Source organism: Dyadobacter jejuensis (assembly GCF_003149085.1).
GTDB lineage: Bacteria > Bacteroidota > Bacteroidia > Cytophagales > Spirosomataceae > Dyadobacter > Dyadobacter jejuensis.
Genome location: NZ_QGDT01000017.1, coordinates 1 through 57671 on the forward strand (window position 1 = coordinate 1; position 57671 = coordinate 57671).

At 45.8% G+C, this 57671-nt stretch carries 49 protein-coding genes and 1 pseudogene (1 of these 50 running past the window's edge); 33 read left to right on the top strand and 17 right to left on the bottom strand.

Translation table 11 applies throughout. From position 1 onward, the window contains the following. Positions 1–165: 165 nt before the first annotated feature. Positions 166–549, top strand: a complete 384-nt coding sequence (locus CLV98_RS20855) for a PDDEXK nuclease domain-containing protein (RefSeq protein WP_229203511.1) — start codon at positions 166–168, stop codon at positions 547–549. A 59-nt stretch (positions 550–608) separates the two neighbouring features. Here the strand turns inward: CLV98_RS20855 and CLV98_RS20860 are convergent, their stop codons facing one another. Further along, positions 609–1334, bottom strand: a complete 726-nt coding sequence (locus CLV98_RS20860; protein ID WP_109677663.1) for a siderophore-interacting protein — start codon at positions 1332–1334, stop codon at positions 609–611. 265 nt (positions 1335–1599) lie between these two features. Between CLV98_RS20860 and CLV98_RS20865 the strand changes: the two genes are divergently transcribed. The 5 genes and pseudogenes from CLV98_RS20865 to CLV98_RS20885 all read left to right on the top strand — a co-directional run bounded on the left by CLV98_RS20865 (position 1600) and on the right by CLV98_RS20885 (position 4491). Next, positions 1600–2139, top strand: a complete 540-nt coding sequence (locus CLV98_RS20865) for a Crp/Fnr family transcriptional regulator (protein ID WP_109677665.1) — start codon at positions 1600–1602, stop codon at positions 2137–2139. A gap of 76 nt (positions 2140–2215) precedes the next feature. Then, positions 2216–2431: a (4Fe-4S)-binding protein gene (locus tag CLV98_RS20870; protein WP_109677667.1), complete on the top strand. Its 216-nt coding sequence runs from the start codon at positions 2216–2218 to the stop codon at positions 2429–2431. Continuing rightward, on the top strand, positions 2418–3431 hold the full coding sequence (locus CLV98_RS20875; RefSeq protein WP_109677669.1) for a pirin family protein: 1014 nt from the start codon (positions 2418–2420) through the stop codon (positions 3429–3431). The genes CLV98_RS20870 and CLV98_RS20875 overlap by 14 nt, the downstream gene beginning before the upstream one ends. Positions 3432–3642: 211 nt before the next feature. Next, a pseudogene (locus CLV98_RS24035) lies at positions 3643–3759 on the top strand (helix-turn-helix domain-containing protein); the annotation flags it as partial. 114 nt (positions 3760–3873) lie between these two features. After that, on the top strand, positions 3874–4491 hold the full coding sequence (locus CLV98_RS20885; protein ID WP_262512161.1) for a LysR substrate-binding domain-containing protein: 618 nt from the start codon (positions 3874–3876) through the stop codon (positions 4489–4491). 59 nt (positions 4492–4550) lie between these two features. Here CLV98_RS20885 and CLV98_RS20890 read toward each other — a convergent pair whose 3' ends face one another. Then, positions 4551–5441 carry an AraC family transcriptional regulator gene (locus CLV98_RS20890; protein WP_229203516.1) on the bottom strand — a complete coding sequence of 297 codons (891 nt, stop codon included), beginning with the start codon at positions 5439–5441 and terminating at the stop codon, positions 4551–4553. 189 nt (positions 5442–5630) lie between these two features. Between CLV98_RS20890 and hxlB the strand changes: the two genes are divergently transcribed. Further along, the gene (gene hxlB, locus CLV98_RS20895; protein ID WP_109677675.1) at positions 5631–6221 is read left to right on the top strand and encodes a 6-phospho-3-hexuloisomerase; all 591 of its coding nucleotides are present in this window, start codon (positions 5631–5633) and stop codon (positions 6219–6221) included. Positions 6222–6259: 38 nt separating this feature from the next. After that, positions 6260–6892, top strand: coding sequence for a 3-hexulose-6-phosphate synthase (gene hxlA, locus CLV98_RS20900; RefSeq protein WP_109677677.1), 633 nt, complete (start codon positions 6260–6262; stop codon positions 6890–6892). 176 nt (positions 6893–7068) lie between these two features. On the opposite strand, the gene CLV98_RS20905 is transcribed toward hxlA, so the two are convergent. Continuing rightward, positions 7069–7800, bottom strand: a complete 732-nt coding sequence (locus CLV98_RS20905; RefSeq protein WP_109677679.1) for a GntR family transcriptional regulator — start codon at positions 7798–7800, stop codon at positions 7069–7071. A gap of 345 nt (positions 7801–8145) precedes the next feature. Here CLV98_RS20905 and CLV98_RS20910 point away from each other — a divergent pair, with 345 nt between their 5' ends. Genes CLV98_RS20910 through CLV98_RS20930 form a run of 5 tightly spaced genes read left to right on the top strand, consistent with a single transcriptional unit; the run spans position 8146 to position 16697 of the window. Further along, positions 8146–11286 carry a glycoside hydrolase family 92 protein gene (locus CLV98_RS20910; RefSeq protein WP_109677682.1) on the top strand — a complete coding sequence of 1047 codons (3141 nt, stop codon included), beginning with the start codon at positions 8146–8148 and terminating at the stop codon, positions 11284–11286. Between the two features lie 21 nt (positions 11287–11307). Then, positions 11308–12603 (top strand): glucosidase family protein, encoded by a 1296-nt coding sequence (locus CLV98_RS20915; RefSeq protein ID WP_211320090.1) that lies wholly within the window; start codon positions 11308–11310, stop codon positions 12601–12603. 3 nt (positions 12604–12606) lie between these two features. After that, complete coding sequence (locus CLV98_RS20920; RefSeq protein WP_109677684.1) at positions 12607–13545, top strand: ROK family protein; 939 nt, start codon at positions 12607–12609, stop codon at positions 13543–13545. 18 nt (positions 13546–13563) lie between these two features. Next, a complete protein-coding gene (locus CLV98_RS20925) occupies positions 13564–15345 on the top strand; it encodes a class I mannose-6-phosphate isomerase (RefSeq protein WP_109677686.1) in 1782 nt (593 codons plus the stop codon). A 2-nt stretch (positions 15346–15347) separates the two neighbouring features. Then, positions 15348–16697 (top strand): sugar porter family MFS transporter, encoded by a 1350-nt coding sequence (locus tag CLV98_RS20930; RefSeq protein WP_109677688.1) that lies wholly within the window; start codon positions 15348–15350, stop codon positions 16695–16697. Between the two features lie 134 nt (positions 16698–16831). Here CLV98_RS20930 and CLV98_RS20935 read toward each other — a convergent pair whose 3' ends face one another. The 5 genes from CLV98_RS20935 to CLV98_RS20955 all read right to left on the bottom strand — a co-directional run bounded on the left by CLV98_RS20935 (position 16832) and on the right by CLV98_RS20955 (position 26268). Further along, entirely contained in the window at positions 16832–18988 is a 2157-nt protein-coding gene (locus CLV98_RS20935; protein WP_109677690.1) for a pyrroloquinoline quinone-dependent dehydrogenase, read from the bottom strand. A gap of 182 nt (positions 18989–19170) precedes the next feature. After that, positions 19171–20949 (bottom strand): RagB/SusD family nutrient uptake outer membrane protein, encoded by a 1779-nt coding sequence (locus CLV98_RS20940; RefSeq protein WP_211320091.1) that lies wholly within the window; start codon positions 20947–20949, stop codon positions 19171–19173. A 33-nt stretch (positions 20950–20982) separates the two neighbouring features. Next, positions 20983–24480: a TonB-dependent receptor gene (locus CLV98_RS20945; protein WP_109677694.1), complete on the bottom strand. Its 3498-nt coding sequence runs from the start codon at positions 24478–24480 to the stop codon at positions 20983–20985. A 134-nt stretch (positions 24481–24614) separates the two neighbouring features. Further along, positions 24615–25619 (bottom strand): FecR family protein, encoded by a 1005-nt coding sequence (locus tag CLV98_RS20950; protein ID WP_109677696.1) that lies wholly within the window; start codon positions 25617–25619, stop codon positions 24615–24617. Between the two features lie 91 nt (positions 25620–25710). Further along, entirely contained in the window at positions 25711–26268 is a 558-nt protein-coding gene (locus tag CLV98_RS20955; protein ID WP_158281304.1) for an RNA polymerase sigma-70 factor, read from the bottom strand. 362 nt (positions 26269–26630) lie between these two features. On the opposite strand from CLV98_RS20955, the gene CLV98_RS20960 reads away from it, so the two are divergent. Next, positions 26631–27338, top strand: a complete 708-nt coding sequence (locus CLV98_RS20960) for a DsbA family oxidoreductase (protein WP_109677833.1) — start codon at positions 26631–26633, stop codon at positions 27336–27338. Between the two features lie 189 nt (positions 27339–27527). After that, the gene (locus CLV98_RS20965; RefSeq protein WP_109677700.1) at positions 27528–30080 is read left to right on the top strand and encodes a DUF5686 and carboxypeptidase regulatory-like domain-containing protein; all 2553 of its coding nucleotides are present in this window, start codon (positions 27528–27530) and stop codon (positions 30078–30080) included. Positions 30081–30294: 214 nt separating this feature from the next. Here the strand turns inward: CLV98_RS20965 and CLV98_RS20970 are convergent, their stop codons facing one another. Together CLV98_RS20970 and fbaA are read right to left on the bottom strand one after the other, a co-directional pair. Beyond that, positions 30295–32151 carry a M1 family metallopeptidase gene (locus CLV98_RS20970; protein ID WP_109677702.1) on the bottom strand — a complete coding sequence of 619 codons (1857 nt, stop codon included), beginning with the start codon at positions 32149–32151 and terminating at the stop codon, positions 30295–30297. A gap of 191 nt (positions 32152–32342) precedes the next feature. After that, positions 32343–33422 (bottom strand): class II fructose-bisphosphate aldolase, encoded by a 1080-nt coding sequence (fbaA, locus tag CLV98_RS20975; protein ID WP_109677704.1) that lies wholly within the window; start codon positions 33420–33422, stop codon positions 32343–32345. 255 nt (positions 33423–33677) lie between these two features. On the opposite strand from fbaA, the gene CLV98_RS20980 reads away from it, so the two are divergent. Genes CLV98_RS20980 through CLV98_RS21000 form a run of 5 tightly spaced genes read left to right on the top strand, consistent with a single transcriptional unit; the run spans position 33678 to position 38459 of the window. Beyond that, the gene (locus tag CLV98_RS20980) at positions 33678–33911 is read left to right on the top strand and encodes a hypothetical protein (RefSeq protein WP_146202320.1); all 234 of its coding nucleotides are present in this window, start codon (positions 33678–33680) and stop codon (positions 33909–33911) included. Further along, entirely contained in the window at positions 33908–35107 is a 1200-nt protein-coding gene (locus tag CLV98_RS20985; protein WP_109677707.1) for a hemolysin family protein, read from the top strand. Before CLV98_RS20980 ends, CLV98_RS20985 begins: the two co-directional genes overlap by 4 nt. 18 nt (positions 35108–35125) lie before the next feature. Beyond that, positions 35126–36007, top strand: a complete 882-nt coding sequence (gene bla, locus CLV98_RS20990; RefSeq protein WP_109677709.1) for a class A beta-lactamase, subclass A2 — start codon at positions 35126–35128, stop codon at positions 36005–36007. Between the two features lie 33 nt (positions 36008–36040). Beyond that, complete coding sequence (locus CLV98_RS20995; protein WP_109677711.1) at positions 36041–36664, top strand: ABC transporter ATP-binding protein; 624 nt, start codon at positions 36041–36043, stop codon at positions 36662–36664. 16 nt (positions 36665–36680) lie between these two features. After that, positions 36681–38459 carry an SGNH/GDSL hydrolase family protein gene (locus CLV98_RS21000; RefSeq protein WP_109677713.1) on the top strand — a complete coding sequence of 593 codons (1779 nt, stop codon included), beginning with the start codon at positions 36681–36683 and terminating at the stop codon, positions 38457–38459. A gap of 71 nt (positions 38460–38530) precedes the next feature. Here CLV98_RS21000 and CLV98_RS21005 read toward each other — a convergent pair whose 3' ends face one another. Both CLV98_RS21005 and ispF read right to left on the bottom strand, forming a co-directional pair. Next, positions 38531–39670, bottom strand: a complete 1140-nt coding sequence (locus CLV98_RS21005; RefSeq protein WP_109677715.1) for an amidohydrolase family protein — start codon at positions 39668–39670, stop codon at positions 38531–38533. A 56-nt stretch (positions 39671–39726) separates the two neighbouring features. After that, positions 39727–40221, bottom strand: a complete 495-nt coding sequence (ispF, locus tag CLV98_RS21010) for a 2-C-methyl-D-erythritol 2,4-cyclodiphosphate synthase (RefSeq protein WP_109677717.1) — start codon at positions 40219–40221, stop codon at positions 39727–39729. 299 nt (positions 40222–40520) lie between these two features. Between ispF and CLV98_RS21015 the strand changes: the two genes are divergently transcribed. Both CLV98_RS21015 and CLV98_RS21020 read left to right on the top strand, forming a co-directional pair. Beyond that, the gene (locus CLV98_RS21015; protein WP_109677719.1) at positions 40521–41615 is read left to right on the top strand and encodes an MBL fold metallo-hydrolase; all 1095 of its coding nucleotides are present in this window, start codon (positions 40521–40523) and stop codon (positions 41613–41615) included. A 15-nt stretch (positions 41616–41630) separates the two neighbouring features. Then, positions 41631–42287 carry an HAD family hydrolase gene (locus tag CLV98_RS21020; RefSeq protein WP_109677722.1) on the top strand — a complete coding sequence of 219 codons (657 nt, stop codon included), beginning with the start codon at positions 41631–41633 and terminating at the stop codon, positions 42285–42287. A 66-nt stretch (positions 42288–42353) separates the two neighbouring features. On the opposite strand, the gene CLV98_RS21025 is transcribed toward CLV98_RS21020, so the two are convergent. Next, positions 42354–42959 carry a C40 family peptidase gene (locus tag CLV98_RS21025; RefSeq protein WP_109677724.1) on the bottom strand — a complete coding sequence of 202 codons (606 nt, stop codon included), beginning with the start codon at positions 42957–42959 and terminating at the stop codon, positions 42354–42356. A 246-nt stretch (positions 42960–43205) separates the two neighbouring features. Between CLV98_RS21025 and CLV98_RS21030 the strand changes: the two genes are divergently transcribed. The 8 genes from CLV98_RS21030 to CLV98_RS21065 all read left to right on the top strand — a co-directional run bounded on the left by CLV98_RS21030 (position 43206) and on the right by CLV98_RS21065 (position 50001). Then, positions 43206–43817, top strand: a complete 612-nt coding sequence (locus tag CLV98_RS21030; RefSeq protein WP_109677835.1) for a fumarylacetoacetate hydrolase family protein — start codon at positions 43206–43208, stop codon at positions 43815–43817. A gap of 44 nt (positions 43818–43861) precedes the next feature. After that, positions 43862–45775 (top strand): M23 family metallopeptidase, encoded by a 1914-nt coding sequence (locus tag CLV98_RS21035; protein WP_109677726.1) that lies wholly within the window; start codon positions 43862–43864, stop codon positions 45773–45775. Between the two features lie 34 nt (positions 45776–45809). Continuing rightward, the gene (bcp, locus tag CLV98_RS21040; protein ID WP_109677728.1) at positions 45810–46259 is read left to right on the top strand and encodes a thioredoxin-dependent thiol peroxidase; all 450 of its coding nucleotides are present in this window, start codon (positions 45810–45812) and stop codon (positions 46257–46259) included. A 109-nt stretch (positions 46260–46368) separates the two neighbouring features. Continuing rightward, positions 46369–47226 (top strand): transketolase, encoded by an 858-nt coding sequence (locus CLV98_RS21045; protein ID WP_109677730.1) that lies wholly within the window; start codon positions 46369–46371, stop codon positions 47224–47226. Between the two features lie 63 nt (positions 47227–47289). Beyond that, positions 47290–48243 carry a transketolase family protein gene (locus CLV98_RS21050; RefSeq protein WP_109677732.1) on the top strand — a complete coding sequence of 318 codons (954 nt, stop codon included), beginning with the start codon at positions 47290–47292 and terminating at the stop codon, positions 48241–48243. Positions 48244–48443: 200 nt separating this feature from the next. Further along, positions 48444–48986: an RNA polymerase sigma factor gene (locus CLV98_RS21055; protein WP_109677734.1), complete on the top strand. Its 543-nt coding sequence runs from the start codon at positions 48444–48446 to the stop codon at positions 48984–48986. 54 nt (positions 48987–49040) lie between these two features. After that, positions 49041–49514 (top strand): hypothetical protein, encoded by a 474-nt coding sequence (locus tag CLV98_RS21060; RefSeq protein WP_109677837.1) that lies wholly within the window; start codon positions 49041–49043, stop codon positions 49512–49514. A gap of 28 nt (positions 49515–49542) precedes the next feature. After that, positions 49543–50001: a hypothetical protein gene (locus CLV98_RS21065; RefSeq protein WP_229203518.1), complete on the top strand. Its 459-nt coding sequence runs from the start codon at positions 49543–49545 to the stop codon at positions 49999–50001. 75 nt (positions 50002–50076) lie between these two features. On the opposite strand, the gene CLV98_RS21070 is transcribed toward CLV98_RS21065, so the two are convergent. The 4 genes from CLV98_RS21070 to hisB form a co-directional block, all read right to left on the bottom strand. Next, positions 50077–51654: a SulP family inorganic anion transporter gene (locus CLV98_RS21070; RefSeq protein ID WP_109677737.1), complete on the bottom strand. Its 1578-nt coding sequence runs from the start codon at positions 51652–51654 to the stop codon at positions 50077–50079. A 39-nt stretch (positions 51655–51693) separates the two neighbouring features. Then, on the bottom strand, positions 51694–52344 hold the full coding sequence (locus CLV98_RS21075) for a carbonic anhydrase (protein WP_109677739.1): 651 nt from the start codon (positions 52342–52344) through the stop codon (positions 51694–51696). A gap of 112 nt (positions 52345–52456) precedes the next feature. Next, positions 52457–52753 carry a hypothetical protein gene (locus CLV98_RS21080; protein WP_109677741.1) on the bottom strand — a complete coding sequence of 99 codons (297 nt, stop codon included), beginning with the start codon at positions 52751–52753 and terminating at the stop codon, positions 52457–52459. 339 nt (positions 52754–53092) lie between these two features. After that, entirely contained in the window at positions 53093–54217 is a 1125-nt protein-coding gene (hisB, locus tag CLV98_RS21085; protein ID WP_109677743.1) for a bifunctional histidinol-phosphatase/imidazoleglycerol-phosphate dehydratase HisB, read from the bottom strand. A gap of 242 nt (positions 54218–54459) precedes the next feature. Here hisB and CLV98_RS21090 point away from each other — a divergent pair, with 242 nt between their 5' ends. The 3 genes from CLV98_RS21090 to CLV98_RS21100 form a co-directional block, all read left to right on the top strand. Further along, positions 54460–55053 (top strand): riboflavin synthase, encoded by a 594-nt coding sequence (locus tag CLV98_RS21090; RefSeq protein WP_109677745.1) that lies wholly within the window; start codon positions 54460–54462, stop codon positions 55051–55053. A 213-nt stretch (positions 55054–55266) separates the two neighbouring features. After that, positions 55267–56070, top strand: coding sequence for a PASTA domain-containing protein (locus CLV98_RS21095; protein ID WP_109677747.1), 804 nt, complete (start codon positions 55267–55269; stop codon positions 56068–56070). Then, on the top strand, positions 56042–57671 hold the 5' portion of the coding sequence (locus CLV98_RS21100; protein ID WP_109677749.1) for a T9SS type A sorting domain-containing protein. 230 nt of this gene lie beyond the right edge of the window; only the first 1630 of its 1860 coding nucleotides appear in the window; its start codon is at positions 56042–56044; its stop codon lies off the right edge, out of view. Before CLV98_RS21095 ends, CLV98_RS21100 begins: the two co-directional genes overlap by 29 nt.

Below are 57671 nucleotides of genomic sequence, written 5' to 3' on the forward strand. Positions count from 1 at the left end.
ACAATTACCCAAAGGGGTCAATATGCTCCAGAATGAATCAAAAATAAATGTCTAGGGGGTCAATATACGCCAGAATGTCACTAGAAAACAAGCCAATAATGTGCTTTTAGCATTCATTATTACCCTGAGTACAAGGGGTCAACATGCTCCAGAATATCCACATACTTGGCTAGACAGAAAAGAATATCTATCGATAGTCTCGATTACTATATTGATCTCTTATTTTATCACCGCAGGTTGAAATGTCTGGTAGCGATAGACCTTAAAATAGGAGAGTTTGAAGCTGGGTTTAAAGGGCAGATGGAGTTATATCTGCGATACCTGGAGAAATATGAAAAAGTGGATGGGGAAAATACCCCTATTGGTCTAATCTTGTGCACCGGTAAAAATGAAGAGCACGTGGAGTTATTGCAGTTAGACAAAAGTAATATTAGGGTGGCGGAATATTTAACGGTGCTACCGTCAGAAAACCTTCTACGAGAAAAGCTGCATAAAGCCGTTGAAATAGCACAGCAAAGATTAAGTCGGAGGCTGGATGGAACAAATTGAAACTTCTGGATGAAGCACCAATGGGGTTGAGGTGCTCCCGTTGGTGCTTCATCCAGACTTTATTCCAGTCCCTTTTTATCGGGGTTCCAAAATGGTTTGTTTTTAATTTGCTTGGAATCCCAGTTTAACTCTTTTTTGAAATATTGGTTTAGGGACACACATAGTCTGCTGTCACCGGCTATATAGACCATTTTCTTTCCTTGCATTTTAGGGATAATTTGCTTTAACCTGTCGATAATCGCTTCTTGAGGGTTTCTTTCCAATACCTGAAAGTTAAAAGGCTTGGTGTCATCCACGTCTGCAAAGAAATCGCTGCTATTTTGACTATAAACGAGCCCCTCCACTTGTTTGTCGGCTGGTAAATGTCGGGCAATGACATAAAGGTGTGATAGGGCCGACAAATCACCGATCATCAGATAGCTATCGGCGTTGGAGTCGAGTAGGAAATTTCCTTTCTTCCATTTAAAATGAACCGGAGTGCCCACTTCGCACGATTCGACCCATTGGGCGCCAATTCCCTTACTATGCGTGGCGATAGCCAAATCGATGGTCCCATTCTGGACATCCATATCCCAGACACTGTAACTTCTGACCTTGTCTTTTAGGGTGATATCCTCCTTGCCAATACCCACACCAAGTCTTATAAAGTATCCTGGAACGAATTCGGCCGTTTTTATCTGCTCGCTTTGGATACGGATTTTGAAAACTGAATCTGATAGTTTTGTGATCTGTTCAACGGTCCCTTTTTCAAGTACTTTTTTTATTAACGCCTCTACTATTCCCATTTATTTTCTCTTTATTAATATCTGGATGCTGTTAATACATCTTATAAACGGTATTTTGATACTTTACCTTTATTAAGAATCATAAAGGATGCTCGAGACCCGCTTTTCTGTTGGGTACTTAAACAGGCTTAGGCGTCGTTCTGTTCCTTACCAGAATACTGGATTTTGGATTGTATGAAATTTTGATCATCTTGTAAAGGATCTTACAGCACAGCTGGCCTTTACTTCTAATCAATAGGTAGGGCTCCTCCCTTAAAAAAACGAAGTGGAAAACCTTGATGACATCTTAAAAATTGACCCTGACGCCAGCGTTCGGTTTTATAAAAAGAAAGAATTCGTTCAACGCAAGGGCGGCGCGAAGGCGTATTCCTTTTATGTTAAAAAAGGACTTTTGAGGAGTTATATTATCGATAGCAAGGGTAAGGAGCATGTCTTTATGTTTGCTTCAGAAGGTTGGATCATCGCAGACTTAGAAGCCATAGAATTCGATGAGCCTACATCGCTTTTTATAGATTGTCTTGAAGACTCTGAAATTCTTATCTTTAATAAAAATTGTTTTTTAAAGGCGGATTTGTCTAAGGAAAAGATTGTGGAGCATCTCCAGCTGCTTTATAGAAGAATGGCTAAGCTCCAGCGTAGGGTGCTGATGCTCATGAGTTCTCCCGCCATAGATCGTTATACCCATTTTGTGAGCGCGTATCCAGAATTGCCCCAACGGATACCCCAACATATGATAGCTAGTTACCTGGGCATTACCCCTCAAGCCCTAAGTACGATAAGAAGGAAAATAGCCGAGTCAAAGTAAATGCCCTCGATTTGTTAATCTAGATGAATGTTCCCTGGTAATTAAGTACTGAAATTTGCCTAAAACAATTTCATTTATGATAAAGGAATATAGCAACGGAGAAATTACCATCAAATGGCAAGCTGATAAATGCCAGCATGCTGGGGTATGCGTTATGACATTGCCTAGGGTTTATAACCCCAAAGCATCGCCATGGATCGATATGGCCCATGCTACTACCGAAGAGTTAAAGGATCAAATTAATAAGTGCCCTTCCGGGGCCTTAAGCTACTATACCAATGAGCAAGATTAAAACGATAAAAACATTGGGGTTCCCATGGGAAACACAGGACCCATTCCTTTTTTGCGCTTATCACAGGGATGAGTATCCTCAAGGGAATTCGAAAATGGGTGTTTCAGTCGATCAATTAGGAGGCCGACCTATAGGTCAGGATTTTGTGGTGAAAGATGGTTGGCGAATGTACCATGGCACCGACATTCCAGGCTTTCCGTATCATCCGCACCGTGGGTTCGAAACCATTACCATCAATAAAGAGGGTGTTGTGGACCATTCCGATTCCCTGGGAGCCGCCGGTAGGTTTATGGAGGGCGATGTACAGTGGATGACCGCCGGAAAGGGAATCCAACATTCTGAAATGTTTCCATTATTAAACGAAGATAAGGGGAATCCCTTAGAGATTTTTCAGATATGGCTCAATCTCCCGAAGGCCTCCAAAATGGTAGAACCGCATTTTAAAATGTTGTGGAGGGAAGCCATCCCCGAGCTGAGCCACCAAGATGCCGCTGGCAAAATGACCACGGTACAGATAATAGCCGGTAGGCTAGGAGAGGTAAGTGCCCCAAGCCCTACACCCGATTCCTGGGCAGCCAATCCAGCACATGCAGTGGGGGTATATACGGTGAAGATGGAAGCAGGGGCCGTTTGGACCCTGCCCAAAACGAATGATGCGGCCAATCGGTCCATGTTTTTTTATAAGGGCGAAAGTATCCAAGTGGAGGGGCAAACGATTCCTTCAGGCCGGCTGATTGAAGCCCGTGCAGGAGAGGATATTTCCATCCAAAATGGAAACAAGGAGGCCTACCTGTTAATTCTTGAAGGTAAGCCTATAGAAGAACCAGTCGTACAGCATGGTCCTTACGTGATGAATACCCAGGAAGAGATTAGAGAGGCGATGCGGGAATATGGAAAAACGCAGTTTGGCGGGTGGCCCTGGAAGGAAAGAGAGGTGGTGCATGCCAAAGACAAAGGACGGTTTGCTTTGCATGCTGATGGAGAATTAGAAACCAAATAAACTATAATCCTATATTTTCCCGCAGATACATCGGTATCTGCGGGAAAATGGCCCTAAATATGCAATTCTCCATGGTATTCTTTCCAGTCTAGGTAGCCTTCCATAGAAAGCCCATAATGCAATTCGCGGCGAGGCGGGGTCAAAGGCCAATTGTTTTGTAGGCGTAGGACCAGGTCTGGGTTGGCTATAAAAGGTCGGCCAAAGCCTATCTGGTGCCGCCCAAGGGCTCAATATTTCCCAACCGGGGGCTAGCTTACATCTCAATGCACTGGAGGCCTACACGGGTTATAAGTTATTCGACCGATCGGCCAGGCGGATGGTGCCCACCGAGAAAGGGAAGATCTTGTATAACTATATTGTGGAGCCTATTCAAAAATTGGAAATGGCCGAACAGCATTTTTTGAAACGCTCCCAGTCCGAACGGCCTACTATCAGTGTGGGGATGTGTTTCGAAACTTTTCAGTATACCCTCGAAGAACATATTCCTAAGTTACCGTTCAACTTGATCATTAAGTTTGGTGAGTATCCTCAAATGCAGCATGATCTGGATAACGGACTGTTGGACCTGATCGTGACTCCTCAAAAGGGAAATCAGAAAAATTTGTTGTATGAACCGTTTTCAACAGAGCGGATCGTCTTGATAGCAGGTGGGAAAACGGATCTACAGCCTATAGAATCACTCTTGAAATCTGCCTCTATTGCGGAGTTGGGGGCTTATCTGAAAGAGCAGCTTTGGTACAGCACTACCGCCGATATGGAGCATATGAAAAATTTTTGGAAGAAGAATTTTAAGGAGCATCCCGACTTCCGACCCAATTATCTGGTGCCCAATATCAGCTCCATTATTCGATGCTTGAGCGATGGGGTGGGCTTTTCCATCGTTCCCGATTTTCTGTGTAGGGAGGCTATAGACCAACAAAAAATAAAGCTGGTATGGGAAGGAACCGAACCTATGGATAACACCCTTTACTTTGGTACGCGCAAAAATACCATGTACCAAGAGCAATTAAACAGATTGGAAATGATATTTAGGGAGAAATGGGAAAAGGTAATGAGCTAATTCCATCACTTAAAGACTTTTCTTTGGCTTTAAATGATGGTCAATCGCAGCGGGATTACCTATATCGAACTATGATCGGACAAGGTATTTCGTTTTTCCTTAAGGTGGTTGCGCGACTGCTTTTGAAAGGCATCGGGCGATTGTCCCGTTTGCTTTTTGAAAAATCGGCTAAAATAAGGGCGGTCTGAAAAGCCGAGTTCATAGGCGATTTCCTTGATGGTTTGGTCACTATGAATAATCATCCGTTTTGCTTCTAGTACTATCCGATCATGAATGAGTTCCATGCCCGTTTTATGAAGCTTATCTTTTAATATCTGGTTAAGCCTTTTGGAGCTTATGCCTAGTTTTGCGGCATAGAAGTCGGTGTTGCGTACTTGGAGGTAGTTGCTCTCCAAAAGCATCAGAAATTCATAGACCCTTTTTTGGTGGATATCATGCCCAGTAAACTCCTGTTCTTTTACTTTTATTAGCTTTAATAAAAAAACCTTGAGGATGGCCTTCACGATGATGAGATCATCCGAGCCTTTTTGGTATTCACCCAGTAGCAACTGGTACACATGGCCCAATTCTTCGGCGGCCTCCCTTTCGAGTCTTAAACACGAAAACTCCCCCTGCACGTTAAAGATTTTGAATATATCCAGAAGAAACTCCTTATCCACTTCTTCGAGAACCTCCCTTTTAAAGGACAATAGTTCCCCATTTTTACCGGCTTTGTTGAGTTGATGTACCCGATAAGGGGGGATCAGGTAGATCCAGTCGCCTTTTAAGTCAAAATCTGGGTTTTTAATATCGTGTAAGGGGCCTTCATTTTTTAACCATACGATTTCGAAAAAGTCTTTCCGGTCTGGGTCATTCAAATAGCTTGGAGGGCAGTCGTGTAGATTACGGATGTAGATCATCGCCGAGGCGAGACGGGAATCGTTATTGGTGGAGATCATTTTTGTAGTCAAGATAGCGTAAAGGTCTTGGTGGACGATTCGGTAATTATGGTGGATTATTCGGAAATAAGGTAATTGATAAGGCAAAAATCGGAAATTATTGGCATAAAATTTCCTTATTGTCCACCTTATCTGGAAGATTGTGTAACATTTACCACGACACCTACCAATACATTTGCAGTCTGACCAAACAGGACCATAATGCAAGTGAACACCCAACAAGATATCCTACTTTCGATAGACATACAGCAAAATCTTAAACAAATACTCGCCGAGAACAATGATTTGGTTGAGGCCCTAGGCTATAGCGATTTGGGATCCCTAGTACGTAATATCCGGGAGGCCAATTCGATATTCCTGTTGGCCGCTGGCCGTTCCGGCTTGTCTATGCGTGCAGTAGCCATGAGGCTGATGCATCTGGGTCTCCGGGTGTATTTTGTAGGGGAAACTACCACTCCGGCCATTCAAGAAGGCGACCTGCTCTGGGCTGCCTCGGGCTCAGGAACTACAGGAGCCATCGTTAGGGCTGCCGAAAAAGCCCGGCGCGTAGGCGCTAGGGTGGTGGCTATTACCACCAATACGGAGTCGACTCTGGCATCTCTGGCCCATTTACACGTCTTGCTGCCTGCCGCTGAAAAGCAGGATCACGGTGGAGAAAGATCAAAACAATATGCCGGGAGCCTTTTTGAGCAAGCTTTGCTGCTCATAGGAGACGCCATCTTTATGGAATTATGGAAACTGGACGGCTCTCCTGCCGAAATCCTGTGGGAGCGTCATGCCAATATGGAGTAGATTAATCAAATAAATAGTAACCACTAAATACCAACAAAATGGCCAAATTACAAGTAGCAATAGATCTATTAACAACTGAAGAGGCACTGGCCTTAGCCGCCAAAGTAGCCCCTTACGTAGATATCATCGAACTGGGAACTCCCTTGATCAAAAATATGGGATCGACGGTGATCACGGCTATGAAAAATGCCCATCCCGACAAATTGGTCTTTGCAGACCTTAAAACGGCCGATGCCGGTGAGCTAGAGGCCGATATTGCCTTTAAAGCGGGAGCGGACTTGGTAACCGTAATGGGTGCTGCCGGCAATGCCACGATCATCGGCGCTGTGAAAGCGGCAAAGGCGCATGGAAAAGGGGTAGTGGTGGATACCATCGGGTATCCCGATCGTGTAAAACGAGCTCAGGAAGTGATAGGCCTTGGCGTAGAATTTGTGGAGCTCCATGCAGGTTTGGATGAGCAATGGACAGAGGGCTATTCTATCCAGGTCCTGATTGACGAAGCGGCTAGAGCAGGCGTGCCAGTGTCTATAGCTGGTGGTGTAAATATTGATAATGTTACGGCTGTCATCCAAGCTGGTGCTCAAGTAGCTGTGGCTGGTGCTGCCATCTATGGTGCCGACGATCCAGCTCAAGCTGCTAAGGCACTTCGGGAGGCGATAGATGCCGCGTAAATTCTAAATAATTCGATCTATTTACGACAGAAGCCCCGTCCTAATCACTCAGGATGGGGCTTCTGTTTATAGATTCCCTCATTTTACAGCGTATCAGCGGTCTATCGAAATCTTATTTACAGGACCTTCAGTCGTTTCTCTTAGATTTGAATATAAGGATAAAAATCTCCCGCTCCCTACCTGGCGATATCGATGGCATAGGTGAAGCGGTCGGCTCGGTAATAGCCCAAATTGTATTCGATGGGCCGGTCACCCGGATCGCATACCACCCGCTTACGTAATAAAATGGGATCTCCAGTATTGACCTGTAATATATGGGCCAGGTGATCATCGGCAAGGGTAGCGCTGATCTCCTCTTTCGAAACGGATACGACGGTATGGTGGTCTTTTTCCAACATCTCATAAAGCGGTCTGGAAAAGTCCTCGTCGGGGGTGAGGCCCACCCGTGGGTGAAAATAGGAGATGAAGTGTACGATAGGGCCGTTGTCCAAGCCCCGCAACCGCTCTAGTTTCAATACCTTACTTTTCTGAACGATTCCGAATAAAGTGGCAGTAGCCTGGTCGGCCTCCACCCAATCTACCTTGAGATCATAGGTCTTGAAGGCTACCCCTTTTTCGTGCATTTCAAGGGTGAAACTCGACCATTTATTAAGCTTGGTGGTGATATTATTCTTGGAAACTTTCGTTCCCACCCCCTTCTTTCTGGTCAGCAGCCCCTCTTGTACCAGTTTGTTGAGGGCTTGCCGTACCGTATTTCTAGAAATCCCCATCCGCTTCGCTATGTCGACTTCATTAGGGAAAAGTTTACCATTTTGATATTCAGGATCACTGATGAGCCCCCGCAACAGCTGCTCCACTTGTATATGAAGTGGCAGGTGACTATGATGATCGATGCTGAATATTTCCATAGGTTATCGGTTATGTTTATACATATAAACATACAAATTTGATACTATTTATCCATTGAGGAAAATATTAGGAATATTTTATTTTCACGCTTTCTATACTTAGACTCCTTATTAAGTCGATAGATACATTGGGTATTCTAGGATTAATTACTTAAAATAAAAGAATACTAAAGTTTATGATTTCATTTTTGTGAAAACCAAAAATGTGTATATTTGCCCAAGTATGTTCATACATACCAACATAAAGATTTAGTATGTTCCTCTTTGAAGTAAAGTAGAGCGAGCTTCAACCTATGGAGCCTAATACTTAAAATTTATCCTTTAACCGTTAATAATTTTAGCCCCTTGAAAAACTTTAAAATCTTATTGCTGTTGGCTTTCCTCTACTCTCCTCCCGCTTTGGCTCAAAAGACCATCTGGAAGATAGGGGAGCGTGACAATGCGCCCACGGGCATGGCATTGGCACCGAATCGCTATCAAAATTTTCTGGAAAACGACTTTGGGTATGAAGATCGATTCTTTCTGATTGGCCATTCTGCAGCAGAGCAAGACTGGCCTTATGTGTTGCCTGGGCCTGCTAGTAGTTGGGGAGGTGCCGGGGTCATCTCGGGTATCCGGTCTCACTTTTTAACGGTATTGTTCGAGTTAAAGGATAAGCCTACCATTGGGAACTGGTTGCTTACGATAGATATTTTAGATACTGACTCTCTGAATGCACCTTTCGTGAAAGTGATGGTGAATGGCAGATCCAAAGGGTTTCAGCTCAAGCCAGGGTCGAGTAATAAAGAGCCAAATGGTTTCGCCCCAAAAACCAAGGAGCAATTGATCCAACTGGAAATTCCAGCCGATTGGCTGAACCCTGGCGCCAACCAAATCGTGATGACCACCCTAGAAGGTGGATGGCTGGCCTTCGATCAGGTAAGGCTAGAAGGGCCTGAAAAGGCCGAATTGGCCGTTCCAGAAGACGTCCTCATCCGGGATGTGGAAGCTGCAGATTATGAAATAAATAGGAATGGGCAGCGGTTTCAGCCACTACTTGTCGATATGTCCTACCTTAAGGGCCAGCCTTCAGTTCAGTTAAAACTCGATGGAAAGGCCATACTGAACGAGGTGCTGGAGCAAGGGCGTTATACGCTGGAAGCTCCCATGCCGGCCGTGACTAGAAAGAAGAACAGCCGATACCAATTGTTTGTAAATAATAGGATGGTAAGAGAGGGAAGAGTAGAAAGGAATAAAATGAAGTTAAAAACCCCGGCTGGGTATGTGAATACGATGATGGGAGCTGGGCATTCCCGGTGGATGATCGCCCCGGGCCCCTGGATGCCTTTCGGTATGGTAAAGCTTAGCCCCGACAATCAGAACAGTGGCTGGCAGGCTGGTTATGACCCTACTGTCGAATCGATCGGTACTTTTAGTCATATTCATGAATGGACTATGACGGGACTGGGTACTTTTCCGACCAGCGGACCGTTGGAAATAAAAATGGGGGATCAGCGTCATCCTGAGGACGGCTATCGCTCCAAGATCAACAAAGAAACCGAACAAGCTCCCTTAGGTTATTATAAAGTAGACCTCACAGATCGTGATATAACCGCTGAGCTTACTTCCACCACCAGAGCCTCTTTTCAGCGGTATACCTACCATAAGAGTGAGCTAGGACGGGTGCTGGTCGATTTTCAGATCCCTACGGAGTATGGCTATCAGGTAAATAATATAAAAATTGACAAAATAAACGATCACCGCATCGAAGGTTACAGCGACCAGCTGTCCAATAATGTGTGGTCGGGGGGGATCGATCAGGAATATAAGGTACATTTTGTAATAGAATTTGATAGGCCCATCAAGAATTATGGGGTATGGCTGAACGATGAGGTGCGTGAAAATACCGGCTTACAGGCAGATAGTGCGCGAAATGCGGGAATCTATCTGGAATTTGACACGCACAAGGATAGGGTCGTTCAGCTGCGTACGGGACTTTCGTATGTCAGCGTTGAAAATGCGGCTCTCAATTTGAAAACCGAAATAAGCGAACCTTTCAATTGGGATTTTGATGGGGTACGCCACCACCAAGAAGTCGTATGGGACGAATTGTTAGGTAGGGTGGCGATAAGCAGCAACGACCGGCGGGAGAAGGAAAGATTCTACACCAATATGTATCGTTCTTTGGCCAGTAGAAATACCTTTAGTGATGTGGATGGAAGCTGGAGAGACGCCGATGAGAAAGTGAATAAATTTGTGGATTCCGATGATGTAGCCTTAGGGTGTGATGCATTTTGGAACACCTTCTGGAACCTTAACCAGTTCTGGAACCTGGTAACTCCAGAGTGGTCCAATAGGTGGGTGAAATCTCAATTGGCCATGTACGACCAGAGTGGCTGGCTGGCTAAGGGGCCCGCAGGGATGGAGTATATACCGGTGATGGTGGCCGAGCATGAGATACCATTAATAGTAGGGGCTTACCAAATGGGCATCCGAGGATACGACGTAAATAAGGCCTATGAGGCGGTACATAAGATGCAGACTACGCCAGCCGCAAACGTTGGGGGCGGCCGTGCAGGGAATGAAAATTTGACTACCTATCTGAAGCATCATTATGTTCCTTACGACGAAGGTCGGTTCTCCAATTCTCTGGAATACAGCTTCGATGATTATACGGTATCGCAATTTGCCAAGGCGTTGGGTAAAGAGTCCGATTATAAAATATTTAAAGAGCGCGGTACTTGGTGGAAAAATGCGATCGATCCGGCCATAGGGTTTGCCCGGATGAAAGATGCCAAAGGGAATTGGATACCAGATTTTGACCCTTTCAAATCGGGCGCTAACCATCATTATGTTGAAGGGAATGCCTGGCAGCTAACTTTTTTTGTGCCGCAAGATGTAACGGGTTTGGCGAAGATAATTGGAGAAACAGAGTTTGCGAATCGGCTCGATTGGGGTTTTAAAATTGGAGAAAAATGGAGGTATAACGGCCCCAATGACCAATACTGGGATTATCCCGTCGTACAAGGTAACCAACAATCCATGCACTTTGCCTTTCTTTTTAATTGGATCAAAAAGCCATGGCTTACCCAAAAATGGAGCCGATCGATCACCGAACGCTATTATGGTCACGAGGTCTCTAACGCCTATTTGGGGGATGAAGACCAGGGGCAGATGAGTGCCTGGTTTGTGATGAATGGCTTGGGGCTTTTCCAAATAGATGGCGGCACCCGGGTAGATCCAATTTATGAAATAGGTAGTCCTATCTTCGATAAGGCCGTTATTGACCTTGGTGAAAGATTTGGTAGAGGTAAAACCTTTACCATTGAAGCCAAAAATACCTCCCGCCATAATAAGTATGTGCAAAGTGCAACGTTGAATGGTAAGCCACTGAATAACTTTTGGTTCAAAGCCTCGGAGCTCCTGAAGGGCGGATCGTTGGTTTTGGAAATGGGACCCGAACCCAACAAAACATGGGGAGTGGGCGCCATGCCACCTACCGAATAAGCTAATCTCTAATCCAAAACAATGATGATGAAATACAATATCCTATTGCTTGTCTTTGCCTCCTTACTACTGGGGTGCGCGGCTAAAGAGAAAAATGACCAGTCTATTTATCAAAGTGACAGTACCCTATCTATCGTAAAAGCCAAAGCGCTCGAGGTAGTTAAAACGGGTTTTAACGCCGGAGACGGTTACGGGGAGGTTTGGATTAGGGATTATAATACCTTTATAACCCTGTCGGGGGAGGTACATCCTTCCGAAGTGTTGAAAGAGAACCTGAGGGTGTTTTTTAGACTACAAGGTACGGATGGAAATATAGTAGACGGATTTATTCCGCTTCAAACGGCCAAGGAATCAAAAGGGGGCTATGACTACATTTATAATGAGCTGGAACCTCAGTATGCCGGGCACAAAAATACCGTGGAGACCGATCAAGAAACCTCCTTGATTCAGGCAGTTTATAAATATGTGAAGTTGAGTGGAGATACTGCTTTTCTCAGTGAAAAGATAGGTGCCTTTACCGTAGCCCAGCGACTCAATAGGGCGGTTGAGTTTTTGATGAACCACCGTTACGATAAAACCCACGGTCTGCTTTGGGGAGCTACCACAGCCGACTGGGGCGATGTGCAGCCAGAACATGATTGGGGCGTATACCTCACCAAGGACAGCCATTTGGCGATCGATGTGTATGATAATGCCATGTTTTTGATTGCCCTCGATAATCTGATGGAACTCTTGCCAGCTGAAAAGGACCAATGGAAGCCCATTCATGATTCCATAGCAAAGAATACCATGGCTGAGCTTTGGGACGAAAAAAACCAAAAATTCATACCTCATATCTACTTGAACGGATCGCCGTTTGCCGACTCCCTGAACGAAAATGAAATATACTACCACGGGGGCACGGCTGTTGCCATAGAGGCCAATTTGCTGTCTAAGGAGCAAATAAAAATCTCCCTGGATAAAATGATTGAAAACGTAAAACGCTCTGGAGCCGGCTCCATAGGCCTGACGCTCTACCCGACCTATCCGGAAGGAAGCTTTAAAAACAAAGGCATGTATCCCTATGGCTATCAAAATGGTGGAGATTGGACCTGGTTTGGCGCTCGGATGGTCAGCCAGTTATATCGCAATGGCTTCGAAGCGGAAGCCTATGAGCAGTTGAAACCGATGCTAAAAAGGGTCATCGACAACCAAGGCTTCTATGAATGGTACACCGTCGACAATCAGCCCAAGGGTTCCGGGACTTTCCGTGGCTCGGCAGGAGTGCTTTACGATGCGATTAGGCTATTTGAACAGGACGACACGACAGCACCTTGAACGATGGAAGAAAAAACCGTAATGGCCATCGATCTGGGGGGCACGCAAATAAAACTCGGGTTGGTAAGAGGTGGAGAGATACTCTGTTCCATGCAAATGGAGTCTCAAGCAGCGAAGGGCCTTGGGCCGCGCCTTAGGGAGGTAGAGCGCTGTGTACGAGGCTTACTGGAAGAAGCTTCCCTTACGGCTTCTGACCTGGCGGCGGTGGGCATAGCCATACCTGGCATTGTGGATACCGATCACAACCAAATTCTGAAGATCAACGACAAATACAATGATGCCCCTACGCTCGATTTGACGGCCTGGGCCAAAAACACTTGGAACTTGCCCCTTATGCTCGAAAATGACACCCGATCGGCCTTACTAGGCGAGTGGAGGTATGGAAACGGGAAAGGAGTGAACAATGTGGTGCTGATGAACCTAGGGACTGGAATCGGAACTTCGGCCGTCATGAATGGAAAAATCCTTAGAGGCAAACATTTTCAGGCGGGAATATTAGGGGGACACTTTATGGTCAACCTAAAAGGGGACCAGTGTAACTGTGGCAATTATGGCTGCGCTGAGGCTGAGGCTTCTACTTGGAATCTTCAAAAAATAGTACAGCGCTACCCCGAATATTCAGACAGCTTACTTTTTGATAGGCCCCAGATCGACTTTAAGGTTATTTTTCAATTGGCCGCCGCCCAAGATCCACTGGCCCAGCTCGTAAGTACCGAATGCCTGGAGGTATGGAGTGCCTGTGCCTTAAATATGATCCATGCATACGATCCCGAAATTCTGATTTTGGGAGGAGGGATTATGGGGAGCAGGGATATCATCCTGCCCTATATTCAGCAAAAGGTGAATGGCAATGCCTGGGCTACATGGGGGGAAGTAAGGGTCCTGGAAGCATCGTTAATCAATACTGCCGCCCTATTGGGGGTGAGTAGCTTAGTATACTAATCCAAAAACGAATCCATTTTGAAAAAGTCGAATTTTAATAAGTTTCCTCAGATAAGCGTATCAGGGTATCAGGCTGAGGAAGGTTGGGAACATATAACACAGACAATCCGCGAAAAAGTAGAATCGATAGGCGCTCCCAAAACGGTAATCGTTTTGGATGCCTATCATGGCGTCAATGTACAGGAGATCCTGGCTGGGATGGCCCTTGGAGATTCCGAAATGGCCGTTTTTGAGGTGTCTTCAGCTATGCTCGATAAGGAGCGGATGGAAGCCTTAGTCTCCCCGTTTATTAATAACGACCCCGTTTTTGGCTTCGTCACTACGTTGGAATTGGACGCTTTTTTCGATGCTGAAAAAGTCAGCAGCATGCAGGAAGAGATTGAAAAGGTGAAGGAAGGTGTGGTTCTCGTGCTGGGTACTGGGGCCGCACTCGTAGCTCCTCATGCCGACGTCCTGATATATGCCGATATGCCACGCTGGGAAATTCAGCTTCGTTTTAGGAAAAATGCAATTAGTAACCTTGGGGCCGATAATGCCAACGATCCCTTTGCCTACCAGTATAAACGGAGCTTTTTTGTCGATTGGAGGGTATGTGATCGATTCAAAAAAGGGCTGATGGATCGCTGGGACTTTGTGCTGGACACCTCCCAAGAGCATCGGCCGAAAATGGTGTCGGGGGTGGCTATGGCTCATGCTTTGGCTTCTACCAAAGAAAGACCTTTTAGGGTAGTACCATTTTTTGACCCAGGACCTTGGGGTGGACAATGGCTCAAGGAAGTGGTGGACTTGGACCGTTCCGCTCAAAACTACGCCTGGGGCTTCGACTGTGTGCCTGAGGAAAATAGCCTTGTTTTCGATTTTGATGGGGTGCCCATTGAAATACCTTCTATTAACCTGGTATTAGCCCATCCGGTACCTGTGCTTGGAGAAGCGGTTTACGATGCTTTCGGAGCGGAGTTTCCGATACGTTTCGATTTCCTAGATACCATGCAAGGAGGCAACTTAAGTTTGCAGGTACATCCCATGCATCAGTATATCAAAGATCAGTTTGGTATGGGATACACCCAAAACGAGAGCTATTATTTTCTGGAGGCCGAAAACGATGGCTTCGTTTACTTAGGACTTAAAGAGGATGTCGATCCAGAATCGATGATGCAGGAGCTTCAAACGGCTCAGGAAGGGGAGGGGCCTTTCGATGCCGAAAAGCACGTTCAGAAATGGCCTGTCAAAAAGCATGATCATGTGCTTATTCCCGCGGGGACGGTGCATTGTTCCGGTGCCGACACCGTGGTGCTGGAGATCAGTGCAACCCCATTTAATTTTACCTTCAAACTATGGGATTGGGGACGTATGGGACTCGATGGCAAGCCACGTCCTATTTCTTTGGAGCATGGCAAGAAGAACATACAATGGGACAGGACTACAAAATGGACTCAGGAAAACTTGGTCAATAGATTTGAGCAGGTGGCTTCAGGCGATGGCTGGCGTGAGGAAAGGACGGGACTGGATACCCACTCCTTTATTGAAACGAGGCGACATTGGTTTACCCAAAAAGTAACCCATCATACCGAGGGGGTTGTGAATGTCCTTAATCTGATTTCGGGCCGCGAGGCGTTGGTAGAAAGCCCCAACTCGGCCTTTGAGCCCTTTGTGGTTCATTATGCCGAAACTTTTATCGTTCCCGCTGGCGTAGGAGCCTATACCGTCCGTCCTTATGGCGAGAGTGAATGGCAGGAATGTGCTACCATCAAGGCCAGCATCAGGACGAACAATCTTAAAGAAAATTATAGAATCGACTAAACATGGGGAATCGGGAACGCATCTTTTTTGTCTATAAAATTACACTGGTGGCGGCCGTAGGTGGTTTGTTGTTCGGGTATGATACGGCCGTTATTGCCGGGGCCATCGGGTTTTTACAAATAAAGTTCGACTTATCCCCCGCCATGGTTGGTTGGATCGCCTCTTGCGCTTTGATAGGCTGTGTGTTTGGTGCTTTGGGCGCTGGGGTGCTTAGCGACTGGCTGGGGAGGAAGAAGATTTTGATTCTTTCAGCCCTTTTATTTGGCATTTCCTCTGTGGGAATCGCCCTCCCGGCGGGTATCGACGCCTTCGTTTTCTTCCGTATCATTGGAGGGTTGGGAATAGGGATCGCCTCTATGCTGGCTCCGATGTATATCACCGAAATAGCCCCCGCCGACAAACGGGGTAGGCTCGTATCCATCAATCAGCTTGGTATTGTGACGGGTATTCTGCTCATCTATTTTGTCAATGCGGCCATCGCGGGGATGTACGACCAGCAGTGGAATGTAAATACGGGCTGGCGGTGGATGTTTGGGTCAGGGATATTTCCTTCGGTGATATTTTTGATACTCTTATTTTTTGTGCCGGAGAGTCCAAGGTGGCTGGCCAAAAAAGGTAGGAATACGGAGGCCCTTGCTATACTAACACGAATTAATGGGCCAGAGCAAGCCCAGGTGGAGCTCCAGGAAATCAACCAGCACCTCAACACTGATTCGGTGTCTTTCTCCGAAATTTTCAGACCTGGTATTAGAAAGGCCCTTTTTGCCGGTATTCTGTTGGCTATGTTTTCCCAAATAACGGGTATCAATGCCATCATGTACTATGCCCCCGAGATTTTTAAGGCTACTGGCGACGGGAGCGATTCCGCCTTGCTGCAAACGATTCTGGTTGGGGTGGTCAATTTCCTATTTACGATCGTGGCCATTAAGTATGTGGATAAAACGGGAAGGAAAAAATTGCTTTTGGCTGGTTCTGCCGGGATGACGGCCTGTTTGGCCCTTATCGGAGGTGCTTTTTATCTTGACCTCGCCCAAGGATTCCTAGTCTTGGTATCTATATTGGCCTATATTGCTTTTTTTGCCCTCTCCTTAGGGCCCCTTACCTTTGTGGTCATCGCCGAGATATTCCCTAACCGTACCCGTGGAGTGGCCATGTCGATTTGCATATTTGCCCTCTGGGTTTTTGTTTTCATTGTGTCTCAGTGTTTTCCTATTTTACTAGAGTCCATTGGCAATGCCTATACCTTCTGGATATTTATGCTGTTGTCGGCGGGTGCCCTCTTTTTTGTTTGGCGGTTTATCCCCGAAACCAAGGAGAAGACTCTAGAAGAAATGGAAAAGCTCTGGCAGTGAACGCACGCTTCTTAGGAAACAAATAATGGGAAGTCCGAATGTCCTAAATAAAGACATTCGGACCAAAATTGTCGGTAAGACGAAAAAGCATGCCTAATCTAAGTAGAAGGGTTCATCATCATGCGCCCACTTAACTAAGGAAGTGCAAAGGCCATATATTGGCCTCCCGACTTCTTGCCGAATCTACTTCCGCCAGCGGCAATTACTACAAATTGTACGCCCTTTATTTTGTAAGTGATTGGTGTAGCAAACCCACCTGCGGGTAAGGTATATTCCCAGAGGATTTGTCCCGTTTTTCTGTCGAATGCCCGTATTTTTTCATCACTGGTAGCAGCTATAAATACCAAGCCGCCGGCCGTTACCAAAGGCCCGCCAATGTTTGCGGAACCAGTGGGTTTTGCTCCCTGTTTGGTTAGTTCAGGGTATTCGCCTAGAGGAACCTGCCATAAATATTCCCCAGTATTCATGTCGATGGCATTGAGCGTTCCCCATGGTGCCTTTATGGCTGGGTACCCATCAGGATCCAGAAATTGAACATTCCCGTTGTTAACATAGGGTGGGGAGTAGGGGAAAAGTTTGCCTTCGGGGGTATGTACCCGGGTAACTTGGTGTATGTCGTCGCTAGGAGTTGGTTGTTCTTTTCGTTCTGTTTTCAAAAGAAAATCTAGGAGCGAATCGCGCTCATTAGCCGAAAGATGCTGGAAGGAGGGCATCCTATTCCGACCAGTTCGTATCAGTTCGTTTATTTGTTGTCGTGTCAGTCGGCTTCCGATATTTTCTAGGGATGGATAACTTTGGGCCGTGGCAGGGCTTTTGTCTTTGGCGGTTAAGGCATGGCAGCCCGAGCAGGAGGTGTTAAATAGTTTCTCCCCTTCGCTCTGTACCATATTTTGTTGATTCACCTGGCGCATTTGGAGCCACCATAGCATATTACTACTGTTAATATAGAAAATACCGTTGGGGTCCACTGCAGCGCCTCCCCATTCGGCTCCGCCTGCGAAGCCGTAGTAAAGTGTGCCTTGGGTACTAGGTGGCATATACTTACTTCCCGTTAGGCTATTTTCAAAACGATCTAGGGTAAATGCATAGGCCTCCGGGGTCCGTCTCGTCAGAGCGTCCTTGGTAAGGACTTGGTTGGCAAACGGCTTTGGTTTTGATGGCATCGGTTGAGTAGGCCAGGGTTGTTCGCCGGGTAGTGCTGGGGAGGTAGGTACGGGTACTTCTTGGACTGGGAAGAGGGGAGCGCCTGTATCCCGATCGAAGATAAACACATAGCCATCTTTGGTAGCCTGAGCAACGGCCTCCACCTTGCGTCCTTGGTGGGTGACGGTGATGAGGTTAGGCGGGCAAGGGATATCCCTATCCCATAGGTCATGATGGACGGTTTGAAAATGCCAGACTCTTTCCCCTGTTTTGGCATTCAGGGCAATCACACAATTGGCAAAAAGGTTGGTGCCGATCCTTTCGGCCCCATAAAAGTCGACGGAGGGGGAGCCCGTTCCAAGAAATACCATACCGCGTTTTTCGTCTACCACCATCCCGGCCCAGCAGTTGGCGGCTCCCAGTTTTTTGTAGGCGTTTTTAGACCAAGTTTCGTATCCATATTCTCCCGGTAAGGGGATGGTTCGAAACACCCAGGCCAACTGGCCAGTACGTACGTTAAAGGCCCGAATATGGCCAGGGATAGCATCTCCGCCTTCGCTAAGGGCCGACCCCATGATGAGCAGGTCATTATAAATTACCCCAGGGGTGGTGGCTTTCATGCTATAATCTTGAACATCATAGCCAAGGGTAGCCGAATCTCCTAGTCCTTCATGTAAGTCGACGACCCCATTCTGGCCAAAACTTTTAATCATGGTTCCAGTCCGGGCGTCGATGGCATATAACCAGGGGCCTACGGAGTAAAGGATTCGTTTGTCTTCACCACGCTCCCAATAGACCACCCCACGAATAGGGTGGGAAGTAGGATTTTGAAAGGAGTTTTCAAACGGGTCAAACTTCCACAGCTCTTTCCCCGTGTCCGCTTCAGTGGCAAAAAGTTTAAGCTTAGGGGTGGTGCCATATAGCACGCCCCCGACCATTATGGGCTGGCAGGGCAGAGATGCGCCTTTTTTTTCGGGATCATTATTTTCGCCCGTATCATAGGACCATACGGGTTTCAATTGACCAACATTTTCTTTGTTGATTTGGGTCATAGGGGCATAGCGGGTGCCACCTGCATCACCCCCATAAGCGCGCCATTCCACATCGTCCTCGTTTTGGAAAGCATATTCCTCAAATTGAAAGGCCATTGAGCCGATTATTAAAATAGAAAGGATTAACAGGCCTTTCGATTTAAAAAAGTTAGCATTATTCATTTGGTAAATCCGTTTATCTTAAATTTTGTAACGGGATGAGGTCAAGTTGAAAATAAAAAGAGGATGTCTATATTCAGACATCCACTTTCTACATTTGGCTTTGGGTTTAGGAATGATCAGTATCCAGGATTTTGTATCATACCTGGATTAGAATTGGTTTCGAATTCCAGTGGGGAAATGGGCATGGCATAGTGTTCGTCGCGCCAAACGATGCTTCTTCCTGCGGCCACAGTTTTGTAAAATGCGGCTTCTTGAGCCCCGATTTTTAACCGACGGACATCGTCCCACCACCTAGTTTCTCCGAAAAATTCGGCCCAACGCTCGTATAATAAAGGATTGTTGGCCAAGTGATCGCCAACGGGTGCCTTCGTCTTGTCACTTAGGCTTTTATAATCGACCTCTGAAGGGACATCAGGATTAAAGCCATAGGCACGGCGTTTTACCTTATTGATGTATTCTAGGGCGAGGGTAGGGTTGGAATTTTGGATGACCTCGGCATACATCAAATAGATGTCAGGAAGGCGAATGAAATAAAAATTGGCTCCTGCCACATTTTTTGTTTCGGCTAGTGTACCTTGTAGATATTGATTTTTTCGTAGGGGCCATCCGTAGAACTCATTTTTGTCAAGTCCGGTGGCTGGGTCTAGGGTGTACCATTTTCCGAATTCGGCCTGAGCTACTTTGTAATATTTGCCCGCTACCATCACAGAATCGAAAAACGGCTGTAGGGCACAAACGAATAGTCGAGGATCGGGGCCATCTTCTTGCTGACCGAGCATTTCTCTACGTTCCATTTGTTGTTGTACATAGGCTGGTTTGAGCCTCCAAGTGCCGTTTACCTCTTCCATTTCGGTAAGAGGAGGAGCATCGTTATAGCCAAATCTCTTCAAGTTTTGGTCATGCATATACTGATTGCTGTACCCCATGGCCTTACGTTCTTCGCTGAGTGGATCAATATAGAACGGGGTGTAAAGCAAGGAGACTGTAGACCCCGTATTTTGTACACGGGAACCATTAGCATTGGGTGCATCTGGACTGGCCTTATTGCCGGTTTCATAAAAGGATTCGGAATTATACTCATATTGGGTATCTCCGTTAAACATTTGTTTGTAGCTTTCAAACGGGACGAGCGTTTTGCCACTGTTATTGATACAATCTTCCAAAACGACTTTCGCGCTGTCGGGCTTTTCGGCAAACAGGTAAGCTCGAGCCAGGGCCGCTTTGGCCGACCATTTGGTGGCTCTGTGCTTATCGGTCTGTGTTTCTAGGAGGACAGATGCCTTTTTTAAATCCTCGATCATGGCCTGGTAGGTCTCGCGAGTCGTAGCTCTAGGCACTGACATGGTGGCTAGGTCGGTGGGAACTTTTTGAATCACAGGAACTCCCATTCCATCGAGTTCAGGTTGGCCATAAAGACTTTGCAAGTGCCAAAGGTAATAGGCTCTCATAAAATATGCCTCTCCTTCTTTGGTGTCGATAGCATCTTTCTCGGAGGCAGGGGCTTGGGTCCGATAGGTGGCAATGGCCTCGATGGTACTATTGGCAAAATAAATTCCTTTTTGGACGTCGCGCCATTGTTGTTGAACTTTGTTATCACCGAGTTGGGCCATACCGCTGCATATTCCAATCCAAGATTCTGATCCCCGCCATTGAAGATCTATCGTATGGTCGAGACAATACATGGCATAACCGTGCCAAAAGTGCCCCAGAAAGCCCCATTCATGCTGAACCCCGTAAATAGAGACGAGCATTAAGTCGAGGTCTGTTAGTGACTTAGGGAAATCGGCTGGTGAAATGGACCCGTTGTCGTTGAGTTCAAGAAATGAATCTCGGCATCCCATCTGACTACCAGACAGGATTGCAAAAAATAGAATATATATTAATTTTTTCATCATGATTGGATTTAGAGCTGCTAAAAACTTTTATGATCAGAAACTTAGGTCAAGTCCCACAGAAAAGAGTTTGGTTTGAGGATAGGTGTTGATTCCGTAAAGACCATGATTTTTTACATCATTGGAGAACTCAGGATCGAGGCCCGTGAATTTCGTAAAAGTAAGCAGGTTCTGCCCAGTGAGGTATATACGGAACTTTTGAAGTTTTAGCTTGTTAGCCACGGCATCGGGTAGGGTATACCCTATAGATAAATTTTTGACCTTTAAGAAGGAGCCATTTTCGACAAAATACGATGAATACCAGGCATAGTTTCTACTAGGATCCAAGATGAACTTGTCGGGGTTGGAAGGGTCCTCCAAGCCTAATCTAGGCTGGTCGGTAAGGCCATTGCCTAAGAAATAGGAGGCTCCAAAAATGTCGTACGTGGATTGATAATCTTGTTGAAAAGATTGTTCGAAAATTTTACTACCATTGATGATGTCCCTTCCGGCGATCCCAAAAAATTGAACCATAAAATCAATTCCTTTCCAGGCGAGGTCTACATTGAAACCGTATTGGAATTTCGGCCAGGGGTTACCAATAAAAGTACGGTCAAGGTCGCTTATTTTTCCATCTCCATTCAGGTCTTTGTAAAGAATGTCGCCAGGACCGGTATATTGGTGGTTGTAATAGGCCGTTGCGCCGGCATTGATGGTTCCAGCAGCTAGGGCTTTTTCAGTGGCAATGGCGTTGAGGGTTTCCATTTGGCCTTGGTCTTGGATCAAACCTTCGGCTATGAGCCCATATATTTGGCCAACAGGCTGTCCATTGACGGTCTTAAAGGGGGAGTTACCACTCATGAAGTTCAAGCTTCCACTATAAATATAGGCGTTGGGGAGTCCTAAGTCCAGCACCTTATTGAAATTCTGCGAGATATTTCCTGTAATATTATAACTGAGCTCGCCCTTTTGGTCGCGGTACGAAGCGGTGAATTCCCATCCTTTGTTGGATATTTTACCAATATTGACCGGCATGGTGCTATTGGCGGCGCCGAAGGCGGCAATCCCAGAGGATAGGGGTATTGGCAAATTGTAGAGCATATCCTTGGTCTGTCGGTCGTAATATTCGGCCGAAAGCGATAGTCGGTCACCGAACATGTTGATGTCCAAGCCGGCATTGATGGTGTTGATCTCTTCCCATTTGATCGCGGTATTAACTACCTTGATAGAATTGAAACCGCCGACCGTGTTGACTTCATCAAAGCTATGTTGCTGTACTTGTTGGTAAGCAGGCTGGTAGGTAAAGTTCGATATCGCCGCATCATTACCCAGGATTCCCCAGCTCAGCCTGGGCTTCAGCAAGGTGATGAAGGAGGTATTGAGGTTCTGGAAGAAGGCTTCCTCATTAATTTTCCAACCTACCCCAACCGAAGGGAACACCCCATAGCGTTTATCAGGCCCAAATTTGGTGGATCCGTCACGTCTAAGGTTGGCAGTAAGGATATACCGGTTGTCGAAGGTATAATTTAGACGGGCAAATTGTGAAAGGAATCGGCCATATCCCAGGGCTCCACTGGCGGTCTTGTTAGGATTGGTCGATAGTGCAAAGGATTCGGCAACTTGTACCGGGAAGCCTGTCGCATTAGCACTAAGGGTAGCCGTATTCGATTTTTTGATTTCATAGCCTGCCATGATTTTAAAGTCATGCTTTTCGAAGAAGTTTTTCGCATAGGTTAGCTGAGTGGTAAGCTGATAACTCTCCCCATAACTCGACGACTTGGTGTATGATTCAGGTAGTGCTGTACGGAGTAGAAGATTCTTTTCCGTAAAACTATCCTCAAAGCTCCCACTAAATCCGCCACCAGCAGTAGTCCTAAAGTTTAAGCCTTTGGCCAGTTCCCAGTCTGCAAATAGTACCCCGTCTAGCAGCAAGGTGCCATTTTTCTGGTGCATATAAGCGAGAGAGGCCACGTCATTTCCTCCCGAAAACTCGACCTCACCAGGGACGCTGGCGAAGCTGCCATCCTCATTTCTTACGGCCATATACGGTAGGGACCGCCAGGGAATGCCTCGGGTCGCAGGATTCGTCGATGTTTTGGCCATATAGATCATATGACCAAAGGTGAATTTTTTGCTTAATTGATAATCATTATTGATTCGAAGCGAGTAGCGCTCCCAATAATTGCTTTTCTGTATACCATTTTCTCTTTCGTAACCGGCCGATACATAGTATTTGGCTTTGGCTGTTCCTCCATTCATTGAGAGCATATAGGTTTGCTCTTGTCCGCTTTGAAAGAGCTCGTCAAACCAGTCGGTATTGGGTAAGTTGGGGTCATTCCATAATCCGTAGTCCTGTTTAATTCCCCGGCGGGCACGGATATAATCCTGCGTATCAAGCATCTTGTAGGATTTAGTAATGCTGCGGACTCCTACGTTGCTGGAGAAATTAAAACTGGGCTTTTGATTGAATGATCCTTTTTTAGTTGTGATTAACACCACACCTCCAGCTGCCTGGGCACCATAGATCGCCGCTGCACTGGCATCTTTTATAATCTCTATCGATTCGATGTCCTTAGGGTTAAAATTACTGTTGTTCCCTCTTACGATACCGTCAATTACAAACAATGGATTTAATCCATTAATAGATCCCACTCCACGAATGATAATTTGAGAGTTGGAGCCAGGCTTTCCACTTTCTTTGTTGATCATCACCCCTGCCGCACGTCCTTGAAGGGCTTCGCTCACCGACCGAACTGGGAGGTTTTTGATGGCATCCGCCTTAATCGAGGTCACGGAGCCGGTCAAGTCTGAGCGTTTCTCGGTACCATATCCAACCACTACCACCTCTCCAAGAGCTTGAATGTCGGTTTCGAGGGTGACATCTAGGGTAGATTTACCAGCGACAGCAACCTCCTTCGTTTTGTAGCCAATAAACGAATATACCAACGTGACATCCTTGTCAGGTGCATTTAGGACATACTCGCCCTCAATATTCGTACTGGTACCTATGGTGGTTCCCTTTACTACCACATTGACTCCCGGTATGGGATCGCCTTCTGTACCGGTGATTTTCCCCTCTATCCTATGTAGTATGAGTTGAGGCTCGTGGGGCTTGCCGACTCTTTCTAGCATGGACAGAGAGTCGGGCAGGTGAGCATGCCGTGGGGATAAAAGAATTTGCCGACCGGAGACCTGATAGAAGATATCGGTGTTCTTAAATATTTCGTTGAGGGCCTTCTCTATTGTCGAATTTACCACATTCACATTTACCACCTTAGCAACGTTAATCTGTTGGTGGTTGTAAAAGAAACGATAAGGCGTCTGTTTTTCAACCTCTTTTAAGGCCTCTTTCAGTGGTTTCGACATTTTTATAATAGAGATCTTGGTAGGGTTTGATGCAAGGCTGGGTGTAGAAGCCTGCGTCTGACATACCATCGACAAGAGGAAGCACAAAGTCATCATAGTCTTAGCAGATAATTGGTACAGGAATAAAAATCTTCCTGATGATACATAGCGGTACTGCGCTATCTCGTGTGGAAGTCGAGATTTTTTCATAAATTACAGAGTTTTTTGAGAAAAGAAACATTCTAACTATCGCTCTCAGAAAGCGGTAGTTCTTGCGCTGGACGTGTTGGAAGCACGACCAGCGCTTTTTATTTTATGATTTTATTTACATAGGCCATTATTTTTTAGTGACACAATTTACCCGTGATATATACATCCTTTCCCACTATCCGGTACTGGATACGGTGCGATACCTCCAAAAGCCGTAATATCTCTTCCAGATTTTCTTTTTCTACGTCGGCTGTGAGTTTGCATGAAAGATTATCTTCTTCTACATGAATTTTGACTCCATAGCGTTTTTCTAATAGTGGAAACACCGTTGAGAACGGGGTCTCATCGAAAACAAGGCTCTGAGCGAAAGATCCATTGTTTTGGATGGTACGAACATCAACGGATTGCTCAATGTCCATTGCTCCGGATTGTTTGTCATATACGGCTCTTTCTCGCGGTGCTAGGATGACATCCTGCCCCTTTGACGAGTGATCTCGCTCTATTTGTACCTTTCCTCTGACCAAGGTCGTCTCTATGGTCTCCTGGTCCTTGAAGGATCTGACGTTGAACTCCGTCCCCAATACTTTAATGGTAATATCGGAGGTATGCACCAAAAAGACTTTTTTATCGTCGTGGGCCACGTCGAAATAGGCTTCCCCATTCAGAAATACTTCTCGGGTTAAGCTGTCAAACGATTTGGGGTAACGTAAGGTAGAACCCGGCTTGACCCATATGATGGACCCGTCGGAAAGGGTAACTTTGGATTGATGATCGAGGCGGGTGGTAACCGTATAATAGCCTATCGTATTGGCGGGGTGCTTTAGGTAGGCCAGTGTAAGAAAGATTCCTAGAACTACCAGCGCTGCGATAGTGGGCAGGCTGAAGGGCATGGCCCATAATCGACGAGTGCGCTTTGGTTCCGAGGGCTCGCCGATAGCGGGTAATTTATCTTCAATTCCCGCCCATACGGTCAATTTTAGTGTGTTTAGAAAGTCAGGATAGTGCTTTAGCTCTTGCTCTAACTGTCTTTCTTCTTGACTAAAGGAATGATACCATTGGTTGAGTTCGGCTCGCTCCGATTCGGAACACGTGCCATTTTCAAATTTTTCCAGTAAAAGGGCCAGTCGTTCTTTTTTCACTATATAGAGATTTTATATAATGATGACAATTGCCAATATAAAATGTACTATAACAAGGAAAAATATTTTTTTACCAGAGGCTCCTGTTTCTTTAATAGGGATTTTTGAACGACATGATTCTTTTACGCAATCGCTTTAAAGAGGTGCTGATTTGATTGCGAACGGTTTGATGGGAAAGGTTCAGTGATTCAGCGATTTGCGCCCCACTCAAACCCTCATCACGACTCATTAAAAAAATCCGGCGCATTTGTTGGGGCATTTGATCAATCTCTTCCGCAATCAGTGATTCTAATTCCCGATATTCCATTTCAGACTCAAGGGGTTCTACCAGGAGGTCCAAATCCTGCATATATCTTTCAAGATGTCTTTGAGTAGTCGTTTTTTGATGTAAAAGATTTAGTATTTTGTTTTTAAGGATGGTATGGAGGTAGGCCTGAACATGATCCGGAATGACAAGGGTGTCTTTTTTCAACCAGATACTTATAAATACCTCCTGCACACAATCCTTGGCCTCGTCCTCATCTTGTAGCCGTACTTTTGCGGTTACATATAGCTTTAGCCAAAACCGATCGAATAGCTCCCGATAGGCCAAAAAATTGCCTTCTCTGCAGAGTTTGTCGAAGAGTTGATGGTCGGTTAGGTTTCTCACAGTATTTTTAATTGCCTTTGATGGTGCCAATGGGTATTCTATACTAAAGCATATATGGAGACATAAATACTAGTGTATCGCCTGGTAGTTCCCATGGACTTACCATCTTTCTTGCTATATTGATGGTTACTTTTCCTTGTAATTGGGCGTTCAATGGATGGGAGGTATTTAGTCCATTCTGCTGAAATTCAAAGCTTAGCTCTTGAGAAAGCCGAGGCGATCTTACTGTCTGGCAAACTTCTAATTACTCAGTATTTTAACCCTCGGTTTTAATGAAGGTTGTTGATGGGGAACTTATGCTGGCTCCATTTTGTGATAAAAATAGTTTTATAGGTTTGCTTAAATTGCTTACAATGGAAAAAATGAAAGTAGAAATTTGGAGTGACGTCATGTGTCCGTTTTGTTATATAGGAAAGCGGAAATTTGAGACGGCTTTGGATGGTTTTGAACATAAAAATCAGATAGAAGTAGAGTGGAAGAGTTTTCAACTGAACCCGGATCTGAAAACTGAGCCTGGTCGGAGTATCAACGATTATCTGGCAGAAGTGAAAGGCTGGTCGCCGGAGTATGCTGCTGAAGCTAACGCCTATGTGTCGGGCATTGCCGCCGAAGTAGGGCTGGAGTATCATATGGATAAGGCGGTATTGGCCAACTCCTTCGATGCCCATCGATTTGCCCATTATGCCAAAACCCAAGGAAAAGGTGACCAGGCCGAGGAGCAGCTTTTTAAGGCTTACTTTACGGATGGGAAAAATACCGCCGATATCGATACCCTGGTGGACCTGGGAGCGGCCATTGGCCTAGATGCTGAGGCACTTCGAGCCGTATTAGAAGGCGATGACTTCGCTGAGGAGGTGCGTCGGGATATTTATGAAGCCCATCAGGTAGGTGCCAAGGGTGTTCCCTTCTTCGTTTTGGATCGGAAATTTGCCGTTTCAGGTGCCCAGCAGCCAGAAACCTTTGCCGGTGCTTTGGCGCAGGCATTTGGAAAATGGTCAGAATCCAATCCGGTACAGCCCATTTCCTTGGCCGATGGTGCCAGCTGCAACGTGGAGGGTGCATGCGACTAAAAGAGTTAAAATGCCTGTGATATGGTTCCTCCGAAGGGGTAGTGTTTTTAAATTTGTCAGGTAAGCCATGCTTTTGCTTGTGTAGTGAAGGCATGGCTTTATTAATATCCTGTTAGTCAAAAACTGTAATTCTTTACTAGTTTTAGCTTTCTTTTCAATAATGGACATCCTTTTCCCGTACATAATGCTATGACCCGCACCTTTTTGGCTCTTTTTTTCGTTTGTTTTTGCACGATTAGCTTCGCTGGGGGTGTGCGTGGAAGGGTCCAGACCGTAGCAGGTGAAAGCCTTCCTTATGCGGGAATTACCGTAAAAGGTACTTCTCAGGGTACAATGGCCAATGAAGAGGGTGTGTACGCTTTTTCCCTTTTGCCTGGAAATTATATCCTCGTTTTTCAATATTTGGGTTTTCGAACCCAAGAATTGCCTTTGACAATCGGGGAGGATTTCCTGGAAAAGAATGTGGTCATGGAAGTTCAAGCCTTAAACCTTTCGGAAGCGGTGATAGGAGATCTTAAGGAGGATCCTGCGACCACGATCATGAAAAAGACCATTGCTAAGGCCAAGTTTCATCAATTGCAGGTGCGCAGTTATAGCGCCAAGGTCTATTCTAGGGCTTCGGCTATAGCTACTAATATTCCTTCCTTATTGCAAAAACGACTTAAAAAAGAGGGGATAGAAGAAGGTAAGGCCTTTCTGAATGAGAGTGTAGCCGAGATTACCTACCGTAGACCAAGTACTTACAAACAGAAGATTCTCTCTACTCGTAACAGTCTCGACAATAGCATTCCTTCTCCCAACGAATTTATAATGGCCAGCCTTTATAACCCCAAGGTAGCCGGAACGATAAGTCCTTTATCTCCGAAGGCATTTGGGTATTACCGGTTCGAATATGAAGGGTATTTTGAAGATCAGGGCCATATTGTTAATAAGATCAAGGTAGTTCCCAAGGCCTATGGTGAAGGGGTTTTTAAAGGAAGTATTAATATTATAGAAGGGCTATGGGCCATGCATAGCTACGACTTACAGACGACTACCAGTGGGTTAGAGATTTCGGCAAAACAAATATTTAACCCCATCCAAAAGGTGTGGCTGCCGGTGAACCAGCAGTTTAAACTGGAAGGAGGCTATTTAGGTTTTTCAGGATTATTTAAATACCTCGTTTCGGTAAATTATGGTAGTTTGGATGTGGACCCCAATTTGAGGGAGGAGGTCGTTATTAATGACCGTATGGCCAACGAGCAACGGCAGAAAGGGAAGTTGGAGGATTTGATCCAAGAGCAAAAACAATTCTCTTCCAAGGCGTTTCGAAAACTATCCAAAGAATATGCTAAGGATCGAATACGAGAGGACCCTACCGTAAGCAGTAGAATGGTGAGGAGGGATTCTATTGTGGTGGACTCTATGGCCAATAAGCGCGATACTACGTATTGGGCGGAGCTCAGACCCGTTCCCTTAACGCCCTTAGAAGTGAAAAGCTATGCCCTACAGGACAGCATCCAGCTGATGAAAGAAATCAGACAGGAAGTTAAAAAGCCCGATTCAACAAATTTCAAATTGAAGCATTTGGTGCTGGGCAACTCTTACGCCCTCGGGGGGCGCAATTACCTGGAAAGCCCGGTGGTATCTCTCAATTATAATTCGGTAGAGGGTACCGCACTCAACTTTCTGACAGAATGGAAAAAGCGGTGGGGGAGGACCAGCTATGTATTGGCCAGCCCTTACCTACGATATTCGGTGGGGCGGAAGCGGCTTTATGGGACCATGCTGCTGAGGACGGGTACGCGCAATTGGGACTTTAGCCTAGTGGGGGGAGAGCTAGCCTCACAATATAACGAAGAAGACCCCGTAGAGCCCTTCCCTAATAGTATTGCCTCCCGTTTTTTTGATAGGAATCTGGTTAAACTATACCAAAACCAGTTTGCCAAGGCCGATGTGTCGGTCCGGAATGTGGAAGAAATATTGGACTTATATGGTTCCTTCGAGGTTCAAAAGCGGACGGAACTGTTCAATTTGCCCGACACCAAATCATGGATTCCTTCCGAATCATATGGGTACTTGCCCAACAGGCCCGTTAATAAGGAGCTTGGTAATACCGGGTTCGATCCGCATACGGTAGGTTTGTTGACTTTTAAGGCAAAGCTAAAGCCTTGGGCGCGCTATATCGTTCGAAATGGCTTGAAGCGCTATTTGCCTAATAGGGGGCCTATCTTCGATATGACCTATAAACAGGGTTTGGCAGGAATAGGGGAGGTTCAGTATTCATTTGTGGAGGGGAGGTTTTCGCATGATGCCGTTCTGGGGCCTCGGTCTTTGTTGCGCTATAGCGTATCTGGAGGAGGCTTCGTGTCTAAATCTAACCTCTACTTTATGGATTTTAAGCATTTTATGGGCAACGAATTCTTCCTTCAAATAGGCGATCCGGTAAATAACTTTAGGATGCTCCCTTATTACCAGTATAGCACCGACTCCTGGTTTGTGCAGGGTCATGCCTACTGGATCTTTCAACGGTTATTACTTACCCGGTTGGAGCTGGTGCGGCTAACGGGTGTGAAAGAAACGATACAAATTCATGCCCTAAAAACACCTTCTATTGGCTACTACACCGAGCTAGGCTATGGCCTTGACGATGTATTGCGCATAGGCAGGATAGAAGTAATTGGCCAGTTTCATGGTGCTAAGCTTCAGGCCATTGGCTTAAGGATAGGGACCTCCATCCAGGTGGGTAAGGGAAGGCGTTAAGGACAAGAAAAGCACCACACAAGATCACTCCTTTCGGAGGGCTTGTGCGGTGCTTTTAGTATTTGTCCAACGGTATCAGGAATGTTATCGTGTGACCGTTTTTATTATCGGAAGCGCTTGACTAGCCATAAGCTAGATAATCGATGTCAAGGGAAGACTTTCCGGCGAAAGCCCAGTGCCGACAGCCCTACAAACCAGTCCTGATAAAGTCTATTTATTGAACCTTCGTACCAGGGAGTCGCGGCGTGGACTTAGGTATAGAAGGATACGTATTATTATCGGGCTCAATATCGGCCATACGCTTGCTTGGATCTATTTCAATCCTTAGGATCTCATTGGTGGGGCGGTCGATGGTGAAAGTGTATTCTGGGTAGGTCCAAGGCCAGTCGCTAAGCAGGGTGGTTTTAGAATATCGCTGCTCCGATTTTTCTCCCCGCATCATTTCTAAGGGAATATAAAAATTCTCCTGGCTGCCGTCGGCATAGCTAACTACTACGTCCAGGGGCATGGGCAACTCACCGATCCTTTCCAAGACGATGGTGCTTTTATCGCCTTGACCCAAGACTTCCTTCACGCCATAATCGATAAAGTGGGTAGTCCCGACAAAGTCCTCCCAAAACCAATCCAGTTCCAGACCCGAAACTTTTTCCATAATACGTTTTAGATCGGTAGGGTTGGGATGTCTAAAGGCCCATTCTTTAAAGTATCGCTTCATGGCGATTTCGAAGGCAGCCTCTCCCATTATGTAGCTCAACTGATTAAGGAAAACTGCTCCTTTGGAATAGCTGGCTATGCTGTAGGCCTTGTTGGTATGGTAGTGGTCGGCGTGGGTGGTAAGAGGCTCTTCCTCTCCCGACTTCACCAGGTTGATATAGCTTTGGGTGCTTCTGGCCTGAGGGTCGGACTTGCTAGGGAACAGCTCGGCCATCACCAGGTTTTGGGCGTAGGAGGTGAAGCCTTCGTCCATCCACGGGTATTTGGATTCGTTGGAGGCGAGCAAGCCTTGGAACCAGCTATGGATAGATTCGTGAACGGTAACACTAGTCAATGCTGGGAGGGTCAACCGTCCGGTGATCAGTGTGGCCATAGGATATTCCATGCCTCCATCGCCGCCTTGTATCACCGAGTACTGCTTATAAGGGTAGCGGCCAAAGCGTTCGTTCATTATTTTAAATGCCTTTACAGCCAAGGGTTCCATTTTTTTCCAAACATGAGCCAGGCTATCTGACTGATAGAAGAAGTGGAGGTCTAGGTCGTTATCGACTTTGACGACGTCGTGGGTATAATGCGGGTCGGCCGCCCAAACGAAATCGTGCACATTAGGCGCTACAAAATGCCAAGTTAGGCGCTCTCCAGCCTTGTGTTTTACTTCCTTTTTGGAATATCCATGACCGATTTTATCGGGGTTTTGTAGATATCCGGTAGCGGCTATGGTATAGGCAGCGTCCATATTTATTTTCACATCGAAGTCGCCCCAAACGCCATGGAATTCCCTTGCGATGTAGGGGTTCGCATGCCAGCCCTCATAGTCATACTCCGAGATTTTGGGGTACCACTGCGACATGGAATAGGCTATCCCTTCTTTGTTGTCTCTTCCTGTCCGGCGTATTTGAACCGGCACCTGGGCTTCGAACTGCAGGTCGAAAACATGTTGACTTTTGGGCATGATAGGTTCATCGAGGGTTACCTCTAGGATGGTTCCCTGTACCAGGTAACGGACAGGTTTGCCATTATGCTTCAGCGATTTTATCTTTTCATAGCCAATTTCCTGGGGCGATAGCTTCGATATGCGGTCCTTGACCCGGCTATCGGGATCGGCGATGGTACGAGAGCGTACGTCCATTTGACTGCCTGGTTGGAAGGCATTCAAGTAGAGGTGGTAGAACACCTTGTGAAGGGTGTCCGGAGAATTGTTGGTATACGTAAGTTTCTGCTGGCCTTTGTACTGGTGGGTGGAAGCGTCAAAATCGATATCCATTTGATATTTAACACGCTGTTGCCATCTTTCACCTTGTGCCATGCCACTGGCAGCCATCAGGGCAAATAGGGCGACTAATACTGATTTTTTCATTTAGTTAGATTTGTTGGGTATTTAATAGTTGTTTCAGGGGGCTTATGATCCGCTATTAGGGTTATGTCAGTACTTTGCGACTAAGTCAATTCATGGTGCCTTAAAGGGATTTAACGAAAATATCCCAACAATTAAAATTGCTGGGATACAAACGGTATGACCTATAGAACGGAGAATCCGTTCCGAGCGTATTAACCTAGTTGGTTAATGCAGTTCAAATCTTCAAAAGCAAGTTTCAAGCGTTCTGACATGCTTTCTTCTCCTTTTCTTAACCAAACACGTGGGTCATAGAACTTCTTGTTAGGTACATCGGAACCTTCGGGGTTACCTAATTGCGACTGAAGATATCCTTCTTTCGCTTTGTAATAACCCAAAATTCCTTCCCAAGTAGACCATTGCATATCGGTATCGATGTTCATTTTGATAGCACCGTACTGGATCGCCTCACGGATCTCTTCTCTAGAAGAACCTGAGCCACCGTGGAATACGAAATTGACAGGAAGTTCGCCAGTTCCGAATTTCTTTTGGATAAAGTCCTGAGAGTTTAAAAGAATTTTCGGCTCTAGTTTTACGTTACCTGGCTTGTACACCCCGTGTACATTTCCGAAGGCCGCAGCGATAGTGAAATTAGGCGATATTTTGCTTAATTCTTCATAGGCATACGCCACCTCTTCAGGTTGTGTGTACATTTTGGAGCTATCGATGCCTGTGTTGTCCACACCATCTTCTTCTCCACCGGTAACACCCAATTCTATTTCTAAGGTCATGCCTATTTTAGCCATGCGCTCGAAATACTTGCTACAAATTTCTATATTTTCTTCGATGGGTTCTTCAGAAAGATCCAGCATATGGGAGCTGTAAAGAGGAACACCGTATTGGTCGAAGTGTTTTTCACCAGCATCTAGCAATCCGTCGATCCACGGAAGCAGCTTCTTTGCACAGTGGTCGGTATGTAAGATTACGGGAACACCGTAAAGGGCAGCCATTTGGTGTACATGATGTGCACCAGATATTCCACCCGCAATAGCGGCTTGTTGGTCGGCATTTGAAAGGCTTTTACCGGCATAGAATATGGCACCACCATTCGAGAATTGAATGATTACGGGACTGTTTACGGCCTTAGCTGTTTCCAGTACGGCGTTTACAGAATTGGTACCTACCACGTTTACCGCTGGAAGCGCATAATTATTAACGTTGGCATGGCGGAAAATTTCGCTAACTCCGTCACCGGTTACTACGCCAGGTGCAAAGCGTTTTGTTGTTTCGCTCATAGTGATATATTGTAAATTTCAGGAAATAATTGCATAATTCGCATTTAAGAGTATGGAATGATGACAATTCTTGCAAGTTAATTAATTTAGGGAAAAAGGAGGCTTTTTAGCTCCCTATAATATCTTAGGGAAACTAGGGTCCACTAAATACGGATGGCCAAAATTGTAATGTGTATATTTGGACCATCATTAACTAGAAATAAAAGGAGTGTCGTGGCCATAGAAGGCCCCTTCGTATTAAATTTCGTTCGATTCATGTCTCAAAAATTAATCAGAACCTTGTTGCTCGCCGCTGGTGCAGGATTTTTTGTCCTGTGGATTTTGGAGTTTCGAAGAGCCGGGCTCTTTGCCAGTTATTGGCTGCTGCTTTTAAGTATTGTCGCCTTTTTAACTTTCCAATTTAACCGCCTGAAGCAAGCCGGCACACAGGATCATACCGCTAAAACGACTTCCAACAAAGCAGCGAAGACTAAACCCCGCAAAAGATGAATAGCCTTATATTAATTATTACCATCGTGTTTTTCATGCTGGCGGGCTATTATGGGGCGGTCAGATCGATACTTTCCGAACTCTCGCTGGATCGATATATGATGCGGTACGACAATACCGAAGCCTTGGTGAAGGCCTTGTATTGGCGACGTATCCTCCGCTTAGCACGACTCACGGTGGTGGCTTTTGGTGTATTTTTTGCCGTGATATGCTTGTCGCCAGTGGTTCAGCAGTACGTGCCGATGGAGCCGTGGCTGTATGTACTCACCCTTTTGGTGTCCCTGTCGGTATTGTGGATGCTAAGTTATGTCGGCTGGCTCAAGGTGTCTAGAGTGTTTCCCAGCTTGTTTTCGTTAACTAACTTTCCGGTGCGACTGGCCGAATGGTTCGTGACTCCCATCTATTGGCTTGTGGAGCCTATGGTGAAAGAAAATATTTTGTCTCCATCCTACCGCGACGATGCGGCCTCGGCCGACGACCCCGATTTCGAGGACCATAGCATAGAGGAAAGGATGTTTATCAACGCTCTCGATTTTAAAGACCTTAGGATCCGCGATTGTATGATACCTCGAACGGAGATCTCGGCCCTGAACGTCAATGACTCTATCGAGGACCTACGCAAGACATTTCTGTCCAGTGGACATTCCAAAATCATTATTTACCGCGACTCGGTCGATAATATCCTGGGCTATTGCCATGCCCTGGCCCTGTTTAAAAAACCCAAGGAAATTAGCAGTATTATTACCGCCATCCTGATTGTGCCCGAAGCCATGCCGGTACGGGATCTGATGTTGAAGTTCCTCGAAGAACGGCGCAGCCTTGCCTTGGTGGTCGATGAGTTTGGTGGGACCTCAGGGCTGGTGAGTGTGGAGGATGTTGTGGAGCAGATCTTCGGCGAAATACAAGATGAGTACGATTCTACTGAAGACTGGACCGAAAGGCAGCTAGATGAACATCAATATATACTCAGTGCGAGGCATGAAATAGATTATTTGAACGATAAATATGGATGGGAGCTCCCTGAAGGCGATTACGACACATTGGCCGGGATGTTTATCGATCATTATGGCGATTTGCCCCAAGTCAACGATGTATTGGAGTTGCGCCCTCACCGATTCCAAGTGGTCTCTATGCAAGATACCCGCATCGAGCTGATCAAGATATCGGTAGGACAAGTGGGAGGAAAGAATGACTAACCTTTATAAAGAATCGTGATGCGTATTTTATTCTTGGGAATATTATTTTCTTTCTTCGTAGCTGCACTCCAGGCCCAGGACCTCCGAGAGGCTATATCGACCATTGTGGAGCAGGCCGAGGGTAAAGTGGGAGTTGGGGTGTTAAACGTCCAGCGATCGGAGCCCGTGTATTGGAATGAGAATCATCGATTCCCCATGCAGAGTGTCTTCAAATTTCCCCTGGCACTGGCCGTACTCGACAGGGTAGATAAAGGGGAGTTGGACTTACAACAAGTAGTACCTATTACCAGAGCCGATTTGCCCCCCCATACTTGGAGCCCTATTCGGGACAAATACCCGTCTGGGGATTTTACCCTCACCGTTTCAGAACTACTCCAATATACCGTTTCTCAGAGTGATAATAATGGTTGTGATCTGTTATTCCGCCTTTTGGGAGGACCTGCCCGGGTCGATGCTTATATCAAAAAATGGGTTCCAGAGGGTATTGCTATTGTAGCCGATGAAGCGAAAATGGCTACGGCCTGGGAGGTACAGTTTGGTAACTATGCCACCCCAGTGGCTATGAGCAGGCTATTCCAGCAGTTTTATGCCGGTCAAATACTCTCCGCCGGAAGCACGGCCTACCTGAAGCAAATACTCCTTGAAACCAATACCTGCACGGCCTGTATGAAGGGCTTGCTGCCAGAAGGAGCCAGGGTAGCCCACAAAACGGGTCGGTCGGCTACCAATGCACAGGGCATCACGGCGGCTACCAACGATGCTGGGGTGCTCCTGTTACCGAATGGCCAAGAGGTGGTTGTGGTGGTGTTTGTAGGAGATTCGCCCGCCGACGATCGTACCAGAGAAGGGATAATTGCCCAGGTTTCGAGAGCCGTTTGGGACCATTATCTTCAAAAATGAAGCGTTTTATATATCCAAAATCATTGTAGCGTTTTGCGAATTCAAGTAGAAAATATAGGTAAGAAATTCGTTAGAGAATGGATCCTCAGGGGGGCTAGTTTTGAGCTGTTGCAAGGGCAGTCCTATACATTCGTAGGGCCCAATGGAAGTGGTAAATCTACCTTATTGCAACTCTTAACGGGTATGATGCCCATTTCGGAAGGTAAAATTAGCTATATCCCTGAGAACAAGAAGCCCATACATATCGACGGCTGGTACAAACACCTGGTCATAGCTGCTCCCTATTTGGAGCTTATAGAGGAGTTTACACTTCGGGAGTTGTTTCAGTTTCACTGTCAATTCAAACCGATGAAAGGAGGGATAAAGGCCCCTGATTTCGAGGATTTTATTGAACTTCCGCATGCCAAGCATAAGGCCATCCGTCACTTCTCTTCGGGAATGAAGCAGCGTGTTAAGCTAGGACTGGCCTTTATGTCGGATGTTCCTGTAGTGTTTTTGGACGAGCCCACCAGTAACTTAGACGTCCAGGGAATTGACTGGTACTTACGCCAAGTGGAAGCCCTTACAAAGGACCAGATCTTGATATTAGGCTCGAATGTTGCCCAGGAATATTCCTTTTGTAAGAATATTATCTCGGTTTCATCTTTTAAAAAATAAATCCTTCACCCTTCTTATGAAATACAAGAGCAAGTTACTGTTACATTTCGGATTGTTTCAGCTGATGGTACTGGTAAGCCAGGCCCAAGACCACAAGACGACCTGGTACAATCCAGTAGCTACGGATCGCACTGTATTGGAAGGTCAGGGTTGGGCTGGTGCACAGGACGGGTCTTATAGTCGGCTGCCAGCCAAGGCCAAAGGGGCCGTTCGGGAGGCGGTGTGGAATCTGTCTCAGCAAACGGCCGGTATGATGATTCGTTTTAGAAGCAATGCCTCCGAAATAAAGGTCCGTTATGCAGTAACGGGCTCCATACAGATGCCACATATGCCGGCTACTGGAGTAAGTGGGGTGGATTTGTACGGCATATCCAATGATGGAGTGCAGCTATGGTGTGCAGGTAAATACGCATTTAAGGATACTATCACTTATGAATACACCAATCTGATTGTGGGGGATGGCTACCATAAGCTAGGAAGGGAATACCGACTTTATCTACCCTTGTACAACGGCGTAAAATGGTTAGAAATCGGCGTGGCGGATACCACAAAGTTTGAGGCTCTTCCAGCTAGGCCTGAGGCGCCCATCGTGGTATATGGTACCTCTATCGCACAGGGTGCCTGTGCTTCAAGACCCGGAATGGCCTGGACCAATATATTGAGTCGTAAGCTCGATATTCCGGTGTTGAATCTGGGGTTTTCGGGAAATGGACGTTTGGAGCCCGAAGTAGTGGATCTGGTAGCCGAACAAGCTGCCAAAGTATTTATTCTCGACTGCCTGCCCAACTTAGTCGTCCGCCCCAATGGCCCCGTAAGCCTTCAAGATGTGAGGGAGCGAATCCTGGCCAGCGTACGGACGCTTCGGCAAAGAAGGCCTACAACGCCCATCGTGCTTGCTGAACATGCGGGATATACCGGTGCGGCCATCAATGCGGTGAGTAAAGAATACTATGAGGCCGTAAACCGGGTCATTAGGCAGGCCTATTCCGACTTGTCGGCCGAAGGAGTCGCTCAGTTGCATTTGATACCCATCGAGGAATTTGGGCAAGATATAGAGACGATGGTGGACGGTACCCACCCCAACGACCTGGGTATGATGCGCTATGCCGAGGGCTATGAGCGGAAATTAAGAGATATTTTGAAACAGCCTGTGGGCACCTTTACGACCACCAAGCCAGTGTCGCAACTTCGGGAGTTGGGGGGCTACGATTGGGAACTGCGAAATAAGGCCATTATGGAGTTGAAAAATGCCGCAGTACATACGGTGGTAATAGGCAATTCCATCACTCATTTTTGGGGCGGTCAACCCAAGGCACATATTGCCAGAGGTGAAAAGTCATGGAATAGCACTTTCGGGGAGAAAGGGGTAATCAATATGGGCTTCGGCTGGGATCGTATCGAAAACGTTCTCTGGCGAATCTATCATGGCGCCTTAGAGGGCGTATCTCCCCAGCGCATTCTGGTCAATATTGGTACCAATAATTTGCATTTGAATAGCGATTCGGAGATTGTGGCAGGGTGGAGGTTGATGACTGAAGCTATTCAAAGCCGTCAACCTCAAGCCAAGGTCTATCTGGTCGGTATTTATCCTCGTAGGAAGAACGAGGAACGTGTGCGCGTGCTGAATTCTAAAATGGAGGAGTTGGCTCGGCAAATGAACGTGAAATATGTAAATCCCGGTACCGTTTTTCTGAAGGGTGATACCATCGATGAGGCGCTCTTTACGGATGGCCTCCATCCCAATGAGACCGGCTATAGCTTACTGGGCCAGGCACTTAAGAAAATGATTGAATAGGGCCATTAAGGAAATTATGCCTAAAATCGTGTGAGCCAAGGCGTACTTCCGAAGCGCCTTGGCTCACACGATCAATCCTTTGGAAACATACTGTCGTCGAGTCCGGGGATTATTTTTAAGGCATTTTTATAATACAGTTTTTTGAGCACCTCGTCGGACAATCCTATTCCATACATGCGCCAGAAGGCATGGTATTTTTTATGATAGGGAAAATACTCATCTTCCGTTTCTAATACTCGGAAATAGGTGGCATATTCGGACGGCACCCAGCTGTCTTTTCCAAACAGTACCCGATCCTGGTATTTTTCGAAAAACTTTTTGGCCGTTCGCGGTTGCCTTCCTAGTTCGGCAATCACGGCACCAATCTCCACATAAGTATTGGGGAAGGCGATCATAAGGCTATCCAACATTTTGAGGTTATTGGCATACCAGCCCATATGCGCATTGATGAAGGTGGTTTGGGGGTTGTCGCGAAAAATGGCATGCTGTTCGGCAATGAGCGAGTCGAAAGGGACAGGGTCGGCATCTCCCCTGCGGCGATTGGGGTGTGTTTTTAGCTCCAGCCACCTTTCATTATAGCGATCCATGGGGTCCCAAAAGGAAGGGACATCGGCGGTATGAATGAGTACGGGTATTCCCAAGCTCCCGCATTTTTGCCAGATGGGCTGTAAGCGTGGGTCCGACACGGCTACACGTCGGCCTTTTTCATCGCGGATTCCGCTAAATCCCAGGCTCTTATATATTTTCAAACCTTTGGCGCCCATTCTGACGTCGGCCTCCAGTTGTTTTACCGCTCGTTCGGTCCAGTCTTTCTCTCCAAAGCCCTTGAATTGGAGATTAGTAAACACGGCAATCCGGTTAGAGCCATTTTCGGTTGCGTTTTTAAGTGCACCGTTCAGATGATTGGTACCTTCTTCCCAATCCTGATACCGGCCCCGGCCACTCAGGTTGACCATTATGCCCAGGTTAAGGCTGTCCATTTGTGCCTTTAATTCGTTCAAATCCTGAGTAGGCATCCGATATTGATGGTTATGTACATCGATAAAGGGGAATTTGGCCTTAGTTATGCGATGTTCATCAACTATCAAGGTAGATATAGGATCGTACTCCTCGAATCCCAGAGGTTCTTCCTTTAATGGGCTCCGCTGCGCCCATAGCGGTTCCATCACTGAGATGGTTACAATGCTGGCGAGTAGTAATACTTTTTTCATTGATTATAAAGAATTTGTGAGGAATCGATGGGGCCAGAAATACCTGCCGTATAGGCTTAGGGGGTGGACGAGGGCCTATACAGCAATGCTACGCAATGTGCGGCAATGCCTTCTTGGCGGCCCACGAAGCCCAAAAGCTCGGAGGTAGTAGCTTTTATGGAGATATCTTCTTGGTCTATTTGCATGACTGCCGCCAAACAGGCTTTCATCTCTTCTATAAAAGGGTTGAGTTTTGGAAGCTGCAATACTACGGTAACATCTACATTACCCACCTCGAATCCCTTATGACGAATCATCTCCAGGACCTTGGCCAGTAAAACTTTGCTATCAACGCCCTTCCATTGAGGATCTTTGTCGGAGAAGTGGTATCCAATATTGCGCATGTTGGCCGCGCCTAGCAGGGCATCGCATAATACATGGCAGATTACATCGGCGTCGGAGTGGCCTTTCGCTCCATGGGAATGGGGGATCAGAATGCCTCCCAGCCAAAATGGGCGCCCTTCTTCTAGTTGATGGACATCATAACCCTGTCCTATTCGATATGGAAACATGCTTAAATTGGAGCGTATAATTACTAATTCGGTATATTTACGGGCATTTTAACAAAAGAATTAATGGTCCCGTGCTTTTTTCTTGCACAAGAATCATCAAATTTGGCGGGAAAACCAAGCGTATAGGAACTGCTTAGGGATAAATATTCCGGGGCTATATCTTAATTTTCGCTTTCCCAGTGGTCGGATCACAATTGGTGGGTCCCAGCTGAAGAGCATTCAGGTAGGGGCTGAACTGGCCTAAAACCTATCGTCTAAAGGCCTATTGGAATTAGCAAAATAACTTATTTAAAAAAAATATGATTACAATTTCTATCCTCATTGCGCTAGTTGGCGGGACCGTCTATTGGGGGCTTCATTTGGAGTCGCTAGGCAAGGACCCGCAAGGAGCGAGACAACGGCGCATCGAGCAATCGCCACATTTTCGTAATGGTAGCTTTCATAACCTGACCAATACTCCTGTACAGTCCGATGATGCCAATTATTTTACGTTGCTCAATAAGTTTTTATTCGACAAAAACCCTAAGGTGGCCCCCCCGGCACCTATTCCGTATGTAAAGACGGATCTACAACTGCCTCCTAGCGCCAAACCCACCATTACTTATTTTGGCCATTCTTCGTATTTACTACAAATAGTGGGACATAATATCCTTGTCGATCCGGTATTTAGTGCCAGGACCTCTCCGGTACAATTCTTGGGTACTAAGGGTTTTGAAGGGACGCTGGCCTATGGGCTCGAGGACCTTCCGGCCATACAGTACGTATTGCTTACCCACGACCATTACGATCATTTGGACTATCCGACCATACGGCAATTGGCCAGTAAGGATATACATTTTATCACGGCATTGGGAGTAGGGGCGCATTTGGAATATTGGGGCGTACCAGCTCAGCATATTACGGAGCTCGATTGGTGGGAAGAAACGACCGAAATTGCCGGTTTTAAGCTCACGGCGACTCCAGCCAGGCATTTTTCGGGACGTGGACTCAAGCGTGGTAAAACACTCTGGGCGTCTTACGTACTAGAATCCGCCGAAAATAGACTTTACCTAGGTGGTGACTCCGGGTATGAGCGCCATTTTAAAGAAATTGGAGAACGCTTTGGACCCTTCGATCTGGTGATATTGGAATGTGGCCAGTATAACCGTTGGTGGCCATATATCCATATGATGCCGGAACAGACGGCTCAAGCCGCCCTCGATCTGAAAGCCAAGGTGCTATGGCCCGTTCATTGGGGGAAATTTGCCCTAGCGATGCACGACTGGGATGAACCCGCCAAGCGCATATATTTGAAATCCCAAGCGCTTAATATCCCTTTAGCAATGCCCAAAATTGGCCAGCAGATTGTGCTTGGTGAGGCCATGCCTCATGAAGCTTGGTGGGAAAATATTTAAAAAAATAAGTACAAAATGCCAGAACAACGAGCAGTAATATTCGATATGGATGGGGTTATTTGCCATACCAACCCGTATCATTCGATCGCTTTTAAAGCCTTTTTCTCCAAAAGGAATTTACAGCCTACCGAGGCCGACTTCCAGCAACATATGTATGGGAAGAGTAACAGTTATATCCTGAGCCATTTTTTGGGAAGGCCTATAGAGGGGGAGGATCTGCGGAGCCTCGAAGAAGAGAAAGAGAGTTTGTTCCGTACCTTGTATGCACCGCATATAGAGCCTATTGCTGGATTTCTTCCATTTTTTGAAACCTTGGTACAGCAGTCGGTCAGGGTGGCTGTGGCTACTTCGGCTCCCCGGGCTAATCTGGACCTGATCGTGGGTCAAGTCCCGATATACCCTCATTTAGGGTCGGTGATGGCCAGTGAGGACGTTATAAAGCACAAGCCCGATCCGGAGGTATATCTAAAAAGTGCTGCGAATTTGGGGGTTCTTCCCGAGCAATGCATAGTTTTTGAGGATTCCTATTCAGGAGTGATGGCGGCTACCAATGCTGGGATGCGGGTTGTAGGGGTGCTGAGTTCACATAGCCAAGAGGAACTTCCCCCATGTAGCCTTTATATTGAAGATTATAGTAATATCGATTTTGCCGCTCTGATGCAATTGTTCTAACACACGATAGGCTGAGGCGTTACGAGCTCCAGCCTATGCAAAAAAATAATCGATTCGCCGCCATGATTAGAAGGGCCTCATGGCCTTTACGAAGCGTCCTTTAAAATATGTGGAGAATAGGTTGTCCTCTCGTACTCCCCGTGAGGAGGAGGCATGAATAAAAATGATTTCTTCGCTGCCCCTTACATCTGTTACGATGCCAGCATGCGATACATACCCCTCTTTGCCCGCCTCAGGGACGAAAAATAGCCAGTCGCCTGGGCGAATATCACTAACACTACTGACCTCTCGGCCATATTCGGATTGTTGCCAGGAAATTCGAGGGACTTTTACACCGATTTCGGAATATACCGTGCAGATAAGCCCTGAGCAGTCGATGCCCCGGCGGTCGTTGCCGCCCGCTCGATACGGCGTTCCGGTGTAGTTCCGGGCGGTCTTTATCACCTGAGCGATCTCCGTGGTGGCTGGGGGAGTGGACGCACGTGTAGGGCTGCTCTTTGAAGGTCTTTTGGCTACGCTGCCCTTGGTATTTCTGGACACCGTATTGGTATTGCGGCTATAGGGTGGCGCGGCAGAGGCATTGGAAGGAGCCTTTCTTAGGGTATCGCAGGAGACTATCGTAAAGCATATTAGCAAGAGAAGTAATAGTGGTGTGGAAGAAAATCTAGGCATGAATGAATATTGTTACAAAGCTGTTCTGGAGTTCGTTAAGGATACGTTGAGATCTATTAGCTAACGTTAAAACGGGTAAAAATGATCTGCACGGGGTTATATTCCCTATCCTAAACTGACAATTTTATTAAAATATTCCATAGTACGGGTAAATAATGGTAGAAAAATTGTTGGACTCGAGGCATTGTAAGTAGATTTGTGGCCAGTAAAATATCGATTCATTATACCCAAAAGAATACAGTTCCTATGAAGATTATATGTGTGGGGCGCAATTATACCGAACATATTGCCGAATTGAATAATCAGCAGCCGGATGCACCGGTTATCTTTTTAAAGCCGGAAACCGCGCAGATTAGGGCTGGAGAACCTTTTTTTTATCCTGACTTCTCTAAAGACATTCATTACGAAGTAGAACTGGTGGTGAAGATCAACCGGGTAGGCAAGAATATTGAAGAGCGTTTCGCTCATAAGTATTATAATGAAATAGCGGTGGGGGTGGACTTTACCGCTCGCGACTTGCAGTCGGAGTTAAAAGCCAAAGGCCTGCCATGGGACCTGGCGAAGGCATTCAATGGATCGGCACCGGTATCGGAGTTTGTACCGATTGACCAACTTGGGGATGTTCAGAATCTGAACTTTGGATTGGCTCTAAACGGTGAAATGAAACAAGAAGGCAATTCTTCTATGATGCTATATCGAATTAACTATCTGATCTCGTTTATCTCGAAGTACTTTATGATCAAAAAAGGCGATTTGATATTTACGGGAACTCCTAAAGGGGTAGGACCAGTACAAATCGGCGATAAGATCACGACCTATTTGGAAGGTCGAGAGATGATGAACCTTAACATTAAATAATTACGAGAAGACATTTGTCTTTGGATCGATACTAATTAGCCTTTATGCTCAATAATTTCGGTACCCGGGTACCATTTATATTATTCTTACTTTTTTTATTGGGACTAGCCAAGTCTTCTATTGCCCAGCGACTCTCCTATCCCAAAGGGTATTATTCGTTTCCTATCCGTCCTGGACTGGCCAACAGCCTGTCGGGGGGGCTTGGGGACTTACGTTCCAATCATTTTCATGCTGGCACCGATATCCGTACGCAGCAACGTGAGGGGTTGCCGGTACATGCCGCTGCCGATGGGTATGTATATAAAGTGGGGGTACAAAGGGGCGGATATGGGAATGTACTATACCTACGCCATCCCAATGGCCAAACCACCGTTTATGGGCATTTAAAGGTTTTTGAAGAATCGGTAGCGCAATATGTCCGCGAACAGCAATATGCCCAGCAGAAATTTGAAATAGACCTATACCCTCAGCCAGGAGCATATTCCTTTAAGAAGGGTGAAGTGATAGCGCTTTCTGGAAATACGGGAGGGTCGGCTGGGCCGCATCTTCACTTTGAAATTCGAGACTCTAAGGACAACTATCTGAATCCCCTGTTCTTCGGCTTTAAGGAGGTGGTCGATCGGGCTGCACCAAAATTTGTTAGCTTGGCATTGAGGCCTCTAACCATCGATAGTCGGGTCAATGATACTTTCGAACGCCAGGAATTTAAAGTAGAGAGGCTTAAGGACGGTTCTTATCGTTTGCCTACGGTGAAGGCCACCGGAGTTATCGGAATGGACTTGCAGGCCTTCGATCTGATGACCGGAACGGGGTTTCGTTATGGCCTGCAGTGTGTAGAGGTACACCTGGACGATGAGGAGATATTTGTTTATAACATGGAAATATTTCCCAATGAGGCTACCCGGGAATACAATAATCAGATCGATTATGAAACACGACAACAATCGGGGGACCGATTGTTGAAATGCTACATTCCCGATGGGCACTATTTGGATTTATATAAAACCAATCAATATAAAGGTCGCATCATGATATCCGATACCCTCGAGCATAAAGTTCGCGTGGTGATTTCGGATGCTTATCATAATAGTAGTGAGTTGGTATTTCGAATTCAAGGGGAGCAGATTGATCAAGGCGATTTCAGTAGTTCCAAAGAATCGGAGCCAAGTGTATTGAGCAGCTATGTTCAAGAGAATACCCTACGGGTCGATGCTGCAAACTATCAGAGTGGCAGCCCCATGCTGAAGCTTTACCAAGATGGAAGCGTCATAGATGTGCTGCCCGCTAGCAGCAAAGGTAATAACCTAAGCTTTTTGGTGGATTTAAGAAATAACCTGCCCGACTCGGTGGGAGTGGGCAACAAGATACTTCCGACTCATTTTAAGAAAGCCTTGTATCCAGGGCTACTCCAGCGGTATGATGCGGCCGACTGGTCCATCGCTACGGACAGTTCCAGTCTTTTCGATACCCTCTATGTGAAAGGAGGGAAGCAGGGAGGTCGGCTTAGTATTAACGATAATGGGGTTGCCTTGAGAAGTTACGTAAAAATAACCTACCGACCCGATGTACTACCTGATAAGCTTGAAAAAAGCCATGTTTATCGGTATTCTGCAGGAAAATATAGCTATGTAGGAGGGGAATGGAAAGATGGGGTTATCGTCTTTACAACGAGAGAGTTAGGTGATTTTGTGGTCCGAGTAGACAGTATACCGCCAAAATTGCGAGTTATAGAGCAAAGTAAAGGACGAATAGCGGCCTATATTTCGGACGGCGATTCGGGGATAGACGATTTTCGAGCCGAAGTAAATGGAGAATGGGTGCTGCTGAATTATGAATATAAAACGGGGCTGATATGGTCCGACAAATTAGACAAAAACAAAAGTTTTGATGGAGAGCTTTACATTAAAATTACCGATAGGGCTGGAAATAATACTATCTTGCGAACTGAAATAAAATAAAAAGCGCACGCTGCTAAAAAACGAAAATAGCAATATGTCACTTGAAATTGGGAATAAGGCTCCGGAATTTACCGGAAAGGATCAAAATGGACAAGAAGTGAAGCTCTCGTCCTTCAAAGGGAAAAAGGTAGTTTTGTATTTTTACCCTAAAGACAACACCCCGGGATGCACGGCTCAGGCATGTAATTTGAGGGATCATTACGATAGCCTATTGGCAAAAGGCTATGTAGTGCTAGGGGTTAGTGTGGACGATGAGAAATCGCATACTAAGTTTATTCAAAAATTTGACCTCCCTTTCCCACTCCTGGCCGATACCAGCCACGATATTGTGGAAGCCTATGGGGTGTGGGTAGAGAAGAACATGTATGGTAAAACCTACATGGGTATAGCGCGCACAACCTTTGTGATCGATGAAGAAGGGACTATTATCGAGATCATCAAAAAGGTAGATACAAAAAATCATACGGATCAAATTTTAGGGTAAAAGGACTTAAATAGAGTCCTATGATCGAATCTTAATAAACGAGTTTTACAAAAAGCCTATTGGGCTGGAAGCTCTTTCCACGACTATATTTAAAACAATCATTACAAAGATGGAAATTGAACAATTAGAAAAAGTTGCATCTCAGGTTCGTAGAGATATTTTACGCATGGTTCACGGTTGCCAATCGGGGCACCCGGGGGGATCTTTAGGCTGTACCGACCTATTGGTAGCCTTGTATTTTGAGCAAATGAAGCTTAAAGAGGAAAACGGCAGTGTAGTATTTGATATGGATGGAAAAGATGAAGACTTATTCTTTTTATCCAACGGGCACATTTCCCCAGTATGGTATAGTGTGCTAAGTCGTAAAGGCTATTTCCCAGTTTCAGAAATGGCGACTTTCCGTAAGTTAAATTCTCGGTTGCAGGGGCATCCTACCACGCATGAGGGCCTCGACGGTATCCGTATTGCGTCGGGTTCCTTGGGACAGGGTATGTCGGCAGCTATAGGTGCTGCTACGGCCAAAAAACTCAATAAGGACACCAATACGGTATATGTATTGATGGGTGATGGCGAGCAACAGGAAGGTCAGGTATGGGAGGCTGCCATGGCGGCTCCACACCTTAAAGTTGACAATCTAATAGCCGTTATAGATCTTAACGGACAACAGATAGATGGTCCTACTATAGAAGTGATGGACAACAGAGACCTAGGCAAAAAGTATGAAGCTTTTGGATGGGAAGTGTTGAATATTGAAGAGGGTAATGACATGGCAGCCATCGTAAAAGGACTTTATGAGGCCAAGTCGCGCTTGGGGCATGGGCGTCCGATCATGGTGCTTTTGCATACTGGAATGGGTTACGGCGTCGACTTTATGATGGGCTCACATAAATGGCATGGTATAGCCCCCAACGACGATCAGCTGGCGGCAGCGTTGGCACAGTTGGAGGAGACCATGGGAGATTACTAATCGCCGTATAACACGCCCCATGGGTTATTAATATTTTCAAAATTCAAAGACTTTTTACAGATAATGAAAAAATACACTTTCACAGAGAAAAAAGATACTCGTTCAGGGTTTGGTGCGGGTATGCACGAGCTAGGAAAAAGCAACCCCAATGTGGTGGCGCTATGTGCCGACTTAGTGGGATCCTTGAAGTTAGGACCGTTTATCCAAGAAAACCCTGATCGGTTTATTCAATGTGGGATTTCCGAAGCCAATATGATAGGGATGTCCGCTGGACTTACCATTGGAGGGAAGATTCCTTTTGCTACTACCTTTGCCAATTTCGCTACAGGAAGGGTGTACGACCAGATTCGTCAGAGCGTAGCCTATTCTGGAAAGAATGTGAAAATATGTGCTTCCCATGCCGGGCTTACCCTGGGAGAAGATGGTGCTACCCACCAGATCCTTGAGGATATCGGTATGATGAAGATGTTGCCAGGGATGACGGTGATTAACCCTTGCGACTATAACCAAACTAAGGCGGCTACCATTGCTATTGCCGATTACGAAGGTCCGGTGTATCTACGTTTTGGCCGTCCGGTGATTCCCGTATTTACCGATGCCGATCAAAAGTTTGAAATAGGAAAAGCATGGATGGTCAATGAAGGAACCGACGTGACCATTGTAGCTACCGGACATATGGTGTGGGAAGCTATTCAGGCTGGCGAAACACTTGCTGCCGAAGGGATAAGTGCGGAGATTATCAATATCCACACCATCAAACCTTTAGATGAAGAGGCTATATTGAAGTCTATCGCTAAGACGCGCTGTATCGTATCGGCTGAAGAGCATAACCGCATAGGTGGCTTGGGCGATAGCGTGGCCCAAGTGATCGTCAAAAATGACCTTGTTCCTCAAGAGTATATTGCCGTCGACGACAGCTTCGGGGAAAGTGGAACTCCTGCTCAGTTACTAGAGAAATATGGCCTTTCGGCTGCCGCTATTGTGGCTGCTGCCAAGAAAGTGATGGCTAGAAAGTAGGTAGCCTTTATCTTCAGATTTATAGTTTTAGTCTTGCATCGGGCCCAATGGTTGGCTTGAGGCAAGACTATAATTTTATTTGTCCATATCCTGAAAAACCAGTAATATTGGTGAAATAGATGCTAGTGACTTCAAGGATTGCCTTCCCGAAGCAGAGATGGGTGATCATGAAGCGAATTTAGCGGGTTAAAACACAGTGCATGTCAGACGAAGAGTTACTAGCCCTTTTTGAGAATCCTGAAACGCGATCGAACGCTTTCAACCATTTGGTGCGCAAATACCAGCAAAAGGTGTATTGGTTGATCAGGAAAATGGTGGTCGATCACGACGACGCTAATGACCTTACTCAGGAGGTATTTATCAAGACTTGGAAGGCTTTAGATAAGTTTCGGGGCGATTCTAAGCTTTATACCTGGTTGTATCGTGTGGCCAGCAATGAAGCGATTAATTTCTTGAACAAGAAAAAAAGACGCTTTTTTATTCCTTTACACGACGTAGAAAACGAACTGTCAGAAAAGTTGGAATCCGACCCAGAGTTGAGTGGGGATGCCATACAACTGAAATTGCAAAAGGCCTTATTAAAACTACCGGAAAAACAAAGATTAGTATTCAATTTGAAGTACTATGAGGAGCTTCCTTATGATGAGATTGCCGAGATTACCGGGACGTCGGTAGGGGCTCTGAAGGCCTCATATCATTGGGCTACCAAAAAAATTGAAGATTATTTGAATGATACGGATTAAACCAAACGCCTACCTGCCTGTCCAATGATAGTGCAGCGTGCAAAATTGGAAAACATGGATAAGAATCGAATATTACTCAAAGACCTTAAGAAACAGGTTCCTATGGCCGTGCCAGAGGGATTTTTTGAAGAATTGCCCAACGTCATTCAGGGGCGTGTTGAAGGAAAGGACAACGGGAATTCCGAAGCGCGTTCCGACCGGGATTCAGGTCGGGTGATTGGAGTGAACTGGCAATGGGGATTAGGCTCAGCAGCGGCGGTATTATTGGTTGCCGTGCTCATATGGGTTACTTTTCCCAAGCAGCAAGGCGCTCTGGGCTCCGAGCCGTTGAGTGGTATAAGCCAAGGAAGTATTATAGAATACCTGGAGGAAGAGAATCTAAGCTATTTCGATTTGAGTGAGCAGCGTGTGGTTCAGGCTGCCTTTGAGTCGGACTCTACGGTGATGTATTATTTGGAAGGAATGGATGACGAGCTGTTACTGCAGCAACTCATGGAAACGACTGCGATTGATTTGGAAAAGATTTGACCTAACTTAGTTTATAATGAATTGTGTATTGAAAAAAATATTATTTAGAGCGCTGGCCTTACTTTTTGTGGTATTTTATGCCTCGGGAACTAGTGTATATGGGCAGCGTCACTCCAGCGATGAGATGCGACGAATTCAGGATGCCAAGGTGGCCATTATCACCAATAGGCTCGATCTGACCCAAGAGCAATCGGCTGGTTTTTGGCCCCTATATAATGAGTACTCTCAGCAGCGGCGGCAAATTCACCGGGATATGCGCAAGATATTTGGCGAGAAAAAGGCCGATGGAGTGGACGATCGCGCAGCCATGAACAATCTAAAGGAGGTTCAGGAATTAAAACAGAAGGAGCTAGACCTAGAAAAAGACTATCAGCAACGGTTTTTAAAGGTGATTACAGCAAGCCAGTTAGCCGAGCTTTATAAGGCCGAAAAAACCTTCAACGACATGCTCATTCAACGGCTTAAACAGAATAGAAGACAAGACTAAATCGAACTTAATAGTAAAAGCAAAAACCCCGGTCGCATACTGCAACCGGGGTTTTTTTTGAGTGCTTCGGTTCGATTAATGTGCTCCGTTGCCCTCTACCACCATGATATCTTTGGTTAATACCGTGATATCCTTTAAAGGTGCGGTATGAGTTCTGAAATTTTGGATGATTTCTAGTACATCATAATCAATATCGATCGATTTAGATCCATCGATCAATACCGTTGAGCCAGCTGGAATTTTGCTCAACGTGTCGTTGATGCTTCCTTTGTTAAGGAATGTTACCTCCTCCGATAAGATAATCTTGATCACATCTCCATCGTGCTGTTCTTCTTTTTCGTAATAGTACGAATGCTTGAAGTTTTTACGCAAGATAAAGTAGATGGCAACCACCATACCAATGGCTATTCCTTTGAGCAAATCGGTGCTTAAGATGGCGATAATGGTCACAATAAAGGGAATGAACTGTTCTTTCCCCAACTTGAACATAGATTGGTATAGCGAGAATTTTGAAAGCTTATAACCTACCATTAAAAGTATAGCTGCCAAAGAGGCTAGGGGGATAAAGTTCAATAGCCGCGGAATCAGCAGTGCTGATAGCAAAAGAATACTACCATGGAAAATGGTTGAGAACTTGGATCTACCTCCTGAGTCGATATTGGCTGAGCTCCGCACGATGACCTGGGTAATGGGCAAGCCACCAATAAGTCCTGAGGTGATGTTACCAATTCCCTGAGCTACCAATTCTCTGTTGGTAGGGGTGCTTCTTTTATAAGGGTCGAGCTTGTCGGTAGCCTCTACGGAAAGCAACGTTTCCAAACTGGCTACTACTGCTAGAGTAATGGCCACGGTATATACTTGTGGATTAGAGAACGCTGAGAAGTCTGGGGTCTTAAAGAAGCTAAAGAATTCATTCAGGCTGGAGGCTACTGGTAGTTGAACCAAATGTTCGCCAGCCATTACGAATCCTGGGGCCATTTGCGCAAAAACGGTGTTCAATAATATACCGATTAATACCACAAAAAGTGCTCCGGGTAAAAACTTGAACAAACCAATTTTTTTCATAAAAGGCCTGTCGAACAAGATTAGCAAGGCTAGAGAGACGATGGAGATAATAATGGCACCAGGACTTATATAGTCTACCGCATTCCAAATCTCGGTAAAGGTATTTTGACCGTCACTTTGTTGGAAGGTCTGGTCCCCCATATAGTCCACATCATAGCCAAAGGCGTGGGGTATTTCTTTTAAGATCAGGGTAATCCCTATGGCGGCTAGCATTCCCTTGATGACGGAAGAAGGGAAGTAATATCCCACGATCCCTGCTTTGAGTAAGCCGGCAATTACCTGTATGACTCCAGCCAGTACCACCGCCAGCAAAAAGGCTTCAAAGCTTCCCAAAGAGTCTAGGGCTCCTAGCACAATGACCACCAAGCCAGCGGCAGGGCCTGAAACTCCCAGGTTGGATCCACTCAGCGAGCCTACCACAATACCACCTACAAATCCTGCGATGATACCTGAAAATAGCAGATCTGACCGGCCAGTAGAAGCCAATGCAACCCCCAGACACAGAGGGAGTGCTACTAAATATACTACCAGTCCAGCAGGAAGGTCGTATTTTAAATTGGCGAAAAAATTATTGTTCGATTTTGACATAAAATTATGTAATTCAATAAGTTGGTAACAGGGAGGTTATCAAGCCGTTTTGGGCTGCGGGGTGAATCGGTATACGGGTCGAATTTGGGTATTATCCTCTACCGATGCCTTTAGGTCCTTAAGCAAACCATTTTTAAGGTCATATACAATACCATGAAGCTGTAGGGGGCGGCCATTGGCCCAAGCATTTTGAACGATAGAGGTTTTGCCTAGGTTATTGACTTGTTCTATAACATTGTATTCGACCAAACGATCTGTTCTATCATTCTCGTCAACTATGGCGTCCAATTCTTTTTCGTAAAGCCGGTATACGTCCTTGATATTACGCAGCCAGTTGTCGATAAGGCCTACCTGTTGATTGCCCATGGCGGCTTTTACGCCTCCGCAGCCATAATGGCCTACTACCATGATGTGCTTAACGCCCAATACATTTACGGAGTAGTCAATGACGCTCAATAGGTTCATGTCGGTATGTACCACCATATTGGCAATATTGCGATGCACGAAAATCTCTCCAGGATTGGTACCTGTAATTTGGTTGGCGGGTACTCTACTGTCCGAACAGCCTATCCAGAGAAACTCTGGGGTTTGGCCATTGGCTAGATTCGTAAAATAGTGGGGGTCAGTAGCAATTGTATCTTCTACCCATTTCTTATTATTATCAAATAGCTTATTATAGGAGCGTTCCATGTGCGCTTGTCATTTTAAGTTTTATTAAAAAATATTAGATTTTTCAAATACAGATTCATCTTCAGTGCACAATATGGTACTGTAGAATCTTTATTTAAATATTAGGGATTTTTTAACTCAACTCTGGGGGCGGCGAGAACAAGTTGCGATATACCTCATTATTAAAACTAATGCGGTATAGAAAAGGAGAGAAATTATTATTGATATTAAATAAATGAGGAAAACCTTCGAAGAAATGAGCTATGATATGATGGTCTTCCATCAACTGCTGCGTTTCTACCGTTTCACTTTCACACTCTTCCGCATCACATACCACCACTACCTGGCTTTTGGCAAGCAATAGCTTGTCTATTCCTGTATAACAACACAGAAAGGCTAGGGTGATGAATATGATTAGAAAATTCTTCAAGGGTGTAAGTATGGTTTTTGTACTAATTAAAAACTAAAAACAGACTCAAAACGTTCATTTTGTCTGTTTTGTTGCGTCTGAAGTCAATTATAGTATAAAAAGTAAGACACCCAGCCACAAAAAAAAGGTTGTAAAAAACAACCTTAAAAATATTATGCTTTCCAACCTTTTTCATGGTTCTCCAACCAACGCCCTACCAAAAAGGCTGAGGTTAACAAGATAACATAAAAGGCGATCATGATAATGGTCATATACATACTATAATCCGGTTTTCATTTTTCGATAATTGCAAATTTAGGCAAAAAATATGAATGCGGTACACCCGCATCCATATTTTTATTACAGTACCCCTTTGGTAGAAGGCAGTACATCGAGGGCGTTTAAATCCCTTCGAACCGCCATTTTGATGGCTTTGGCGAAGGCCTTAAATATCGCTTCTATCTTATGATGCTCATTATCACCCTCTACCTTGATGTTAAGGTTGGATAGGGAGGTATCTGAAAATGATTTGAAAAAGTGATGAAACATTTCAGTAGGCATTTCCCCAATTCTTTCTCTTTTGAATTCGGCATCCCAGACCATCCATGGGCGGCCAGAGAAGTCGATAGCCACCTGGGCCAGGGCTTCGTCCATAGGGAGCAGATAGCCATAGCGGCTAATGCCCCGCTTGTCTCCTATGGCTTTACGATAGGCCTCACCCAGAGCCAGGGCCGTATCTTCGATGGTATGATGTTCGTCGATGTGTAGGTCGCCTTTGACCTGTATCGTTAGGTCGGCTCCCGAATGCTTGGCGAGCTGATCGAGCATATGGTCGAAAAATCCAAGCCCTGTTTCAATATGAGAGAGTCCGCTACCATCGAGGTTCAACTCGATCACAATTTCCGTCTCTTTGGTATTTCTTTCGACCCTAGCCTTCCTGGAGGGAAGTTTCAGGTGTTCATATATGGCATTCCAGTCCGTCGATACGAAGGCCAATGAAGGAGCAGCTTCTGACGGGATTTGCTGGGCCGATTCGGCCGATCCGATGTATATGGCCTTGCAACCCAAATTGGCTGCCAACTGAACGTCGGTATGCCTGTCGCCAATTACATAGCTGTTGGCCAAGTCATAGTCGGAAGTAAGATACTCCTGCAGCATGCCTATGCCAGGCTTACGAGTAGGTAGGTTGTCCTCGGGGAAGCTACGATCCACATGTATCTGGGAGAAACGAATGTTTTCGCCTTCCAGAATGGACAACATTTTATTTTGGGCAGGCCAAAAGGTGTCTTCCGGAAAAGAGGCCGTTCCCAAACCATCTTGGTTGGTCACCATCACAAGTTCGTAATCGGTCTCTTCGGCTATTTTGCGCAGGTTAGAAATGGCTCCTGGTAAAAATGCTAGTTTCTCCAGGGAGTCCACCTGAAAATCGATCGGAGGCTCTATGATAATGGTACCATCACGATCTATAAATAACACCTTCTTCATTTGGTTGTATTATTGAAATAAATATTTAATCAAGACAATTGCATTTCCTAATTTTGCTCAAATTTCGGAAACTAAGCCGGATTGGTAAGCCATTTCTATAAGATTTTACTTTTAGAACCTTATTTAGAGGCTACAGCATGTCTATGTTTAGCTTAATTTGGTACAGGATCGCCACCGGAATGTATAGGGGTTAAGAAATTACAACTGGTATTGTTAATAAAATATTTATAATTTTAAGCATTATGTTCACAGGGATTGTTGAAGCTACTGGTTTAGTAGAAAATATAGTTAATCAAGGTAGCAATGTTCAATTTACGATTCAATCTGCTATAGCATCTACTTTTAAGGTCGATCAGAGTATAAGCCATAATGGAGTTTGCTTGACGGTCGTGGCCTGTGATGGCGATAGATACCAGGTTACGGCCGTAGAGGAAACCCTTCTTAAAACGAATCTTCGTGATTTGAAAACTGGAGATTTGGTGAATCTGGAGCGTTGTATGCCCGCAAACGGTCGTTTCGATGGGCATATCGTACAGGGTCATGTGGACCAGGTTGGGACTTGTCGGCACATAGCACAACGCGATGGGAGCTGGTTGTTCGATTTTAGCTTCGATGAGGCCCAGGGCAATGTTACCGTCGAAAAGGGATCTATTTGCATCAATGGAGTGAGCCTTACCGTCTTTAACTCTCAACCTGGAAGTTTTAGAGTGACGATTATTCCATATACTTATGAATTTACCAATTTTGCCGGTCTTCGTGTGGGAGATTCGGTTAATCTGGAATTCGATATTTTAGGAAAGTATATTAAAAGAATATTGACAGGTTATCAATCTTAGTATCTTTGATTTTATCATGACTTTTTTGGTGTTGCAATCGGGCCGTGGCCTGTCCAATCTATCCTAAAATTGGTATACAAGCCGAAAGGTGATTCCTTTTTCGATAACAAAAGTATCATACAAACAAAACCAGTCGGGATAAGGTCTATTGTCAAGCTGAATATTTCCATTTACTTTTACCATCTTATTAATAAGTTTCTGTCTTAAGTATACATGACTAAAATTAGCACCCAATCGCGTTCGGACCTTTTGATACATATCGGTATCATAATTGCGCTAATCCTGGTATTTTTCCTTGGCTTTTTCTTTATATACTTGCCTTTTACCACCAACCACGGCGAATCCATTACCGTACCCGACCTCAGGAAGCAGCCTGTGACGGAGTTGGATGCTTTTTTGGATAGCCGGGATTTACGATACGAGGTGAGCGATTGTACTTTTGTGGCCAATGTGCCGCCTCTTACCATTATTTCTCAATACCCTGCTCCAGGATCGAAAGTAAAGGAGGGGCGAAAAATATATATTACGGTGGTCTCTAACACGGCTCCACTGATCAAGATGCCTAAGCTAACCGATATGACGCACCAAAGTGCGCAAATGTCCCTTAAAAGTGTTGGCTTAGAGGAAGGGACCATCACCTATGAGCCCGATATGGCTCAAAATGCCGTTTTGAAGCAGCTTTACCAGGGTAAGGAAATATTGCCTGGCCAGCCCGTTGCCAAGGGGTCCAAAATAGACCTGGTCCTTGGAGAGGGCTTGGGGACGGCTCAGTTCAATGCCCCTTCGGTATTGGACATGCCCTTGGATGAGGCCAAAATCGTCATTGTTGGCGCTGGCCTTAAAGTAGGGCAATTGATGGAATTGCAGCCAGAAGATGGGCAGGGGGGAGGAATTGTCGTGAAGCAGAATCCCGAAGGAGGATACAAAGTTAGAATAGGGGATGTGATCGACTTATGGGTCACCCCGGAAGCCAACGAAACCGAATCGAATGAACAACCCCAAGGATTACAATTCTAAACCGAACTCTTTTTTATATTGGCTATTAAGTTGTGCCCTGTTGGTTGCCTTTACGGCCAAGGGGCAATTGAGGGTAGTACCTCTAAGCGTGCCGGTCGCAACGGAGGGGGCGGAGCATTCGGGTATGCGGGTAGGGGCTACGGTCAACTTACCATTTTTTGATGATTTCTCCACAGCTACCAGTGGGATTCCCGACGCAACGTATTGGGAAACAGGAAGTGGTGTGTCTATTAATAATACGCTTACGACTGGGCAGCCATCCCTCAATTTGGCTACCTTCGACGGGCTGAATTCCCATGGGTTTCCCTATAATTTCATAAATCCCCTCTACCAGGACTTTACCGATACGCTCACCTCACAGCCTATTGCGCTTGGGGGGCTAAGTCCTGCCGACTCCATCTATCTAAGTTTTTTTTGGCAGAGCGGCTCGCTCATTGAGAAGCCAGATTCAAGCGATTTTTTGCAACTGGAGTTTCTAGGGGTAGATGCCCAGTGGGAGGTCGTGTGGAAGCAAACGGGTTATAGAGTGGATTCCGCTTTTCATCAAACTTTTGTAGCGATCAAGGATCCTAAGTATCTGCATTCGGGGTTTCAATTCCGATTTCAAAGTTACGGACGAAGTTCGGGAGCTTATGACATGTGGCATGTAGACTATGTATTCCTAAATGCGGGTAGAAATTCCTCGGACCGCTATATTCGGGACTTGGCCCTTACACGTCCTTTAAGTCCTCTCTTAAAGGAGTTTACCAATATGCCCTTGGGGCATTATCTTACCGACCCCGGCCGGTTTACGGAGGAGGCCGTAACCGCTGAAATCCGAAATTTATATAATAATGAAAACCGGACTTCCTTCGTACTGACCCTTGAAGACGAGCTCTCCGGTACCAGTTTTGTTGGAGGGAGTGAAGGCTCAACGTACATTGGCCCCCTGGCCACCCTCGATAAATCCGTTAAGATGAGTCCCCTGACGGGTGTTGAAGGATTAGAATCTCTGCGGATACGGTATAAGTTTATGATGCAAACTACCGATAATCAGAATCCCAGTATTCCCACCATCGATCTTCGGCGCAACGACACCCTCAGTGCGGTTGCCGAACTGAACGACTATTTTGCTTATGACGACGGAACGGCAGAATACGGAGTTCAGATGAATCAGAAACTGGGTAGAACCGTCGTCCAATATTTATTGCCGAAGCCTGATACCATAGGGGGAGTTCGTATGTCGATCTTACCCTTTAATAATGATATTGCCGGCTCTAGCTTTACCCTTCAGCTATGGAGCAACAAACAAGGGAAGCCCGATAGGTTGTTGGCTCAGCAGGCCTTTCCCGCCACCTATAATTCCAGTAGAACGGAACTTTCAGAGTTTGCCTTCGCTAGAGCCGTGGCCGTTTCCGATACGTTTTACGTTGGTTGGCTGCAAGTGAGTGATAATCCGCTTACAATAGGCTACGACCTAAATACCAAATATGGAGCAGGGAAAGTACATTACAGCGTAGGTAATTCATGGACCGTAGCGGCAAATTTGCGGGGAAGTATCATGATTAGGCCATTTGTTGCACGAGCCGGTGCTGAGGTCATCACGGGCACCGAGCCGCTCC

Coding starts and splice junctions, on each gene's coding strand:
- CLV98_RS20860 (WP_109677663.1), bottom strand. CDS start 1,334: ATGGGAATAGTAGAGGCGTTAATAAAAAAAGTACTTGAAAAAGGGACC.
- CLV98_RS20870 (WP_109677667.1), top strand. CDS start 2,216: ATGATAAAGGAATATAGCAACGGAGAAATTACCATCAAATGGCAAGCT.
- CLV98_RS20875 (WP_109677669.1), top strand. CDS start 2,418: ATGAGCAAGATTAAAACGATAAAAACATTGGGGTTCCCATGGGAAACA.
- CLV98_RS20885 (WP_262512161.1), top strand. CDS start 3,874: ATGTGTTTCGAAACTTTTCAGTATACCCTCGAAGAACATATTCCTAAG.
- hxlB (WP_109677675.1), top strand. CDS start 5,631: ATGCAAGTGAACACCCAACAAGATATCCTACTTTCGATAGACATACAG.
- hxlA (WP_109677677.1), top strand. CDS start 6,260: ATGGCCAAATTACAAGTAGCAATAGATCTATTAACAACTGAAGAGGCA.
- CLV98_RS20905 (WP_109677679.1), bottom strand. CDS start 7,800: ATGGAAATATTCAGCATCGATCATCATAGTCACCTGCCACTTCATATA.
- CLV98_RS20915 (WP_211320090.1), top strand. CDS start 11,308: ATGATGATGAAATACAATATCCTATTGCTTGTCTTTGCCTCCTTACTA.
- CLV98_RS20920 (WP_109677684.1), top strand. CDS start 12,607: ATGGAAGAAAAAACCGTAATGGCCATCGATCTGGGGGGCACGCAAATA.
- CLV98_RS20930 (WP_109677688.1), top strand. CDS start 15,348: ATGGGGAATCGGGAACGCATCTTTTTTGTCTATAAAATTACACTGGTG.
- CLV98_RS20935 (WP_109677690.1), bottom strand. CDS start 18,988: ATGGCCTTTCAATTTGAGGAATATGCTTTCCAAAACGAGGACGATGTG.
- CLV98_RS20940 (WP_211320091.1), bottom strand. CDS start 20,949: ATGATGAAAAAATTAATATATATTCTATTTTTTGCAATCCTGTCTGGT.
- CLV98_RS20945 (WP_109677694.1), bottom strand. CDS start 24,480: ATGAAAAAATCTCGACTTCCACACGAGATAGCGCAGTACCGCTATGTA.
- CLV98_RS20960 (WP_109677833.1), top strand. CDS start 26,631: ATGAAAGTAGAAATTTGGAGTGACGTCATGTGTCCGTTTTGTTATATA.
- CLV98_RS20965 (WP_109677700.1), top strand. CDS start 27,528: ATGACCCGCACCTTTTTGGCTCTTTTTTTCGTTTGTTTTTGCACGATT.
- CLV98_RS20970 (WP_109677702.1), bottom strand. CDS start 32,151: ATGAAAAAATCAGTATTAGTCGCCCTATTTGCCCTGATGGCTGCCAGT.
- fbaA (WP_109677704.1), bottom strand. CDS start 33,422: ATGAGCGAAACAACAAAACGCTTTGCACCTGGCGTAGTAACCGGTGAC.
- CLV98_RS20980 (WP_146202320.1), top strand. CDS start 33,678: ATGTCTCAAAAATTAATCAGAACCTTGTTGCTCGCCGCTGGTGCAGGA.
- CLV98_RS20985 (WP_109677707.1), top strand. CDS start 33,908: ATGAATAGCCTTATATTAATTATTACCATCGTGTTTTTCATGCTGGCG.
- bla (WP_109677709.1), top strand. CDS start 35,126: ATGCGTATTTTATTCTTGGGAATATTATTTTCTTTCTTCGTAGCTGCA.
- CLV98_RS21000 (WP_109677713.1), top strand. CDS start 36,681: ATGAAATACAAGAGCAAGTTACTGTTACATTTCGGATTGTTTCAGCTG.
- CLV98_RS21005 (WP_109677715.1), bottom strand. CDS start 39,670: ATGAAAAAAGTATTACTACTCGCCAGCATTGTAACCATCTCAGTGATG.
- ispF (WP_109677717.1), bottom strand. CDS start 40,221: ATGTTTCCATATCGAATAGGACAGGGTTATGATGTCCATCAACTAGAA.
- CLV98_RS21015 (WP_109677719.1), top strand. CDS start 40,521: ATGATTACAATTTCTATCCTCATTGCGCTAGTTGGCGGGACCGTCTAT.
- CLV98_RS21020 (WP_109677722.1), top strand. CDS start 41,631: ATGCCAGAACAACGAGCAGTAATATTCGATATGGATGGGGTTATTTGC.
- CLV98_RS21025 (WP_109677724.1), bottom strand. CDS start 42,959: ATGCCTAGATTTTCTTCCACACCACTATTACTTCTCTTGCTAATATGC.
- CLV98_RS21030 (WP_109677835.1), top strand. CDS start 43,206: ATGAAGATTATATGTGTGGGGCGCAATTATACCGAACATATTGCCGAA.
- CLV98_RS21035 (WP_109677726.1), top strand. CDS start 43,862: ATGCTCAATAATTTCGGTACCCGGGTACCATTTATATTATTCTTACTT.
- bcp (WP_109677728.1), top strand. CDS start 45,810: ATGTCACTTGAAATTGGGAATAAGGCTCCGGAATTTACCGGAAAGGAT.
- CLV98_RS21045 (WP_109677730.1), top strand. CDS start 46,369: ATGGAAATTGAACAATTAGAAAAAGTTGCATCTCAGGTTCGTAGAGAT.
- CLV98_RS21050 (WP_109677732.1), top strand. CDS start 47,290: ATGAAAAAATACACTTTCACAGAGAAAAAAGATACTCGTTCAGGGTTT.
- CLV98_RS21055 (WP_109677734.1), top strand. CDS start 48,444: ATGTCAGACGAAGAGTTACTAGCCCTTTTTGAGAATCCTGAAACGCGA.
- CLV98_RS21060 (WP_109677837.1), top strand. CDS start 49,041: ATGGATAAGAATCGAATATTACTCAAAGACCTTAAGAAACAGGTTCCT.
- CLV98_RS21070 (WP_109677737.1), bottom strand. CDS start 51,654: ATGTCAAAATCGAACAATAATTTTTTCGCCAATTTAAAATACGACCTT.
- CLV98_RS21075 (WP_109677739.1), bottom strand. CDS start 52,344: ATGGAACGCTCCTATAATAAGCTATTTGATAATAATAAGAAATGGGTA.
- hisB (WP_109677743.1), bottom strand. CDS start 54,217: ATGAAGAAGGTGTTATTTATAGATCGTGATGGTACCATTATCATAGAG.
- CLV98_RS21090 (WP_109677745.1), top strand. CDS start 54,460: ATGTTCACAGGGATTGTTGAAGCTACTGGTTTAGTAGAAAATATAGTT.
- CLV98_RS21095 (WP_109677747.1), top strand. CDS start 55,267: ATGACTAAAATTAGCACCCAATCGCGTTCGGACCTTTTGATACATATC.